Annotated in this window: 53 protein-coding genes and 1 tRNA gene (1 of these 54 running past the window's edge); 27 read left to right on the top strand and 27 right to left on the bottom strand. The window is 72.7% G+C overall.

The annotated features are described in order from the left end of the window. The 4 genes from ACFWBN_RS27125 to ACFWBN_RS27110 form a co-directional block, all read left to right on the top strand. Positions 1–1,557 carry the 3' portion of a molybdopterin oxidoreductase family protein gene (locus tag ACFWBN_RS27125; protein ID WP_385180069.1) on the top strand. Its footprint begins 642 nt before the window's first position, so the window shows 1,557 of its 2,199 coding nt (coding positions 643–2,199); the start codon falls outside the window, past its left edge; its stop codon occupies positions 1,555–1,557. A gap of 72 nt (positions 1,558–1,629) precedes the next feature. Next, on the top strand, positions 1,630–3,117 hold the full coding sequence (locus ACFWBN_RS27120) for a CitMHS family transporter (protein WP_385180066.1): 1,488 nt from the start codon (positions 1,630–1,632) through the stop codon (positions 3,115–3,117). A gap of 98 nt (positions 3,118–3,215) precedes the next feature. After that, positions 3,216–4,628 (top strand): aldehyde dehydrogenase family protein, encoded by a 1,413-nt coding sequence (locus tag ACFWBN_RS27115; RefSeq protein ID WP_385180064.1) that lies wholly within the window; start codon positions 3,216–3,218, stop codon positions 4,626–4,628. 116 nt (positions 4,629–4,744) lie between these two features. After that, positions 4,745–5,824 (top strand): Zn-dependent alcohol dehydrogenase, encoded by a 1,080-nt coding sequence (locus tag ACFWBN_RS27110; protein ID WP_385180148.1) that lies wholly within the window; start codon positions 4,745–4,747, stop codon positions 5,822–5,824. Between the two features lie 127 nt (positions 5,825–5,951). Here ACFWBN_RS27110 and ACFWBN_RS27105 read toward each other — a convergent pair whose 3' ends face one another. Further along, the gene (locus ACFWBN_RS27105; RefSeq protein WP_385180061.1) at positions 5,952–6,605 is read right to left on the bottom strand and encodes a TetR/AcrR family transcriptional regulator; all 654 of its coding nucleotides are present in this window, start codon (positions 6,603–6,605) and stop codon (positions 5,952–5,954) included. A gap of 69 nt (positions 6,606–6,674) precedes the next feature. Here ACFWBN_RS27105 and ACFWBN_RS27100 point away from each other — a divergent pair, with 69 nt between their 5' ends. The 3 genes from ACFWBN_RS27100 (at position 6,675) to ACFWBN_RS27090 (ending at position 8,954) form a co-directional block, all read left to right on the top strand. After that, the gene (locus ACFWBN_RS27100; protein ID WP_385180059.1) at positions 6,675–7,826 is read left to right on the top strand and encodes an acyl-CoA dehydrogenase family protein; all 1,152 of its coding nucleotides are present in this window, start codon (positions 6,675–6,677) and stop codon (positions 7,824–7,826) included. A 124-nt stretch (positions 7,827–7,950) separates the two neighbouring features. Next, entirely contained in the window at positions 7,951–8,238 is a 288-nt protein-coding gene (locus ACFWBN_RS27095) for a YiaA/YiaB family inner membrane protein (protein WP_385180056.1), read from the top strand. 80 nt (positions 8,239–8,318) lie between these two features. After that, entirely contained in the window at positions 8,319–8,954 is a 636-nt protein-coding gene (locus tag ACFWBN_RS27090; protein WP_385180053.1) for a TetR/AcrR family transcriptional regulator, read from the top strand. Here ACFWBN_RS27090 and ACFWBN_RS27085 read toward each other — a convergent pair. After that, positions 8,945–9,406: a MaoC family dehydratase gene (locus tag ACFWBN_RS27085; RefSeq protein ID WP_385180050.1), complete on the bottom strand. Its 462-nt coding sequence runs from the start codon at positions 9,404–9,406 to the stop codon at positions 8,945–8,947. The genes ACFWBN_RS27090 and ACFWBN_RS27085 overlap by 10 nt on opposite strands. A 132-nt stretch (positions 9,407–9,538) precedes the next feature. On the opposite strand from ACFWBN_RS27085, the gene soxR reads away from it, so the two are divergent. Continuing rightward, on the top strand, positions 9,539–9,982 hold the full coding sequence (gene soxR, locus ACFWBN_RS27080) for a redox-sensitive transcriptional activator SoxR (protein WP_385180047.1): 444 nt from the start codon (positions 9,539–9,541) through the stop codon (positions 9,980–9,982). Here the strand turns inward: soxR and ACFWBN_RS27075 are convergent. From ACFWBN_RS27075 to ACFWBN_RS27060, 4 genes are all read right to left on the bottom strand, one after another. Next, a complete protein-coding gene (locus tag ACFWBN_RS27075) occupies positions 9,963–10,814 on the bottom strand; it encodes a 3-keto-5-aminohexanoate cleavage protein (RefSeq protein WP_385180044.1) in 852 nt (283 codons plus the stop codon). The genes soxR and ACFWBN_RS27075 overlap by 20 nt on opposite strands. Before the next feature lie 14 nt (positions 10,815–10,828). Then, complete coding sequence (locus tag ACFWBN_RS27070; protein ID WP_385180042.1) at positions 10,829–11,422, bottom strand: hypothetical protein; 594 nt, start codon at positions 11,420–11,422, stop codon at positions 10,829–10,831. Between the two features lie 95 nt (positions 11,423–11,517). Then, positions 11,518–12,828 carry a serine-threonine protein kinase gene (locus ACFWBN_RS27065; RefSeq protein ID WP_385180039.1) on the bottom strand — a complete coding sequence of 437 codons (1,311 nt, stop codon included), beginning with the start codon at positions 12,826–12,828 and terminating at the stop codon, positions 11,518–11,520. A 74-nt stretch (positions 12,829–12,902) separates the two neighbouring features. Next, the gene (locus ACFWBN_RS27060; protein ID WP_385180037.1) at positions 12,903–14,174 is read right to left on the bottom strand and encodes an exo-beta-N-acetylmuramidase NamZ domain-containing protein; all 1,272 of its coding nucleotides are present in this window, start codon (positions 14,172–14,174) and stop codon (positions 12,903–12,905) included. A gap of 84 nt (positions 14,175–14,258) precedes the next feature. Here ACFWBN_RS27060 and ACFWBN_RS27055 point away from each other — a divergent pair, with 84 nt between their 5' ends. The 3 genes from ACFWBN_RS27055 to ACFWBN_RS27045 are packed head-to-tail and all read left to right on the top strand — an operon-like array spanning position 14,259 to position 17,382. After that, positions 14,259–15,032: an SDR family oxidoreductase gene (locus ACFWBN_RS27055; protein WP_385180035.1), complete on the top strand. Its 774-nt coding sequence runs from the start codon at positions 14,259–14,261 to the stop codon at positions 15,030–15,032. Continuing rightward, positions 15,029–16,726, top strand: a complete 1,698-nt coding sequence (locus ACFWBN_RS27050) for a class I adenylate-forming enzyme family protein (RefSeq protein ID WP_385180032.1) — start codon at positions 15,029–15,031, stop codon at positions 16,724–16,726. Before ACFWBN_RS27055 ends, ACFWBN_RS27050 begins: the two co-directional genes overlap by 4 nt. A gap of 50 nt (positions 16,727–16,776) precedes the next feature. After that, positions 16,777–17,382, top strand: coding sequence for a TetR/AcrR family transcriptional regulator (locus tag ACFWBN_RS27045; RefSeq protein WP_385180030.1), 606 nt, complete (start codon positions 16,777–16,779; stop codon positions 17,380–17,382). On the opposite strand, the gene ACFWBN_RS27040 is transcribed toward ACFWBN_RS27045, so the two are convergent. After that, positions 17,321–18,481 carry an alkene reductase gene (locus ACFWBN_RS27040; RefSeq protein ID WP_385180027.1) on the bottom strand — a complete coding sequence of 387 codons (1,161 nt, stop codon included), beginning with the start codon at positions 18,479–18,481 and terminating at the stop codon, positions 17,321–17,323. The two genes, ACFWBN_RS27045 and ACFWBN_RS27040, sit on opposite strands and share 62 nt — an antisense overlap. Positions 18,482–18,533: 52 nt before the next feature. Here ACFWBN_RS27040 and ACFWBN_RS27035 point away from each other — a divergent pair, with 52 nt between their 5' ends. Further along, positions 18,534–18,908, top strand: a complete 375-nt coding sequence (locus ACFWBN_RS27035; protein ID WP_385180146.1) for a MerR family transcriptional regulator — start codon at positions 18,534–18,536, stop codon at positions 18,906–18,908. A gap of 8 nt (positions 18,909–18,916) precedes the next feature. Here the strand turns inward: ACFWBN_RS27035 and ACFWBN_RS27030 are convergent, their stop codons facing one another. The 8 genes from ACFWBN_RS27030 to ACFWBN_RS26995 form a co-directional block, all read right to left on the bottom strand. After that, positions 18,917–19,138 carry a GPR1/FUN34/YaaH family transporter gene (locus tag ACFWBN_RS27030; protein ID WP_385180024.1) on the bottom strand — a complete coding sequence of 74 codons (222 nt, stop codon included), beginning with the start codon at positions 19,136–19,138 and terminating at the stop codon, positions 18,917–18,919. Positions 19,139–19,305: 167 nt separating this feature from the next. Next, positions 19,306–20,520 carry an acyl-CoA dehydrogenase family protein gene (locus tag ACFWBN_RS27025; protein WP_385180021.1) on the bottom strand — a complete coding sequence of 405 codons (1,215 nt, stop codon included), beginning with the start codon at positions 20,518–20,520 and terminating at the stop codon, positions 19,306–19,308. Between the two features lie 13 nt (positions 20,521–20,533). After that, entirely contained in the window at positions 20,534–21,565 is a 1,032-nt protein-coding gene (locus ACFWBN_RS27020) for a phosphotransferase family protein (protein ID WP_385180017.1), read from the bottom strand. A 122-nt stretch (positions 21,566–21,687) separates the two neighbouring features. Next, positions 21,688–22,599: an MBL fold metallo-hydrolase gene (locus ACFWBN_RS27015; RefSeq protein WP_385180013.1), complete on the bottom strand. Its 912-nt coding sequence runs from the start codon at positions 22,597–22,599 to the stop codon at positions 21,688–21,690. A 113-nt stretch (positions 22,600–22,712) separates the two neighbouring features. Beyond that, positions 22,713–23,009 carry a hypothetical protein gene (locus tag ACFWBN_RS27010; RefSeq protein WP_385180011.1) on the bottom strand — a complete coding sequence of 99 codons (297 nt, stop codon included), beginning with the start codon at positions 23,007–23,009 and terminating at the stop codon, positions 22,713–22,715. An 81-nt stretch (positions 23,010–23,090) separates the two neighbouring features. Continuing rightward, positions 23,091–23,408, bottom strand: coding sequence for a DUF202 domain-containing protein (locus tag ACFWBN_RS27005; protein ID WP_385180009.1), 318 nt, complete (start codon positions 23,406–23,408; stop codon positions 23,091–23,093). After that, complete coding sequence (locus tag ACFWBN_RS27000) at positions 23,405–23,803, bottom strand: YidH family protein (RefSeq protein ID WP_385180005.1); 399 nt, start codon at positions 23,801–23,803, stop codon at positions 23,405–23,407. Before ACFWBN_RS27000 ends, ACFWBN_RS27005 begins: the two co-directional genes overlap by 4 nt. 19 nt (positions 23,804–23,822) lie before the next feature. Then, complete coding sequence (locus ACFWBN_RS26995; RefSeq protein WP_385180003.1) at positions 23,823–24,359, bottom strand: NUDIX domain-containing protein; 537 nt, start codon at positions 24,357–24,359, stop codon at positions 23,823–23,825. Between the two features lie 84 nt (positions 24,360–24,443). Here ACFWBN_RS26995 and ACFWBN_RS26990 point away from each other — a divergent pair, with 84 nt between their 5' ends. Next, positions 24,444–26,099, top strand: a complete 1,656-nt coding sequence (locus tag ACFWBN_RS26990; RefSeq protein ID WP_385180001.1) for an FAD-binding dehydrogenase — start codon at positions 24,444–24,446, stop codon at positions 26,097–26,099. Here ACFWBN_RS26990 and ACFWBN_RS26985 read toward each other — a convergent pair. Further along, positions 26,012–26,542: an ASCH domain-containing protein gene (locus tag ACFWBN_RS26985; RefSeq protein ID WP_385179999.1), complete on the bottom strand. Its 531-nt coding sequence runs from the start codon at positions 26,540–26,542 to the stop codon at positions 26,012–26,014. The two genes, ACFWBN_RS26990 and ACFWBN_RS26985, sit on opposite strands and share 88 nt — an antisense overlap. A gap of 315 nt (positions 26,543–26,857) precedes the next feature. On the opposite strand from ACFWBN_RS26985, the gene ACFWBN_RS26980 reads away from it, so the two are divergent. The 3 genes from ACFWBN_RS26980 (at position 26,858) to ACFWBN_RS26970 (ending at position 31,091) form a co-directional block, all read left to right on the top strand. Beyond that, positions 26,858–27,805: a hypothetical protein gene (locus ACFWBN_RS26980; RefSeq protein WP_385179996.1), complete on the top strand. Its 948-nt coding sequence runs from the start codon at positions 26,858–26,860 to the stop codon at positions 27,803–27,805. Between the two features lie 83 nt (positions 27,806–27,888). Next, positions 27,889–29,433 (top strand): APC family permease, encoded by a 1,545-nt coding sequence (locus tag ACFWBN_RS26975; RefSeq protein WP_385179993.1) that lies wholly within the window; start codon positions 27,889–27,891, stop codon positions 29,431–29,433. A 218-nt stretch (positions 29,434–29,651) separates the two neighbouring features. Next, a complete protein-coding gene (locus ACFWBN_RS26970; RefSeq protein ID WP_385179990.1) occupies positions 29,652–31,091 on the top strand; it encodes an amino acid permease in 1,440 nt (479 codons plus the stop codon). 72 nt (positions 31,092–31,163) lie between these two features. On the opposite strand, the gene ACFWBN_RS26965 is transcribed toward ACFWBN_RS26970, so the two are convergent. Then, the gene (locus ACFWBN_RS26965) at positions 31,164–32,720 is read right to left on the bottom strand and encodes a serine/threonine-protein kinase (protein WP_385180142.1); all 1,557 of its coding nucleotides are present in this window, start codon (positions 32,718–32,720) and stop codon (positions 31,164–31,166) included. A gap of 184 nt (positions 32,721–32,904) precedes the next feature. Continuing rightward, positions 32,905–32,989, bottom strand: a tRNA-Leu gene (locus ACFWBN_RS26960). 168 nt (positions 32,990–33,157) lie between these two features. Here ACFWBN_RS26960 and ACFWBN_RS26955 point away from each other — a divergent pair. The 3 genes from ACFWBN_RS26955 to ACFWBN_RS26945 all read left to right on the top strand — a co-directional run bounded on the left by ACFWBN_RS26955 (position 33,158) and on the right by ACFWBN_RS26945 (position 35,821). Next, positions 33,158–34,483: a M20/M25/M40 family metallo-hydrolase gene (locus ACFWBN_RS26955; RefSeq protein WP_385179987.1), complete on the top strand. Its 1,326-nt coding sequence runs from the start codon at positions 33,158–33,160 to the stop codon at positions 34,481–34,483. A 136-nt stretch (positions 34,484–34,619) separates the two neighbouring features. Then, a complete protein-coding gene (locus ACFWBN_RS26950; protein ID WP_385179984.1) occupies positions 34,620–34,853 on the top strand; it encodes a chaplin in 234 nt (77 codons plus the stop codon). Between the two features lie 152 nt (positions 34,854–35,005). Then, positions 35,006–35,821, top strand: a complete 816-nt coding sequence (locus ACFWBN_RS26945) for a chaplin (RefSeq protein ID WP_385179981.1) — start codon at positions 35,006–35,008, stop codon at positions 35,819–35,821. 41 nt (positions 35,822–35,862) lie between these two features. Here ACFWBN_RS26945 and ACFWBN_RS26940 read toward each other — a convergent pair whose 3' ends face one another. Next, positions 35,863–36,051 (bottom strand): DUF5703 family protein, encoded by a 189-nt coding sequence (locus ACFWBN_RS26940; protein WP_073774709.1) that lies wholly within the window; start codon positions 36,049–36,051, stop codon positions 35,863–35,865. 47 nt (positions 36,052–36,098) lie between these two features. Here ACFWBN_RS26940 and ACFWBN_RS26935 point away from each other — a divergent pair, with 47 nt between their 5' ends. Continuing rightward, a complete protein-coding gene (locus tag ACFWBN_RS26935; protein WP_385179977.1) occupies positions 36,099–36,758 on the top strand; it encodes a hypothetical protein in 660 nt (219 codons plus the stop codon). 58 nt (positions 36,759–36,816) lie between these two features. Here ACFWBN_RS26935 and ACFWBN_RS26930 read toward each other — a convergent pair whose 3' ends face one another. Further along, on the bottom strand, positions 36,817–39,360 hold the full coding sequence (locus tag ACFWBN_RS26930; protein ID WP_385179974.1) for an ATP-binding domain-containing protein: 2,544 nt from the start codon (positions 39,358–39,360) through the stop codon (positions 36,817–36,819). An 89-nt stretch (positions 39,361–39,449) separates the two neighbouring features. Continuing rightward, positions 39,450–40,433 carry an aldo/keto reductase gene (locus ACFWBN_RS26925; RefSeq protein WP_385179971.1) on the bottom strand — a complete coding sequence of 328 codons (984 nt, stop codon included), beginning with the start codon at positions 40,431–40,433 and terminating at the stop codon, positions 39,450–39,452. 108 nt (positions 40,434–40,541) lie between these two features. On the opposite strand from ACFWBN_RS26925, the gene ACFWBN_RS26920 reads away from it, so the two are divergent. Further along, a complete protein-coding gene (locus ACFWBN_RS26920) occupies positions 40,542–41,591 on the top strand; it encodes an LLM class F420-dependent oxidoreductase (protein ID WP_385179969.1) in 1,050 nt (349 codons plus the stop codon). A 218-nt stretch (positions 41,592–41,809) separates the two neighbouring features. Further along, the gene (locus ACFWBN_RS26915; RefSeq protein ID WP_385179966.1) at positions 41,810–42,598 is read left to right on the top strand and encodes a ferritin-like domain-containing protein; all 789 of its coding nucleotides are present in this window, start codon (positions 41,810–41,812) and stop codon (positions 42,596–42,598) included. A 51-nt stretch (positions 42,599–42,649) separates the two neighbouring features. Here ACFWBN_RS26915 and corA read toward each other — a convergent pair whose 3' ends face one another. Beyond that, a complete protein-coding gene (gene corA / locus ACFWBN_RS26910) occupies positions 42,650–43,633 on the bottom strand; it encodes a magnesium/cobalt transporter CorA (RefSeq protein WP_385179963.1) in 984 nt (327 codons plus the stop codon). 224 nt (positions 43,634–43,857) lie between these two features. Here corA and ACFWBN_RS26905 point away from each other — a divergent pair, with 224 nt between their 5' ends. The 4 genes from ACFWBN_RS26905 (at position 43,858) to mshC (ending at position 47,387) form a co-directional block, all read left to right on the top strand. Further along, entirely contained in the window at positions 43,858–44,562 is a 705-nt protein-coding gene (locus ACFWBN_RS26905) for a histidine phosphatase family protein (protein WP_385179960.1), read from the top strand. Between the two features lie 88 nt (positions 44,563–44,650). Beyond that, positions 44,651–45,241: a DUF3090 domain-containing protein gene (locus ACFWBN_RS26900; RefSeq protein WP_385179957.1), complete on the top strand. Its 591-nt coding sequence runs from the start codon at positions 44,651–44,653 to the stop codon at positions 45,239–45,241. Continuing rightward, complete coding sequence (locus tag ACFWBN_RS26895; RefSeq protein ID WP_385179954.1) at positions 45,205–46,047, top strand: SCO1664 family protein; 843 nt, start codon at positions 45,205–45,207, stop codon at positions 46,045–46,047. The genes ACFWBN_RS26900 and ACFWBN_RS26895 overlap by 37 nt, the downstream gene beginning before the upstream one ends. A gap of 110 nt (positions 46,048–46,157) precedes the next feature. Continuing rightward, positions 46,158–47,387 (top strand): cysteine--1-D-myo-inosityl 2-amino-2-deoxy-alpha-D-glucopyranoside ligase, encoded by a 1,230-nt coding sequence (gene mshC / locus ACFWBN_RS26890; protein WP_385179951.1) that lies wholly within the window; start codon positions 46,158–46,160, stop codon positions 47,385–47,387. A 264-nt stretch (positions 47,388–47,651) separates the two neighbouring features. Here mshC and ACFWBN_RS26885 read toward each other — a convergent pair whose 3' ends face one another. The 5 genes from ACFWBN_RS26885 to ACFWBN_RS26865 all read right to left on the bottom strand — a co-directional run bounded on the left by ACFWBN_RS26885 (position 47,652) and on the right by ACFWBN_RS26865 (position 53,869). Continuing rightward, positions 47,652–48,653, bottom strand: coding sequence for a PAC2 family protein (locus ACFWBN_RS26885; protein ID WP_385179949.1), 1,002 nt, complete (start codon positions 48,651–48,653; stop codon positions 47,652–47,654). Between the two features lie 127 nt (positions 48,654–48,780). Next, positions 48,781–50,388, bottom strand: a complete 1,608-nt coding sequence (locus ACFWBN_RS26880) for an FAD-dependent oxidoreductase (protein ID WP_385179946.1) — start codon at positions 50,386–50,388, stop codon at positions 48,781–48,783. A 41-nt stretch (positions 50,389–50,429) separates the two neighbouring features. Then, positions 50,430–51,956 carry a glycerol kinase GlpK gene (glpK, locus tag ACFWBN_RS26875; protein WP_385179943.1) on the bottom strand — a complete coding sequence of 509 codons (1,527 nt, stop codon included), beginning with the start codon at positions 51,954–51,956 and terminating at the stop codon, positions 50,430–50,432. A 34-nt stretch (positions 51,957–51,990) separates the two neighbouring features. Then, positions 51,991–52,779 carry an MIP/aquaporin family protein gene (locus tag ACFWBN_RS26870; RefSeq protein ID WP_385179940.1) on the bottom strand — a complete coding sequence of 263 codons (789 nt, stop codon included), beginning with the start codon at positions 52,777–52,779 and terminating at the stop codon, positions 51,991–51,993. 322 nt (positions 52,780–53,101) lie between these two features. Beyond that, positions 53,102–53,869, bottom strand: a complete 768-nt coding sequence (locus ACFWBN_RS26865) for an IclR family transcriptional regulator (RefSeq protein WP_385179937.1) — start codon at positions 53,867–53,869, stop codon at positions 53,102–53,104. 239 nt (positions 53,870–54,108) lie between these two features. On the opposite strand from ACFWBN_RS26865, the gene ACFWBN_RS26860 reads away from it, so the two are divergent. Continuing rightward, the coding region (locus ACFWBN_RS26860) for a homocysteine S-methyltransferase family protein (RefSeq protein WP_385179934.1) at positions 54,109–55,199 on the top strand (1,091 nt) is incomplete at its 3' end.

The raw sequence follows: 55,199 nt of genomic DNA, 5'->3' as shown, positions 1-55,199 counted from the left end.
CGCCACCTCGCGCCCCGCCCCGGCAGCGATGCGCTGCTGCTCGCCGCCCTCGCGCACACCCTCCTCGCGGAGAAGCTCGCCGCCCCCGGCGCGCTGGAGGAACACACCGAGGGACTCGGGGAACTCGCCGCTGCCCTCGGGAGTTTCACTCCTGAGGCCGTAGCACCCGCCTGCGACCTCGCTGCCGATGACATTCGCACCCTTGCCCGCGAGCTCGCGGCCGCCCCGACGGCCGCCGTCTACGGGCGGATCGGCAGCTGCACCGTCGAGTACGGCACGCTTGCCAGCTGGCTGGTCGACGTGCTGAACATCCTCACCGGCAATCTCGACCGGCCGGGCGGAGCCCTCTTCCCGCTCTCCGCGACCAGCGGCGCGCCCCGGCCGGCCGGTCCCGGCAAGGGGTTCGCCCTGGGCCGCTGGTCGAGCCGGGTCAGCGGCCACCCCGAAGCCAAGGGCGAACTCCCCACCTCCGCCCTGGCGGAGGAGATCGAGACCCCGGGGGAGGGGCGGATCCGGGCGGTGATCGCCATCGCCTCGAACCCGGTCCTGTCCGCACCCGACGGCGACCGGCTCGACCGGGCCTTGGCCGGCCTCGACTTCATGGTCTCCGTCGACCCCTACCTGAACGAGACCTCACGCCACGCCCACGTCGTGCTGCCCCCGCCGCCGCCCGCCCAGAGCGCGCACTTCGACTTCGCGTTCAACGGGTTCGCCGTACGCAACCAGGCCCGCTACTCACCGGCCGCCATCCCCCTGGAGGAGGGGCGGATGGAGGAGTGCGAGATCCACGCGCGGCTGATCCTCGCCGTCTCAGGCCTGCACGGAGCACCGCCCGAGGCCGTCGACGAGCGCGTCATCGCCGACAGCCTCGCCCGGGCCGTCACCGAACCCCACTCACCGCTCTTCGGCGCCGACCCCGAGGAGCAGGCCCGCCTGCTGTCCGGCCGCACCGGTCCCGAGCGGCGGCTCGACATGATGCTGCGCCTGGGCCCGTACGAGCTGACCCTGGAGGATCTGCGGCAGAACCCGCACGGCATCGACCTGGGCCCGCTGCGGCCCCGGCTCCCGGGCGTGCTGAGGACCCGCAGCGGCAGGATCGAGCTGCTCCCGGACCCGATCGCGGCCGAGCTCCCCAGGCTGCGCGCGGCGCTCGCCGACCGCCCCGCCGGCCTGGTGCTCGTGGGCCGCCGCCATCTGCGGTCCAACAACAGCTGGTTGCACAACGTCCCGGCCCTCACCGGAGGTTCCAACCGCTGCACCCTCCAGATCCACCCGCAGGACGCCGGCCGGCTGGGCCTCACCGACGGGGGCCGGGCCAGGATCACCGCTGACGGCGGCTCCCTGGAGGTCCCCGTCGAGGTCACCGACACCGTGCGCACCGGAGTGGTGAGCCTTCCGCACGGCTGGGGCCACGACCGCGCCGGCGCCCGGCTCTCGGTGGCCTCCGGCTCGCCCGGCGCCAACGTCAACCAGCTCCTCGACGGCTCCCGGCTGGACCCGCTGTCCGGCACGGCCGTACTCAACGGCTTCCCCGTCGAGCTGACACCCCTGCCCTGAGCTGGGGTTTTGCTCGTATTGCTCACGGGCAGACGTCTTGTTGGCAGAAGGAGGGGCACCTACGTTCCCAGCATGCTGACCTTCCTCGGCTTCGCCATGATCGCGACCTTCCTGGTCCTGATCATGCTGAAGAAAATGTCGCCCATCGCGGCGCTCGTCCTCATCCCCGCGCTCTTCTGCGTGTTCGCAGGCAAGGGCGCGCACCTCGGCGACTACGTCATCGACGGCGTCGGCAAGCTGGCCCCCACCGCCGCCATGCTGATGTTCGCCATCGTCTACTTCGGCGTGATGATCGACGTCGGCCTCTTCGACCCGATCGTGCGCGGCATCCTGCGGTTCTGCAAAGCCGACCCGGTCCGGGTCGTGGTCGGCACCGCCGTCCTCGCCGCGATCGTCTCGCTCGACGGCGACGGATCGACCACCTTCATGATCACGGTCTCGGCCATGTACCCGCTCTACAAGCGGCTCGGCCTGAGCCTGGTGGTCATGACGGGTGTCGCCGCCACCGCCAACGGCGTCATGAACACCCTGCCCTGGGGCGGCCCCACGGCCCGCGCAGCCACCGCCCTCAAGCTGGACGCCGCCGACATCTTCGTCCCGATGATCCCGGCACTCGCGGTGGGCCTGCTCTGCGTGTTCGTCCTCGCCTACGTCCTTGGGCTGAAGGAGCGCCGCCGCGTCGGCCTCCTGAGCATGCCCGGCGAGGAGGTGGAGACGGAGCCCCTGTCCCTCGTAGCCGCCGGCTCCGGTGCCGGGACCGGAGCGGCACCCGCCCGCAGCTCCGGTTCCGGTTCCGATTCCGACTCCGGGGCCGGGCCCGGGTCCGACTCGGGCCCCGCGCAGACTTCCGCGGCCCCGGAGGCCCCCGGATCCGCCGGATCCACCGCCCCCGCCACCCCCTCCGGCGAGGGCGACGGCTTCCAGGGGCTCGACCCGCACCGCGCCACCCTGCGCCCGCGCCTCTACTGGTTCAACGCCGGCCTCACCGTCGCCCTCCTGACCGCCATGATCATGGAGCTGCTGCCCATCCCGGTGCTGTTCCTGCTCGGCGCCGCCCTCGCCCTCACCGTCAACTTCCCCCACATGCCCGACCAGAAGGCCCGGATCGCCGCCCACGCCGACAACGTCCTCAACGTCGCCGGCATGGTCTTCGCCGCCGCCGTCTTCACCGGCGTCCTCACCGGCACCGGCATGGTCAAGCACATGGCCGACTGGCTCGTCGGCGCCATCCCCGAGGGCATGGGCCCGCACATGGCCCTGGTCACCGGCTTGCTCAGCCTGCCGCTCACCTACTTCATGTCGAACGACGGCTTCTACTTCGGCGTCCTGCCCGTCCTGGCCGAGGCCGGCGCCGCCCACGGGGTCTCCCCGCTGGAGATCGCCCGCGCCTCCCTGGTCGGCCAGGCCCTCCACATGTCCAGCCCGCTGGTTCCGGCCGTCTACGTCCTCGTCGGGATGGCCAAGGTCGAGTTCGGCGACCACACCCGATTCACCGTGAAATGGGCGGCTCTCACCTCTCTGGTCGTCCTCGCGGCAGGGATGCTTTTCGGCATCATCTGATCCCGGCCGCCCCTGGCGCGCCGAAAACTACCGACGCTAGTTTGTAGGCTGTTGGCGAGGTCAGGTCTACGCGCTCGTGCGTGCTCGGGAGGAATGACATGAAGGCCCACGACGGGATGTACATCGGCGGGGAATGGCGGCCCGCCGTCGGGCAGGACCGGATCGAGGTGGTCAACCCGGCCGACGAGCAGGTCATAGGCTCGGTTCCGGCCGGCACCGCCGAGGACGTGGATGCGGCCGTACGCGCGGCACGCGCCGCCCTGCCCGGCTGGGCGGCCACCGCTCCGGCCGAGCGGGCCGCCCTGATCGGCGCGCTGCGCGACGTACTGGCCGCCCGCAAGAGCGAGATCGCCGAGACCATCACCGCCGAGCTCGGCTCGCCGCTCGGCTTCTCGGAGCTGGTCCACGTCGGCTCGCCGATCGCCGTGGCCTCCTCGTACGCCGAGCTCGCGGCCTCGTACGCCTTCGAGGAGCGGATCGGGAACTCCACCGTCCTGCTGGAGCCGGTCGGTGTGGTCGGCGCCATCACGCCCTGGAACTACCCGCTGCACCAAGTCGTTGCAAAGGTGGCGCCCGCTCTCGCCGCCGGCTGCACCCTCGTCCTCAAGCCGGCCGAGGACACCCCGCTGACCGCACGGCTCTTCGCCGAAGCCGTGCACGAGGCGGGCATCCCGGCCGGAGTCTTCAACCTGGTGACCGGGACCGGCCCGGTCGCCGGGCAGGCCCTGGCCGCGCACGAGGGAGTCGACCTCGTCTCCTTCACCGGCTCGACCGCTGTCGGCAAGCAGATCGGTGCCACCGCCGGCGCCGCCGTCAAGCGGGTCGCCCTCGAACTGGGCGGCAAATCGGCCAATGTCATCCTGCCCGGCGCCGATCTGGCCAAGGCCGTCGCGGCAGGCGTCGGACACGTCATGAACAACACCGGCCAGAGCTGCAACGCGCTCACCCGGATGCTCGTCCACCGGGACCAGCACGAGGAGGTCGTCGCCCTCGCGGCCGCCGCCGTCGCCAACTACCCCACCGGCGACCCCACCGACTCGGGCACCCGCCTCGGCCCGGTCGTCAACGCCAAGCAGCACGAGCGCGTGCGCGGCTACATCGCCAAGGGCATCGAGGAGGGCGCCCGCCTCGTCGCCGGCGGCCCCGACGCGCCGCACGCCCAGGGCTACTTCGTCGCCCCGACCGTGTTCGCCGATGTCACCCCCGACATGACCATCGCCCAGGAGGAGATCTTCGGCCCGGTGCTCTCGATCCTCCCGTACGAGGACGAGGAGCACGCCCTGAGCATCGCCAACGGCACGGTCTACGGTCTGGGCGGCGCCGTCTGGGCCGCGGACGAGGAGACGGCCGTGGCCTTCGCCCGCCGCATGGACACCGGGCAGGTGGACATCAACGGCGGCCGCTTCAACGTGCGCGCACCCTTCGGCGGTTACAAGCAGTCGGGCGTCGGCCGTGAACTGGGCTCGCACGGGCTGGCCGAGTACCTCCAGACCAAGTCCCTGCAGTTCTGAGTCGTGCTGCCGGGGTCGCAGGGGTTGCAGGAGTGCAGCCCCCTCAGCCCCCTCAGCCCCTGCCGGTACCGCAGTTCCGAGCCGCCGCCCTCGAATACCAGACGGAGAAGACGACCATGGTCCGCGCCGCCATCCTGCCCGCCGTCGGAGCACCGCTGGAGATACGGGAGATCGTGCTGCCCGATCCCGGCCCCGGGCAGGTCCGGGTGCGGCTCGCCGCCGCCGGGGTCTGCCACTCCGACCTCTCCCTCACCAACGGCACCATGCGGGTGCCCGTCCCCGCCGTCCTCGGCCACGAGGGCGCGGGCACGGTCCTCGCCGTCGGGGAGGGGGTCGGCCACGTCGCGCCCGGCGACGGGGTGGTGCTCAACTGGGCCCCGTCCTGCGGGGAGTGCCACCACTGCACCATCGGCGAGGTCTGGCTCTGCGCCAACGCGCTCACCGGGGTCGGGGCCGTCTACGCGCACGACGCCCAGGGCGTCGAGCTGCACCCGGGGCTGAACGTGGCCGCCTTCGCCGAGGAGACCGTCGTCGCGGCCAACTGCGTGCTGCCCGCGCCCGCCGGGATCCCGCTCGCCGAGGCCGCCCTGCTCGGCTGCGCGGTCCTCACCGGCTACGGCGCCGTCCATCACAGCGCCCAGGTCCGCCCCGGCGAGTCCGTCGCCGTCTTCGGTGTCGGCGGTGTCGGCCTGGCCGCCCTCCAGGCCGCCCGGATCGCCCAAGCGGGCCCGATCGTGGCCGTCGACGTCTCCCCGGCCAAGGAGGAACTGGCGCGCGCGGCCGGAGCCACGGACTTCGTACTGGCCTCCGACACCACCGACAAGCAGATCCGCGCCCTCACCGGCGGGCAGGGCGCGGACGTCGCCGTCGAATGCGTCGGCCGGGCGGAGACCATCCGCGGAGCCTGGGAGTCCACCCGCCGCGGCGGCCGCACCACGGTGGTGGGCATCGGCGGGAAGGAGCAGCAGGTCTCCTTCCACGCCCTGGAGATCTTCCACTTCGCCCGCACCCTGACCGGCTGCGTCTACGGCAACAGCGACCCCGCCCGCGACCTCCCGGTGATCGCCGAACACGTCCGCGCGGGCCGCCTCGACCTCGGCGCCCTGGTCACCGACCGCATCACGCTCGACGGCATCCCCGCCGCCTTCGACGCGATGCTGGCCGGCAAGGGCGGGCGCTCGCTCGTCGTCTTCTAGCCGGAAGTCGGGAGCGGCAAGCCCGACTCAGGAACCCGACTCAGGAAGGCCGACTCAGGAAGCCCGACTCAGGAAGTCGGACTCGGGAAGCCGGACCACCGCCCACCCGCCCCAGGCCGGTGGGCGGTCAGGTCTCCCGAAGCGCCTCGTACTGGAGGGCCAGGCCGTCCAGCAGCGCCGCCAGGCCCGTCTCGAAGGCGCCCTCGTCCACCTCGTGCCGGCGCTCGGCCAGCAGGTGGGCCTGCCCCAGGTGGGGGTAGTCCGACGGGTCGTATGCCGTCTCGTCGTCCACGAAACCCCCGGCGAACGAAGCGACCGCCGAGCCCAGGATGAAGTACCGCATCAGCGCGCCGATCCGGGTCGCCTGCGCCGGCGGCCAGCCCGCCGCCGTCATCGCGCCGAACACCGCGTCCGCCAGCCGCAGGCCCGCCGGGCGGCGGCCCGGTCCCCGCGCCAGCACCGGCACGATGTTCGGATGGTCGGACAGCGCGTCCCGGTACGAGTGCGCCCACGCGTGCAGGGCCCCGCGCCAGTCCCGCCCCGCCTCCGGCTCGAACATCGACAAGTCGACCCGCGCGCTCACCGCGTCCGCGACCGCCTCCAGGATCTCGTCCTTCGTGCGGAAGTGGTTGTACAGCGAGGGCCCGCTGACCCCGAGCGCGGCCGCCAGCCGCCGCGTCGACACCGCCTCCAGCCCCTCCGCGTCCACCAGCGCACCCGCCGCCTCGACGATGCGGGCTCTGCTGAGGAGGGGCTTGCGCGGTCTGGCCATGCGCCACATAGTAGGGCCTGCCCGCCATAAACTACCGGTGCTAGTTAATGGCCCCGACGACCCGCCCGGAGGTGCCCGGTGAATCTGGAGCTGAGCGAGGAGCAGGCCGCCGTACGCAGGCTCGCCCGCGAGTTCACCGAGCGCGAGGTCGTCCCGTACGCCGCCGACTGGGACCGCGCCGAGAGCGTGGACCGGGCCATCGTGGAGAAGCTCGGCGCCCTCGGCTTCCTCGGCCTGACCGTCCCCGAGGAGTACGGCGGCTCCGGCGGCGACCACCTCGCCTACGTCCTGGTCACCGAGGAACTCGGCCGCGGCGACTCCGCCGTGCGCGGCATCGTCTCCGTCTCCCTCGGCCTGGTCGCCAAGACCATCGCCGCCTGGGGGACCGAGGAGCAGAAGCGCGCCTGGCTGCCCCGCCTGTGTTCCGGGGACGCGCTCGGCTGCTTCGGCCTGACCGAGCCCGGCACCGGCTCCGACGCCGGCAGCCTCACCACGCGCGCCGTGCGCGAGGGGGACTCGTACGTCGTCAGCGGCAGCAAGATGTTCATCACCAACGGCACCTGGGCCGATGTGGTCCTGCTCTTCGCCCGCACCAACGACGAGCCCGGCCACCGCGGGATCTCCGCCTTCCTCGTCCCCACCGACACCCCGGGTCTGACCCGCCGCGAGGTCCACGGGAAGCTCGGCCTGCGAGGCCAGGCCACCGCCGAACTCGCCCTCGACGGCGTCCGCGTCCCCGCCTCCGCGATGCTCGGCCCCGAGGGCAAGGGCTTCTCGGTGGCCATGTCCGCCCTGGCCAAGGGGCGCATGTCGGTCGCCGCCGGCTGCGTCGGCATCGCCCAGGCGGCCCTGGACGCGGCCGTGTCGTACGCCGCCCAGCGCGAGCAGTTCGGCAAGCCGATCGCCCATCACCAGCTGGTCCAGGAGCTGATCGCCGACATCTCGGTCGACGTGGACGCCGCCCGCCTCCTGACCTGGCGCGTCGCCGACCTCATAGACCGCGGGCAGCCCTTCGCCACCGAGTCCTCCACCGCGAAGCTCTTCGCCTCCGAGGCCGCCGTGCGCGCCGCGAGCAACGCCCTCCAGGTGCACGGCGGATACGGCTACATCGACGAGTACCCGGCCGGGAAGCTGCTGCGCGACGCGCGCGTGATGACCCTGTACGAGGGCACCAGCCAGATCCAGAAGCTGCTCATCGGCCGCGCCCGCACCGGCGTTTCCGCATTCTGATCCCCATTCTGATCCGCATTCCGATCCGGCCTTCCGATCCCGCCCTTCCGGTCCCGCGTCCTGAGTACGCATCTGAGTACGCGTGCGCATGTGCCCCCCGCCACACGCCCGCGATGCTGGCGCCATGAACGAGACACCGGTCAAGCAGCAGAGCACGGGGGCGTACTACGGCCAGGCCGTCGCCTCCTTCGGCATCGCCATGGCCGCCGTGGCCGTGGGGATCTACAACCTGGAGGTCGACGGCTGGGTGCGGGCCTTCCTCGGCATCGCGGTCCTGTACCTCACCACCTCCGCCTTCACCCTCGCCAAGGTGATCCGCGACCGGCAGGAGGTCACCCAGATCGTCAGCCGGGTGGACCAGGCCCGGATGGAGAAGATCATGGCGGAGTACGACCCGTTCGCGCCGAAGTAGTCGGCCCGGGGGAGCTAAGCGCTTGCTCACCCTCCGGTAGGCTGTGCAGTCCTGTACACGGCGAAGAGGGTGAGTGAGCGATGGACAGCGCGGAGGAGACGGCCGGGGCCGGCGGCTACCAGCCGTGGTCGGAGGTCACCCCCGACGCCGCGCGGCGGCTGCTCGTCGCGGCCGTCGACGCCTTCGCCGAGCGCGGGTACCACGCCACCACCACGCGGGACATCGCGGGCCGGGCCGGCATGAGCCCGGCCGCGCTCTACATCCACTACAAGACCAAGGAAGAGCTGCTCCAGCGGATCAGCCGGATCGGCCACGACAAGGCGCTGGAGATCCTCACCTCGGCCGCCGACGGCCCCGGCTGCGCCGCGGACCGGCTCGACGCGGCCGTACGGTCCTTCGTACGGTGGCACGCGGCGCATCACACCACCGCGCGGGTGGTCCAGTACGAGCTCGATGCTCTCGCTCCGGAGCACCGCTCCGAAATCGTGGCACTGCGCCGGCAGAGCGACGCCGCCGTACGCCGCATCCTCGCCGACGGGGTCGCGGCGGGGGAGTTCGACGTCCCCGACGTACCCGGCACCACCCTCGCCGTGCTCTCGCTCTGCATCGACGTGGCCCGCTGGTTCAACGTGGCCGGCCGGCGCACGCCCGACGAGGTCGGCGCGCTCTACGCCGACCTCGTGCTCCGCATGGTGGGCGCACGCCCTCAGAAGTAGTACCGGGACACCGACTCCGCCACGCACACCGGCTTGTCGCCGCCCTCGCGCTCGACCGTGACCGTGGCCGTCACCTGTACGCCGCCACCGGCCTCCGTGACCTCCGTGATCACGGCGGTGGAGCGCAGCCGCGACCCGACCGGCACCGGCGCCGGGAAACGCACCTTGTTCGTCCCGTAGTTGATGCCCATCTTCATGCCCTCGACCCGCATGATCTGCGGCACCAGGCTGGGCAGCAGGGACAGGGTCAGGTAGCCGTGCGCGATCGTCGAACCGAAGGGGCCGTCGGCCGCCCGCACCGGGTCCACGTGGATCCACTGGTGATCGCCGGTCGCGTCCGCGAAGAGGTCGATCCGCTTCTGGTCCACCTCCAGCCACCCGCTCGGGCCCAGCGGCTCGCCGATCCCGGCGTGCAACTGCTCTGCGGACGTGAAGACCCTCGGCTCGGCCATGCCCTGCTCCTGCCTCTCACTCACGAACTCACGAACTCACGAACTTACGAATGGCGCTGGGCGAATAAGCGCTTGCTCAGCATGCTGGGACCGTATGTGTATGTCAACGCACCTCCGACTACCCTCGGCCTGGTGCCGCAGATTCCCGAGAACGTCCACGAACTCACCGTCGGCCAGCTGTCCGCCCGCAGCGGCGCGGCCGTGTCCGCGCTCCACTTCTACGAGTCCAAGGGCCTGATCAGCAGCCGCCGCACCGCCGGCAACCAGCGCCGCTACACCCGCGACGCGCTGCGCCGGGTGGCCTTCGTACGAGCCGCGCAGCGGGTGGGCATCCCGCTCGCCAGCATCCGCGACGCGCTCGCCCAGCTCCCCGAGGAGCGCACCCCCAACCACGAGGACTGGGCCCGCCTCTCCGAGGCCTGGCGCACCGAACTCGACCAGCGGATCTCCCGACTCGCCCGCCTGCGCGACCACCTGACGGACTGCATCGGCTGCGGCTGCCTCTCGCTGGAGACCTGCGCACTGTCCAACCCGGACGACGTCTTCGGCGAAAAGCTCACCGGCTCACGCCTGTAGGCGCCGGTCCGCCCGCCGCCGGTTCGCCGACCGGCCGGGCGCTCACCGCCCGGCCGCTCACCGCCCAGGCCCGCTCCGCCAGGGCCGCCGCCACCAGCTCCGCGTTCGACCGCGCCCGCCGCCCGTCCGGCAGGTGCAGCACATCCCCTACGCCGGTCCGCGCGCCCGTACCGCACCGCGCGGCCAGCCGCAGCACCGGCCAGGCGGCGGCCTCCCGCCCGTACAGCAGCACCGCCACCGGCGGCAGCCCGCGCAGCCCGGCCACCAGCGCCGGATCGGCCGACGCGAGCTCCGCCGCCAGCCGGACCCGCCCGGGCGCGCGCACCGGCCATGCCAGGAACCGCGCCATCGGCTCGGGCCCGGCCGCCCCGCCCAGCGGCACCACCGCGTCCACCGCGACCCCCCGGGCCAGCAGGGCCTCCGCCAACTCCGCGGCCCCCGGCTCCGCGAAGCTCACCGCGGCCCGGTCCGGCAGCACCGTCCAGGACCGCACCCGCTCCAGCCGCCCCGCCGGATCCGGTCCGGCCCCGATGCCCGCCGAAGCCGAAGCCGAAGCCGAAGCCGAAGCCGAAGCCGAAGCCGAAGCCGAAGCCGAAGCCGACACCGACAGCGGTACGAGGACCCCCGCGCCCCGCATCGCCTCCAGTACCGGTCCGACCACCCGCGGCGAAAGGCTCTCCCGCCCGCACGGGGTCCGCGGATGCACCAGCACCTCCCCGGCCCCGGCGGCCACCGCGGCCAGCGCCGACTCCGCCAGGTCCGCCGGGGACATCGGCACGGCCGGCCCGTCGGCGGCGCTCCGGGCCCCGTTGAGCGAAACCGGAAGCGGCACCGGCAGCCGGGCCCTCACGCCGCCCCCGCCGCGGGGATCTCCGCCAGCGCCGGTCTCGGCACCACGATCCCGCAGCCCCCGCACACCGGCCCGTCCCAGGCCCACGCCCCCTCCCACGGCCCGACCGGAGCCGCCGCGGGCGCCACGTCCGGCCACCGCAGCTCCTGCTCCCCGCAGACCGGGCACACCGTCCCCGGCTCCGACTCCAGCGCCCGCACCAGCCGCCGCAGCACCTCGCCCAGCGCCCCCTCCGGCCGTACCCCCGGATCCGCGCACCGCACCACCGCGTCCCCGCTCCCGCCCCACGCCCACTCCGGCCGGCGCAGCCCGTGGTACTTCTCCCGCCGGCGCCGCTCCGCGAACTGGCGCTCGTACTCCAGCCAGACCGCCCGCGCGTCCTCCAGCTCCTCCAGCGCGGCCACCAGCCGCAGCGGATCCGCCCCCCGGTCCTCGGGGGCGATCCCGTGCCGGTCGCACAGGTGCCACCACGTGGCCCGGTGCCCGTACGGCGCGAACCGCTCCAGGCAGCGGCGCAGGGAATGGCGCCGCAGGGCCCGGTCGTTGCGCGCGTCTCGCACCTGGTAGGCCAGACTCCGGAATCCCGCCATGACACCTTCACCTCCGCCGATGTGCCCAACATGCCCGGCAGTCGGCGGGCGCATGCGGGGGCGGACGAGGCGTGCGGGTGGCACATGGCCGGAACTCAGCGCCCCATGCGCCCCGCAGCAACTACCACCCGGGCCAGCTCCTCGTGGCAGATGTCGCTGTGCGCCCCCGAGGGGGCGCCGCCGCGCCGCACCACCGAACCCGCGTCCACGCTGACGCAACCGCTCGTGGGCACCCCCTCGCGCAGGGCCGCGTCGAGGGTCAGCCGGGGCGCGCCGGCCACCGCCTGCACCCCGTCGTGCCCGATGGCTCCCCACCGCTCGTCGAAGCCCAGCAGTCCGGCCGAATCCCCTGCCATCCGGGAGGCCAGCGGATAGAACACCTTGAGGGAGGTGTCGTGCGGGGAGTGGCAGGCCACCACCGGTCCGTCGACCCTCCGCTGGAGGCCGGCGAGGGCGCCGCCGCGGCCCCCGTCGTGCGGCAGCCGGTCGCAGAAGGCGTAGTGGGAGAAGGCGCCCTGCAGCAGGGTCAGGGAGGTCACGTGCCGGGCCCCGTCCGGTACGGCGCGCAGCGAGAAGGACACCACCCGCGCGCCGAAGCTGTGCCCGATCAGGTGGATCCGCAACCCGGGGCGGCGGCGCGCCAGCTCGGCCAGGACCGGGCCGAGACCGCGTTCGCCCACGACCCCCGCCCGCTTCTTCATCTGGTAGTACGTCGCCTGCCGCAGCAGCTCCTTGGCGCCCTTCCACAGGCTCCGCAGCCCGCCGCCGATCGCCAGGCCCCGCTCGTCGTCGGAGTCGGCGTCGGTGTCGTCGGCATCGCCGGCCGGGGCGCCCGCCTCGGCCAGCGCGAGGGTGAGGGTCCGGCACACCTCCAGGACGTCCTCCGTGAAGAGGGCGGGCACCGCCGGGGCGACCGCCGAGGGTACGGCATCGACGCCGGCCAGCTCCCGTACCAGCGCCCCGAATTCGACGAAGGCGGCCGCCGACTCCGGCCGCTCCTCCAGCAGTTCGGCCACCCGGTCCAGCTCCGCACCCCGCCCGGGCCAGAACTCCCCGAGGGCCTCGCGGGTTCCGGGGTCCAGCGCCGTCCCGAAGCCGGGCTCGGCGAGCGCGCCGGGCGTTTCGAAGTCCGGTATCGGCTCGTCCGAGAACCGGATCGAGGGCCATACGACACCCACGTACCCCAGCCGTACCTGCGGCCCCACCAGCCCCGGGAAGGGCGCGAAGAACCGGTCGTAGAGCCGGGTCGCGGTGGACCGGTCGCTGTTCCATCCGTGCGCGAAGACCAGCAGGTCGGTGGCCTCGATCCGGGCCACCGCCTCCCGCGTGGCCCCGTCCACGTCCCCCTCCGCGTCGAAGGTCAGCTCCGCGTACGGCCCGACCCCGATCCCCGTCGCACCTGACATGACGTCCCCCTCCACGCCGCGCCTACCGGTGCCACCAGCATCCTGCTGCGGCCCCGGCCCGGCTAGAGGTCGGCTCACCCGTACCGCAGGTACTCCCCGCGCACCGCCTCGAACCGGGCCAGGCCCGCCGCCCAGTCGCCCGCGACCTCCTCCACCCCGGCTCCCGCGTCGACCAGCTTGCGCACCCGGTCCGAGCCCGTAAGCCGGTCGATCCAGTGGTCCTCGCGCCAGGCGAAGCCGCTCCACGTCCGCCGTGCGGTCACCAGCAGGCCGATGCCGGCCCGGACCGGATCGAAGGCCTGCCGGTCGTGCACGATCAGCCGGACCCCGCCGCAGACCTTCCCCACGTGCTTGGAGAACGTGGGCGTGAAGTACGCCTCCCGGAACCACACCCCGGGCAGCTCCAGCGCGTTCGCCGCCTCCGCCCACCGGCGGTCGATGCCCTCCGCGCCCACCACCTCGAAGGGCGTGGTCGTCCCGCGGCCCTCGGACAGGTTGGTCCCCTCGAACAGGCAGGTGCCGGCGTACGCGAGTGCCGTGTCCGGGGTCGGCATGTTCGGGCTCGGCGGCACCCAGGGCAGCCCGGTCTCGCCGAAGAACGACTCCCGCCGCCACCCGGTCATCTCCACCGTGCGCAGCCTGACCGGCTGATCGGTCAGGAACTCGCCGTTGAAGAGCAGGGCAAGCTCCGCCGCCGTCATCCCGTGCGCGAGCGCGATCGGCTCCCGGCCCACGAAGCTCGCGTACGACCGCTCCAGCACCGGCCCCGCCGCCCGCCGGCCGCCCACCGGGTTGGGCCGGTCCAGCACCACCACCGCCTTGTCGGCGAGCGCCGCGGCGCGCATGCAGTCGTAGAGCGTCCAGATGTAGGTGTAGAACCGCGCCCCGACGTCCTGGATGTCGAAGACGACGGTGTCGATCCCGGCCGAGGTGAACACGTCCGCGAGCCGCTGCCCGCTCTTGTCGTACGTGTCCCACACCGGCAGGCCGGTCGCCGGATCCCGGGAGGCCCCCTCGGAGCCCCCGGCCTGGGCCGTCCCGCGGAACCCGTGCTCCGGCCCGAACACCGCGACCAGGTTCACCCGTTCGTCCGCGTGCAGTACGTCGACCAGGTGGCGGGCGTCGGCGGTGATCCCGGTGGGGTTGGTGACCACCCCGACGCGCTGACCGGCGAGTACGGCGTACCCGTCCGCGGCGAGCCGCTCGAAACCGGTGCGCACCCGGTCCGCGCGCCCGGCCCGGCCGGCCGGCTCGCGGCTCGGCGAAGAGGCCCCCACGGCCCCCACGGCCCCCACCGCTCCCATGGCCCCCGCCAGTCCCAGCAGCCCGCGTCGCGACAGCGTCATCCGGCCACGCTAGGAGGCAGACCCCTTCCGCCCCGACATACCGACTGGTTAGTCTGCCCACGATCCCCCATCCGGCCACGAAAGGTGATCTCCGTGAGCGCGTACCAGGACCAGCGAGTCGTCGTCACCGGAGCGGGCGGCGGCATCGGCGCGGCCCTCGCCCGTCGCTTCGCCGCCGAGGGCGCGACCGTCGTCGTCAACGACATCGACACCGCCAAGGCGGCCGCGGTGGCGGACGAGATCGGCGCCCGCGCGATCATGCTGACCGGTGACGCCTCGACGATCGTGCCCGAGGCCCGCGAGGCACTCGACGGCAGGATCGACGTCTACTGCGCCAACGCCGGACTCGCCGCGGGCGGAGACGCGTTCGCCGACGAGGACGTCTGGGAGGCGGCCTGGGACGTCAACGTCATGGCCCACGTCCGAGCCGCCCGCATGCTCCTGCCGGCGTGGCTGGAGCGGGAGGAGGGCCGCTTCGTGTCCACCGTCTCCGCCGCCGGACTGCTGACCATGATCGGGGCGGCACCGTACAGTGTCACCAAGCACGGTGCGCTCGCCTTCGCCGAATGGCTCTCGCTGACCTACCGCCACCGCGGTGTCCAGGTCCACGCGATCTGCCCGCAGGGGGTGCGCACCGACATGCTGACCGCCGCGGGCTCGGCGGGCGAACTCGTCCTCGCGCCGACCGCGATCGAGCCCGAAGCGGTCGTGGACGCACTGTTCGACGGCATGGAGAAGGGCCGGTTCTTGATCCTCCCGCACCCCGAGGTCGCGGACTTCTACGCGGCCCGCGCCACCGAACCGGACCGTTGGCTCAGCGGTATGAACCACCTCCAGCAGAAGTGGGAGGCCCGGTGACCGAGTCCTCACCGGTGGCACCCGCTTCCTCCGCGTACGCGGCCAAGCCCTGGCTCGCCTTGCTCAGCCCGGCCCAGCGGGCCCCCGTCGAGCCGCCGCCGACCGTGCTGCACGCCTTCCGCGACGCCGTGGCCCGCGCCCCCGAGCGCACCGCGCTGGCCTATTTCGACGGCCGCACGAGCTACGCCGAGGCCGACGCGCTCTCCGACTCGGTCGCCGGCCACCTCGCCGCGCGGGGCGTCCGCCGCGGGGACCGGGTCGCCGTGATGCTGCAGAACACCCCGCACTTCGTGCTGGCCGTCCTCGCCGCCTGGAAGGCCGGGGCCGTCGTCGTCCCGCTCAACCCCATGTACAAGTCCGGCGAGGTCGGCCACATCCTGCGCGACTCGGGGGCGGCCGCGCTGCTCTGCGAGGGCGGCGCGTGGGAGGCGTACCTGGGCGAGACGGTGCGGGGGACCGGCGTGGGCACCGTACTGACCGCCCGCGGCGAGGACTTCCAGACCCGCAACGACCCCCGTGTCTTCCCGGCCCCCGGCACCGACTCCGCCCTCTCCGGCTCCCGCTGCGCCGAGGGGGCGGATCTGCTCACCGTGGCCCGCCGGGGCCACCCCGCGCCGCCGGACGCCCGCCTCACCGCCGCCGACACCGCCCTCATCAGCTACACCTCGGGCACCAGCGGCACCCCCAAGGGCGCCATGAACCCGCACGGTGCGCTCACGTACAACGCGGTACGGCAGGTCACCGGCCACCCCCTCCCCGAGGGCGCCGGCTACTTCGCCCTCGCCCCGCTCTTCCACATCACCGGCATGGTCTGCGAGCTCGCCGCCTGCTTCGCCAACGCCGGCACCCTCGTCCTCGCCCACCGCTTCGAGGCCGGGGTCGTCCTCGACGCCTTCCTCGAACACCGCCCCGCCTACACCGTCGGGCCGGCCACCGCCTTCATGGCCCTCACCGCCCACCCCGGCGCCACCCCCGACCACTTCGCCTCCTTCCAGGTGATCTCCTCCGGCGGGGCCCCGCTGCCGCCCGCGCTCGTCGAACGGCTGCGCGCCTCCTTCGGCTTCTACCTGCGCAACGGCTACGGCCTCACCGAGTGCACCGCCCCCTGCGCCTCGGTCCCCCCGCACCTCGAAGCGCCCGTCGACCCCGCCTCCGGCACCCTCTCTGTGGGCCTGCCCGGCGCCGAGACCGTCGTGCGCATCCTCGACGAGCAGGGCGCCGAGGTCCCCTTCGGCGAGACCGGCGAGATAGCCGTCCGCGGCCCGCAGGTCGTGCCCGGCTACTGGGGCCTGCCCGCCGACACCGCCAAGGCCTTCCCGGACGGCGAACTGCGCACCGGGGACGTCGGGTTCATGGACGCGCACGGCTGGCTCTACGTCGTCGACCGCAAGAAGGACATGATCAACGCCTCCGGCTTCAAGGTCTGGCCGCGCGAGGTCGAGGACGTGCTCTACTCCCACCCCGCCGTCCGCGAGGCGGCCGTCGTCGGCGTCCCCGACCCCTACCGCGGGGAGAGCGTCAAGGCGTACGTCAGCCTGCGCCCCGGCACCTCGGCCGACCCGGCGGAGCTGTCCGCGTACTGCGCCGCGCGCATCGCCGCGTACAAATACCCGCGTCAGGTGGAGATCCTGCCTGTCCTTCCGAAGACGACCAGTGGCAAGATCCTGCGACGGGAACTGCGCGACCGCGGCTGAAAACAGTCGGACGGTCGTACAGCTGGGAATGGGAAGGGAAGGTCGGCGCCATGGCTGCGAGGACCACGGAACCCGAAGGCACGCACGAGGCCCCGGTACCGCAGCGGCTGCTGGCCGTCGCCACCCGGCTCTTCGCCGAGCGCGGCTACGACCGCACCTCGGTGCAGGAGATCGTCGAGGCGGCCGGGGTCACCAAGGGCGCGCTCTACCACTACTTCGGGTCCAAGGACGATCTGCTGCACGAGGTGTACGCGCGGATGCTGCGCCTCCAGCAGCAGCGCCTCGACGCGGTGGCCGATTCCGACGCCCCCGTCGAGGAGCGGCTGCGGGCGGCCGCCGCCGACGTGGTCGTCACGACCATCGAGAACCTCGACGACGCGATGATCTTCTTCCGGTCGATGCACCAGCTCAGCCCGGAGAAGTTCAAGCAGGTGCGGGCCGAGCGCCGGCGCTACCACGAGCGCTTCCGGGCGCTCGTCGAGGAGGGCCAGCGTACGGGGGTGTTCTCCACCGCCACCCCCGCCGACCTGGTCGTGGACTACCACTTCGGATCCGTGCACCACCTGTCCACCTGGTACCGCACGGACGGCCCGCTCACACCGCAGCAGGTCGCCGACCACCTCGCCGACCTCCTGCTGCGCGCGCTGCGTCCGTAGGGAGCGCCGGGTAGTCGTTGTAGCCCTCCGCGCCCCGTACGTACATCAGGAACTCCGGCCGGATCTCGTTGAGCGGTGCGCCGGTGCGCAGCCGCTCGACGAAGTCGGGGTTGGCGAGGAACCCCCGGCCGAGTGAGACCAGATCGGCGCCCCCGGCCAGCAGGTCCTCGGCCCTGCGCCCGCCGCCGTCGGCCGCGACCTCCTCGTGGGAGAGCCGCGGGTTGGCGATCAGCGTGCCGGGCCAGGCCGCGCGGATCTCCCGGAAGAGGGGCGCGTCCGGGTCGGCGTGGACCTGGTGCAGGTAGACAGGGCCGACGTCCGCCAGGGCCTTGACCAGCGCCGGGTAGATCTCCTCGGTGTCGCCCTCCTCGATGCCGTTGACGTTCACTCCGGGCGAGATCCTTACGCCGACCCGCTCCGGGCCGATGGCCTCGGCGACGGCCCTGACCACCTCGACGGTGAACCGGATCCGGCCCTCCACGGACCCGCCCCATTCGTCCGTGCGCCGGTTGGTGTTCCCCGCCAGGAACTGGTGGAGCAGGTGGCCGTTGGCGGAGTGCACCTCCACACCGGCGAAGCCCGCCTCCACGGCGTTGCGGGCGGCGTTCGCGAAGTCGGCGATGGTGGACCGGATGTCCTCGGCCGTCATCTCGCGGGGGGCGACGGCGTCCCGGAGCCCGCCGGGGGTCTGCAGCGGTTCGGGGAACGGCACCGCGGACGGGGCGAGCGGGACGTGCCCGCTGGTGTCGGGGTGACCGACCCGGCCGCCGTGCTGGAGCTGGAGGAACATCCGCCCGCCGGCCGCGCGCACGGCATCGGTGACGCGGCGCCACCCGGCGATCTGCGCCGGGGTGTGGATGCCGGGGATGTGGGGGTAGGTCTGGCCGACGGCGTTGGGCGTGGTGCCCTCGGCGATGATCAGGGCGGCCGAGGCGCGCTGTGCGTAGTGGGTGGCCATGAGTGCGCCCGGCACGCCGTCGGCCCCGGCGCGGTTGCGGGTGAGCGGCGCCATGACCAGGCGGCCGGGGCGCTCCAGGCCCCCGAGGCGGGCGGTTTCGAAGAGGCGGGATGTGGTGGGTGCCTGCGGTGTGTGCGTCATGCCGGTACCGTAAAACCTGACACTGATGTCAGAATCAAGGCCGGGGTGGGGCATGCGGATCGGTGAACTGGCGGCGCGCAGCGGGGTGAGCGAGCGTTCGCTGCGCTATTACGAGCAGCAGGGCCTGCTGGTGTCCGACCGGACCCCCGGCGGCCACCGGGACTTTTCCGAACGGGCCGTCGACCGGGTCATCCGGATCCAGGAGCTGTACGCGGCCGGCCTGCACAGTACGAAGATCGCCCGGATCCTCCCGTGCATGCGCGACGAGGACGGCGGCCCGTCGGTGCGCGCGACCCCGGCGCTGGTGGCCGAACTGACCACCGAGCGGGAGCGGATCGACCGGATGATCGGCGATCTGCTCCGCTCCCGAGAGGTGCTGGACGAGGTCATCGTCGCGGCGGCGGGCCGTATCGACGCGACCCCGTAGGTGCGGGCTCAGCCCAGCGGCAGGACCTTGCGGCCCCAGGTCTCCTCGGTCACCACGGCGAAGGAGAGGTACCAGGCGATGCCGGCGCAGAGCAGGCCGAGCCAGCCGCCGACGCGGCCCAGGGCGGAGACCTGGGACAGGTCTCCGAGCGCCAGGAAGAGGAAGGTCAGCGCCGGCACGACGAAGAGCAGCCGGTGCGCGAGGTCCAGCTTCACGGCGGCGACGGACATGTAGGCGGTGGCGCCGGAACTCCAGCACGCCGGCGACGAACTGCGCGAGGCCGCCGTAGAAGAGGGCGAGCGGCAGTACGACGGCGCTGAGCGCCGCGTTCGACGGTCCACCGCCGCAGGACCGAAGCCCCGCGGCGGCCACTTGCTCCCGCTACGCCCGCCGGCGACTACAGGTACCGCTTCAGCTCCCGCCGGGCCAGCGACCGCTGGTGCACCTCGTCCGGACCGTCGGCCAGCCGGAGCGTCCGCGCCGCCGCCCACAGTTCGGCCAGCGGGAAGTCCTGGCTCACCCCGCCCGCGCCGTGCAGCTGCACCGCGTCGTCCAGGATCCGCACCACCGCCCGCGGGGTCGCGATCTTGATGGCCTGGATCTCGGTGTGGGCGCCCCGGTTCCCGGCCGTGTCCATCAGCCAGGCCGTCTTCAGCACCAGCAGCCGCAGCTGCTCCACCGTCACCCGGGCGTCCGCGATCCAGTTCTGCACGACGCCCTGCGCGGCCAACGGCTTGCCGAAGGCCTTACGTTCCACCGCGCGCCGGCACATGAGCTCGATGGCCCGCTCCGCCATGCCGATCAGCCGCATGCAGTGGTGGATGCGGCCGGGGCCGAGCCGCGCCTGGGCGATGGCGAAGCCGGTGCCCTCCTCGCCGATCAGGTTCGCCGCCGGGACCCGGGCCCCGTCGAAGACGACCTCGGCGTGGCCGCCGTGGTCGTGGTCCTCGTACCCGTACACCGTCATGGCCCGGCGGATCTCGACCCCCGGGGTGTCGCGCGGGACCAGGATCATCGACTGCTGGCGACGCGGATCGGAGCCCTCCGGGTCGGTCTTGCCCATCACGATGAAGATCCTGCAGTCCGGGTTCATCGCCCCGGAGATGAACCACTTGCGGCCGGTGACCACGTAGTCGTCGCCGTCCCGCTCGATCCGCGTCTCGATGTTCGTCGCGTCCGAGGAGGCCACCTCGGGCTCGGTCATGGCGAATGCGGAGCGGATCTCCCCGGCCAGCAGCGGCTCCAGCCACTGCTTCTTCTGCTCCTCGTTCCCGAACTGGGCGAGCAGCTCCATGTTCCCGGTGTCCGGGGCCGCGCAGTTGGTCGCCATCGGCGCCAGGTGCGGGCTGCGGCCGGTGATCTCGGCGAGCGGGGCGTACTGCAGGTTGGTGAGCCCGGCGCCGTACTCCCCGTCCGGCAGGAAGAGGTTCCACAGGCCCTGGCGGCGCGCCTCGGCCTTCAGTTCACCGAAGACGGCCGGGGTGTCCCAGGGCGAGGCCAGCCGCGCGCGCTGCTCGACGGCGAGGGCTTCCGCCGGGTAGACGTACTCCTCCATGAACGCGAGCAGCCGCTCGCGGAGTTCCTCGGTCCGGGCGTCGAATGCGAAGTCCATGCTGATCGGCTCCTCAGCCTTCCTGGAGGGTGGTCAGTCCGTGTTCGATGAAGACCGGCACCAGCTCGCCGATCCGGTCGAAGCCCGCCCCGACGGTCTGTCCGAGCGTGTAGCGGTAGTGGATGCCTTCGAGGATCACGGCGAGCTTGAACCAGGCGAAGGCCGTGTACCAGGCGATGGCGCCGGTGTCGCGGCCGGAGCGGGCGGCGTACCGCTCGACCAGCTCGGCGGGGGTCGGATGCCCGGGCGCCCCGCTCGTCGTGCTGACCGGCGATTCGGCCAGGCCCAGGTCGGAGCTGTACATCACCAGCAGCCCGAGATCGGTGAGCGGATCGCCCAGCGTGGACATCTCCCAGTCCAGCACCGCCCGGATCGTGTCGTCCGGCCCGCCGATCAGCACGTTGTCGAGCCGGAAGTCCCCGTGCACCACGGTCGGCGCGGGGGAGTCGGGCAGCGCCCGGCCGAGCGCGCCGTGCAGCTCGTCGATCCCGGCCAGCTCCCGCCCCCGCGAGGCCGCGAGTTGCTTGCCCCAGCGGCGCAGCTGCCGGTCGAGGAAGCCCTCGGGCCGGCCGAAGTCGCCCAGGCCCACCGACTCGGGATCCACCGCGTGCAGCTCGACCAGGGTGTCCACCAGGCCCAGCACCGCCCGCCGGGTGCGCTCCGGCCCGATCCCGGCGAGCTGGCCCGCCGTCCGGTACGGCACCCCGTCCACGTACTCCATGACGTAGAACGGCGCCCCCAGCACCTCCTCGTCCTCGCACAGCAGCACCGGCTCGGGCACCGGAACGGCCGTGCCGTGCAGCGCCGCGATCACCCGGTGCTCGCGGCGCATGTCGTGCGCGGTGGCCAGCACGTGCCCGAGCGGCGGCCTGCGCACCACCCAGCGGGCGGTCCCGTCGGTGATCTCGTACGTGAGATTCGACCGGCCGCCTTCGATCAGCCGGCCGCGCAGCGCCCCGGCCACGAGTCCCGGCCGCACCCGGTCGAGATGACCGCGCAGCCGCTCCAGATCGAGGCCCCGCGGGTCGGCTGAGGCTGAGGTCATGGTGCGCACCTCCGTACGGAGTTGACGATGTCGGATGGATGGAACGGTGCCATCATGCCGACCAGTCGGTATGCCGTCCAGAGTGCGGACCGAAAGAACCCCTTCGGTCCGGCAATGTCACCTCACGCGTGGCACAGGATCGGGGTCCCGCCGTTCATCGCCGTCATGTCCTTCAGCACCGCGAGGATGTCCAGCGGGGCGCCCTCCGGCTCCCCGGCCAGTTCCGCGTACGCCCGGTGCACGTTCGCCACCAGCCGCTCGCTCTCCCGCCAGCCCGCGAACTCGCCGAGATCGGCCTCCCGGGCCACCTCCAGCGGGGTCAGCCCCTTCGCCCGCCCCTCCCGGGCGAGCTCGGCCACGTACCGCAGGTAGCGCTCGGTGGACTCGTAGGCCGACCCGTCGGTCAGGGGCCCGTGGCCCGGTACGACGGTCTCCGCGTCGAGCGAGCGCAGCAGCTCCAGCGCCCGGAGCGATCCGGCCAGCGAGCCCATCGCCAGGAACGGGGTCCCCCCGGCGAAGACCAGGTCGCCGGTGAAGACCACCCGCTGCCGCGGCAGCCACACGATCGAGTCCCCGGTGGTGTGCGCGACGCCCGGGTGGATGACCTGCACCTCCGTCCCGCCGACGTGCAGGGTCATCCGGTCGCTGTAGGTGAGGTCGGGCGCGGTGATCTCTATCGCGCCGAAGTCCGTCGCCGGCCAGATCATCTCCAGCTGGTGCCCGGCGGCCAGCTGCTCGGCCCGCGCGTTGTCGTGCCCCAGGACCAGCGCCTCGGGGGCGAACACGCCGTTGCCGTAGGTGTGGTCGCCGTGGTGGTGGGTGTTCACCACGGTGCGGGGGAGCGGCACCCCGGCCGTCACGACCGCCTCGCGCAGGGCCAGCGCCCGCCGCTCGGTGGCGGCGGTGTCGACGAGCAGGGTCCGGCCGCCGTCGCTCACGAAGCCGGCGTTGTTGAGGCACCAGCCTCCGTCCGGCTGGACGTAGGCGTACACCCCGGGCGCGGGCTGGACGAGGTACGGATCGTCGACGGGCATCTGAGCTCTCCCCGGATCGCTGTGACAGGCGGACGGCATCCTGCCAGCCGTGGCGGTCCAGGGGGAGGGCGGGTATCGGTCCTGACCGGATCATCGGTCAGGCGGCGCGCCGGTCAGTGGTCGTCGTAGTGGCCGTCGTGCGCCGCGTGCCGGTGCCCGTCGTGCAGGTAGTCGACGTGGTCGCCGTGCTGGACGGAGTCGTGGCCGCAGTCGGCGCCGTGGGCGTGCGCGTGCCCGTCGTGGGTGGTGTGCCCGGGGGTCTCGCACTCGTCGTAGTGACCGGAGTGCTCCCGGTGCAGGTGGCCGTCGTGCGCGTAGTCCACGTGGTCGCCGTGCTTCACCTCCCGGTGCCCGCAGTCGGGGCCGTGGGCGTGCTCGTGGGAGGTGTGTTCGAGGTGTGTGGTGGTCATACGGCCGAGGCTAGTGCGGAACACCCCGGATCGCCCGTTGTGTCCGTTTGGCGTGTCCCGGGGGGAGAGCCGGGCGCCCGCTCAGAAGACCAGCGCCAGTGCGAACACCGCCAGCCCCACCGTGCACGCCACCGCCGCCAGGGCCGCCCGCGGGGCGAGCGCCCGCGGCCGGGCCGCCGACAGCGCCCGGATCCGACGGTGCGCCACCCCCAGGAACGCCAGCCAGAGCAGGGCGATCACCGCGGTCCCCGCGGCCGCCACCGGCGTACCGGATCCGTGCAGGGCCTGCCGTATCCCCAGCACCGCCACCACCGAGCAGGCCAGCGTCGTACGCCGCCACGCGAGCCGGGTCCGCTCCGGCTGGAGCCCGGCGTCGCGCGTCTCCCCGTAGGCGGTCACCGGCCCCGCGTCCAGCCCAGCAGTACGACCACCACCATCGCCACCGCGACCAGCCCGACCCCCAGGCTCAGCACCACCGGGAACCGCGACAGCGGCAGGTCCTCACCCCGCCGCATGGCCCGCTCGCACCGCACCCAGTGGTTCACCGCCCGCAGCGCACACGCCGCACCCACCGCCAGCAGCGCGAAGGCCATGGCGACCCGCACCCCCCACCGCAGGTCCGGCAGGAACTGGTCGACCGCGAACCCGCCGCCCACCAGGGCCAGCGCGGTCCGGATCCAGGCCAGGAAGGTCCGCTCATTGGCCAGCGAGAAGCGGTAGTCGGGGGTCTCGCCCTCGTCCCTCAGCCGCGACGGTGCGAACCACAGCCGCACATCCTTGACGAAGTCGATCACACACCCAATCTACGGCCCGCTACCCCGCGAGCCCGTGACCGCCCGGCGCACGGAACTCCCGCAGCCGCCGGTACGCCTCCAGCCCGTCCGGCACCCACGTCCACGAACCGTCGGCCACCCGCCGCTCCAGTTCGTCCTCCGCCACGAAGTCGTGCCAGGCCACCTCCGACACCTGCGGCCGCACCGGCAGCTCGCACCGCACCTCGTGCACGTACGACCACCAGGCCCCGCCCGGCCCCTCGTACAGGAACTTGAACAGCGGCACGGGCTGCGGCAGCCCCCGCACCCCGAGCTCCTCCTCGGCCTCCCGCAGCGCGGCCTCCTCGTAGCTCTCCCCGGCGCCCAGCACCCCGCCCACGAACATGTCGTAGGCCGAGGGGAACACCAGCTTCGAATCGGTCCGCCGGTGCACGAAGATCCGGCCTTCCGCATCCCTCGCCTGCACGAACACACAGCGGTGGATCAGCCCGTTCGCGTACACCTCACCGCGCGGGGCCTGTCCGACCACCCGGTCGTCCCGGTCCACCACGTCCAGCACTTCGTCAGCAGCACTCACACAGGTCATCCAACCACCGCTGTTGACTGGTTACCGCTCCGTAGCCAAGGATCTGCCCCACCACCGACGGAGGACGGGTATCGCATGACGTACGACGCAGACGTGATCGTGATCGGGGCGGGGCTCGCCGGCCTCGTGGCCACCGCCGAACTCGTCGACGCGGGCCGCAAGGTCATCCTGCTCGACCAGGAGCCCGAGCAGTCCATAGGCGGCCAGGCCCACTGGTCCTTCGGCGGGCTGTTCTTCGTGGACTCGCCCGAACAGCGCCGCATGCGGATCAAGGACAGCCGCGCCCTGGCCCTCCAGGACTGGCTGGGCACCGCCGGCTTCGACCGCGAGGAGGACGCCTGGCCGCGCCGCTGGGCCGAGGCCTACGTGGACTTCGCGGCCGGCGAGAAGCGCCCCTGGCTGCACGCCCAGGGCGTCCGCTTCTTCCCCGTCGTCGGATGGGCGGAGCGCGGCGGCTACGACGCCGACGGCCACGGCAACTCCGTCCCCCGCTTCCACATCACCTGGGGCACGGGCCCCGGCCTGGTGGCGCCCTTCGAGCGGCGCGTCCGGGCCGGCGTGGCCCGCGGCCTGGTCCAGCTGAAGTTCCGCCACCGGGTCACCGGGCTCTCCCGTACGGCCGGCGCGGTGGACACCGTGACGGGCGAGGTCCTGGAGCCCTCCGACGCCGTACGCGGCACCGCGAGCGGCCGCGAGGCCACCGGGGCCTTCTCCCTGCGGGCCCAGGCCGTGATCGTGACCAGCGGCGGCATCGGCGGCAACCACGACCTCGTACGGGCACAGTGGCCCGACCGGCTCGGCACCCCGCCGGAGCGGATGCTCTCCGGGGTCCCGGCGCACGTGGACGGCCTGATGCTCGGCATCGCGGAGTCGGCGGGCGCCAGCCACATCAACAAGGACCGGATGTGGCACTACACCGAGGGCATCGAGAACTGGAACCCGATCTGGGCCCGGCACGGCATCCGCATCCTGCCCGGCCCCTCCTCGCTCTGGCTGGACGCGACGGGCAAGCGGCTGCCCGTACCGCTCTTCCCGGGCTTCGACACCCTCGGCACCCTCGACCACATCATGAAGACCGGCCACGACCATACGTGGTTCGTCCTCAACCAGCGCATCATCGGCAAGGAGTTCGGCCTCTCCGGCTCCGAGCAGAACCCGGACCTGACCGGAAAATCGGTCCGCGGGGTGATCGACCGGGCGCGGCAGGCCGTGCCGGGGCCGGTCCAGGCCTTCATGGACAACGGCGCGGACTTCGTCGTCGAGCGCGACCTCGCCGCCCTGGTGCGCGGGATGAACGCCGTCACCAAGGAGGGCCTGATCGACGAGGACGCCCTGCGCCGCGTGATCACCTCCCGGGACCGGGAGATCGCCAACCCGTTCACCAAGGACCTCCAGGTGACGGCGATCCACGGGGCCCGCAAGTACCTCGGCGACAAGCTGATCCGCACCGCCGCACCGCACCGGATCCTGGACCCCGCGGCCGGTCCGCTGATCGCGGTACGGCTGTCGATCCTCACCCGCAAGTCCCTGGGCGGCCTGGAGACCGACCTCTCCTCGCGCGTCCTGACGGCCGGCGGCGAACCGCTGCCCGGCGTCTACGCGGCGGGCGAGGCGGCCGGCTTCGGCGGCGGGGGAGTCCACGGCTACCGCGCCCTGGAGGGCACCTTCCTCGGCGGCTGCATCTTCTCGGGCCGCGCGGCCGGACGCGCGGCGGCCAAGGCGGTGGGCTGAGCCCGACCGGCTGCGCCGACCCCGGCCCACTGCGCCGACCCCGGCCCACTGCGCCGACCCCGGCCGACCGAGCCGACCCCGGCCGACCGAGCCGACCCCGGCCGACCGCGTCGGAACGAGGCCGGCACCGGCCGGTGCGAGGCGCGCCATTCGGCCACGGACGCACATCCCTCGCCCTCGGCCGGCGCGTGCCCCAGGTCCACGCCGCCGAGCCGCAGAACCCGTACGTCCGTCACCCCCAGGACAGCCACCGGACACCCGGCGGAGTCCATGAGGGCCGTCCGCTGCCCCGCCCGGGGCAGCGGCTCGCCCTCCGCCCCGTAGCTCGCGAGCGACCCCGCCGTCGGTGTCTTCGCCCCGCTCAGGACGGCCGCCACCAGCCGGTCGCGCAGCGGCCCGGGGAAGGCCGGCAGGTACGGGGGAAGATCGTCGTACGTCGTCACCGGCCACCCCGCGGGTCCGCGCCGACGGCCCTCGCGAACCGGCACAACCACCCCAACTCACACCATCACCACAGCAGTTGAAACCCGCCACGCGCTGGACTGGACCTTGACTCGGAGCTGTGCGTACCGCTTTGCTGTCCGTGATCACGAGTGCGCTCACCGGCACGATCTCCGCCGTGCCCGGCCCGACCGGCCGGTCGCGCCACTCGCGTGCACCATGCATGTTTTTGGCCACCGCTCGCCGTTCACCGCTCGACCGGCTCCCACACGCTCACCCCGTCCCCGTCCGCCAGCGTCCTGGAGGGAAACCCGCGGATGTCCCCGCCTCCGCCGCCCCTCGGCCGCGCTCGCAAGCGTGATGCCCAGCTCTTCGACCCGGCCCTCTGCGACGCCGAACTCGTGGACGTACGCACGCAGTTCACCCAGGGCCGCTGGTCACGGGCCCGCTCCCTGCTCGTCGGCACCGGCGACGACTGGGACCGCCGCGGCCACCGCGTGGTCGTCCTCGCCGAGACCCCGGCGGCCACCGCCTGGGCCCGCGAATGGCTCCTCGCCGAACCCGAGAGCGCCGACGCCGCCACCCTCCTCGCCTGCGCCGCCGTCTTCGGCGCCCTGCGCCGCAAGGGCACCCCGGCCGCCGCCGAGGAGGCCTGCCGGCGCGCCGCGGCCCTGCTCCCCGCCGACCCCACCCCCTGGCTCGGACTGCTCCTGCTCTCCCGCGCCTTCGGCACCGAGGAGGAGTTCAGCCGCCACTTCGACCAGGTCCGGGCCCGCCACCGCGAGCACCACCACGCCCACCACCTGATGGTCGCCAAGCTGGCCGAACGCACCCCCGGCGCCGGCCAGGACCCGCTGCACGAGGTCTACGACTTCGCGGCCTGGGCCGCCGAGGAGTCCCCCGCCGACTCCCCGCTCGCCGTGCTCCCCGTCATCGCGCACGCCGAGCGCTACCGGGTGCTCGCCGCCCGGCACGGCCACCACCCCGACAGCGCCGCCGCCCACTGGTCCGGCCGGCGCGCCCGCCAGGTCCTGCGCTCAGCCTTCGACTGGTGGCTCGAATGGGAGCGCGAGGACCACCCCCGCAACCGGGTCGACCTCAACTTCCTCGCCCACGCCAAGCTCTGCGAGGGCCGCCCCGCCGAGGCCGCCGCCCTCTTCCACCGCATCGGCCGCCACGCCACCCGCGCCCCCTGGTCCTACCCGGACCTCGACCCGCACAAGGCCTTCCTCGCCGCGCGCAGCGCCGCACTCGGCACCGCCTGACGCCCGACGTCCCACCCCGAACGCATCAACCTCCGCCCCCCGAGAGACCCCCCGAGAGACCCCGCCCCCGAAAGGACGCCCCCATGCCGACGGGCAGATCCACCACGCTCCAGGACCCGGCCGAGATCCGCACGTACAAGGGCCAGGACCGGGCCCTGCGCGCCGACCGCCTCGGCACCGCGGGCCTGCTCCTCTCCGTACTCGCCGCCAGCGCGCCCCTGATGGTGGTCGCCGGCGTGATGCCCACCACCTTCGGCGTCATGGGCATCGTCGGCCAGCCGCTCCTCTTCGTCATCCTCGGCCTGGTCCTCGCCCTCTTCAGCATCGGCTACGCCGAGATGAGCCGGCACGTCCACAACGCCGGCGCCTTCTACGCGTACATCGCCCGCGGCCTCGGCCCCACCGCCGGCGCGGGTGCCGCCCTCGTCGCCCTCGTCGCCTACAGCGCCATGCAGGTCGGCGTCTACGGCATCCTCGGCTTCGAGATATCCGGCCTCTTCGCCACCTACCTCCAGATCGAACTCGCCTGGTGGATACCGGCCCTGCTCGCCGTCGCCGCCACCGGCGCCCTCGGCTGGCTCAAGATCGACCTCAACGCCAAGGTCCTCGGCGTCCTCCTCCTCATCGAGTGCGCCCTCGTCGTCGTCTTCGACCTCGCCGCCCTCGGCAAGCCCGGCGCCGAAGGCCTCTCGCTGCACGCCTTCAACCCCGAGACCCTCAGCGGCCCCGGCCTCGGCACCGCCCTGTGCTTCTGCATCGCCGCCTTCGTCGGCTTCGAGCAGTCCCCGGTGTACGCCGAGGAGACCAGCAAGCCGCACATCGTCGTCTCCCGGGTGATGTTCCTCGCCGTCGGCTTCGTCGCCCTCTTCTTCGCCCTCAGCGCCTGGGCCCTCACCGTGGCCACCGGCCCCGCCGAGGTCGTCAAGACCTCCGCCGAGGCCGGCCCCGGCCTGCTCTTCCAGCTCACCCAGGACCGCCTCGGCGCCACCTTCACGGACGTCCTGCACGTGCTCTTCGTGACCGGCATGTTCGCGGCCATGCTCAGCTTCCACAACGTGGTCGCCCGCTACGCCTTCGCCATGGGCCGCGAGGGCCTGCTCCCGGCCGCCTTCGGCCGGACCAACGCCGGCACCGGCGCCCCCGGCACCGGCTCCCTCCTCCAGACCGGCATCGCCGCCGTCGTGGTCATCGCCTTCGCCGTCACCGACGACCTGCCCGCCGGCGACCCCACCGCCCCCGTCCTGCACCTGTTCACCTGGATGGGCAGCGTCGGCGCCCTCGGCGTGACCCTTCTCATGGCCGCCGCCTCCTTCGCCGTCATCGCCTTCTTCGTCCGCCGCGGCACCGCGGGCGCCCAGGTCTGGCGGCTCGTCGCGGCCGGCGCGGCCGGCCTCGCGCTCCTGGGCATCGCCGTCTACACCGTCAAGGACTTCGGCGTCCTGGTCGGGGCCGAGGAGGGCTCCGCGCTCAGCTGGGCCCTGCCCGGGATCATCGGCGCCGCCGTGGTGATCGGCCTGGTCTACGGAGTGGTCCTGCGCAGCAGCCGCCCCGAGGTGCACGCCCGCATCGGCCTCGGGAACGAGGCCTTCCGCCTCGACCAGGCGGCATCGGCCACCCCGGGAGACTGACCGGCAGACCTCGCTTTCCAGCCCCTACGAAGCCCCCGACACCCCTTTCCAAGGTCGTCGGGGGCTTCGGTGCTTACGGGGCCGATTTTGGCGGGTAGCGGAACCCCATGGTCTATTTGGGCGACCACACCACCGGACCGCAGCACAGGGGACACCACCCAGCTCCCCTGCACGGCGGTCCGCACCTGCCTGTCCCACCCACGAAGGCGAAGTCATACATGAGTGACCGCACCTTGACCGAGGCCACCGCCCCGGCGTCTTCCCGCCATGTCGACGCCGGCGACGAGGGCTACAGCAAGGACCTCAAGTCCCGCCACATCAACATGATCGCGATCGGCGGGGCGATAGGCACCGGCCTGTTCCTCGGCGCGGGCGGCCGCCTCGCCGGCGCCGGCCCCTCCCTCGCGATCGCCTACGCGGTGTGCGGAGTCTTCGCCTTCTTCGTCGTACGGGCCCTCGGCGAGCTCGTCCTCTACCGCCCCTCCTCCGGCGCCTTCGTCTCGTACGCGCGCGAGTTCATGGGGGAGAAGGGCGCCTACACCGCCGGCTGGCTGTACTTCCTGAACTGGTCGACGACCACCGTCGCCGACATCACCGCCGCCGCGACCTACGCCCACTTCTGGTCGCTGTTCACCGACGTCCCCCAGTGGGTCCTCGCCTTCATCGCCCTCGCCATCGTCCTCACCGCCAACCTGATCTCGGTGAAGTACTTCGGCGAGATGGAGTTCTGGTTCTCGCTCGTCAAGGTCGCCGCCCTCGTCGTCTTCCTGATCGTCGGCATCTGGCTCGTCGCCACCAGCCACGACATCGGCGGCAGCACCCCGGGCCTCGCCAACATCACCGACAACGGCGGACTCTTCCCCTCCGGCGTCCTGCCGATGCTCCTGGTGATCCAGGGCGTGGTCTTCGCGTACGCCTCCGTCGAGCTCTGCGGAGTCGCCGCCGGCGAGACCGAGAACCCCGAGAAGATCATGCCGAAGGCCATCAACTCGATCATGTGGCGCGTCGGCCTCTTCTACGTCGGCTCCGTGGTCCTGCTCGCGCTGCTGCTCCCGTACACGGCGTACTCCTCCGACCAGAGCCCCTTCGTCACCGTCTTCGACAAGCTCGGCGTCCCCGGCGCCGCGGGCATCATGAACCTGGTCGTCCTGACCGCAGCCCTCTCCAGCCTGAACTCCGGCCTCTACTCCACCGGCCGCATCCTGCGCTCGATGTCTCTCTCCGGCTCGGCCCCCAAGTTCACCGGCCTCATGAACAAGGGCAAGGTCCCCTACGGCGGCGTCCTCTTCACCGCCGCCTTCGGCCTGGCCGGCGTCGGCCTGAACAAGCTGATGCCCAAGGACGCCTTCGAGATCGTCCTGAACTTCGCCTCGCTGGGCATCCTCGGCACCTGGGCGATGGTCATGATCTGCTCGCTCCACTTCTGGCGCCGGGCACAGCGGGGCACGCTGGAGCGCCCGTCCTACCGCCTGCCCTGGGCCCCGTACACCCAGCTCGTGACCCTGGCCTTCCTCCTCACGGTGCTGGTCCTGATGTGGTGCGACGGCGGCGTGGGCCGCACCACGGTGATGTGCGTCCCGGTCATCGGCGCCGCCCTGGTCGGCGGCTGGTTCCTGGTCCGCCGCCGGGTCGCCGAACTCGCCGCCTCCCGCGGCTGACACCGAAACCCCGAGGGCCCCGCCGCCCGGACTCGCTCCGGGCGGCGGGGCCCTCGTGCACGTCCCGGGCCGTCAGGGCCGGGCGGAGCCCCGGCCGGCCGGTACGAAGGAGTCCAGCGCCGCGTCGAAGTAGCCGCGCGCCTCGGCGGACCGGCCGACGGGCGCCGACACCCACACGTCGTACAGCACCCCGTCCTGCTCCCAGCACTCGTCGAAGGTGTGCCGGGCGCCCTCGGCCGCGGTGAAGCCGTCCCAGGTGAACTCCCACAGGGCGGCCGGCAGCCCGTCGTGCGTCGTCGGGACGACCTTGTTGTCCCGGTAGCCCGGATTGGTCTCCGGGCCCTGCTGGTCGGAGCGCCGCATCGCCCCCAGCGGCCCGCCGGCCGGTGGCGCCGTCATCTTGATCCCGATGCGCACGGACCCGTCCGGCGACCCGTAGAACACCCGCTGGTCGTCGGTACTGCGCCGGTATCCGGCCGGTACGGCGAGGCTGAAGCCCTCTACGTCCGAGACGATCCGGTACCCGGCCGGCGCGGGCCGCACCGACCCGACGGCCACGGCCGACGGCGACACGGACGCCGATCCGGACGGGGAAGCGGAAGGGGAAGCGGAGGACGAGGACGGCGACGGCGACGCGGACACGGACCCGGACGCGGAGAGGGACGGGCCGGCGGCGCCCGCCGTCCCACCGGACCCCTTCCCCGACTTCCCGTCGTCGCCCAGCAGTGTGGTCGCCGTCACCGTGCCGCCGACCGTCGCGAGGATCAGCGCCGCGACCAGCCCCACCCGCAGCGCCGCCCGCCGCCGCCCGGATTCCGCCGGCAGCGGGCCGGCGGGCCGGGTGACCCGCTCGGTCGGGGTGTACGCGGCGACCGGCAGCGGCTCCGCCCCGTCCGCGCCCGCCGCACAGGCCGACAGCATCCGCGCCGCCTCCGCCGCGCCCAGCCGCCGCTCCGGATCCCGCTCCAGCAGGCCGCGTACGACCGGCACGAGCGGCCCCAGCCGCTCCGGCGGCCGGATCTCGTCGAACACGACGGCGTGCAGGATCCCGCCGATCGAATCCCGGTGGAAGGGCGACTCGCCGGCCACGGCCGCACACAGCAGGACACCGAGCGACCACAGGTCGGCCGCGGGCCCGGCCTCCGCGCCCTGCATCCGCTCGGGCGCCGTGTACTCGGGCGAGCCCACGAAGGCCCCGCTCTCGCTGATGGTCGTCGCCCCGGCGAGCCGCGCGATCCCGAAGTCGGTCAGAACCGCCCGCCCCGTACCCGCCTCCACGAGGACATTGGCCGGCTTCACGTCCCGGTGCAGCACACCGCGGTCGTGCGCCGCCCCCAGCGCACCGAGCAGCGCGAGCCCGAGCCGCGCCGCCTCGCCCGGGGTCAGCGGCCCCGAGCCGGCGAGCCGGTCGGCCAGCGAGCCGCCGTCGACGAGCTCCATGACGATGAAGGGGATCCCCTCGTGCTCCACGACGTCGTGCACGACCACGACGTGCGGATGCCGGATCTGCGCGACGACCCGCGCCTCCCGCAGGGCCCCCATGGCCTGCGTACCGGCGTCGACATGGAGCTCCTTGACGGCCACCGGCCGCCCGAGCAGCTCGTCGGCGGCCCGCCAGACGGTCCCCATGCCGCCCCGGCCGAGCCGCTCCTGAAGCCGGTAACGGCCACCGATCACCGTGCTGTTGCCCGGACCGTCCTGCGCCACGCTGTTCCCCCCGTCCGCCGGTCACGGCCATGATGCCGTACCGGGCGGGCGATACACCGCGGTCCGCAAACGCAAAGAACCCCACCGAAGTGGGGTTCCTGCTCTGTGTCCGAGGGGGGACTTGAACCCCCACGCCCGATAAAGGGCACTAGCACCTCAAGCTAGCGCGTCTGCCATTCCGCCACCCGGACAAGGTGTCTGTCTCGCGTCCCTCGCGGGCCGTTCCGACGTGGAAAACATTACCAAACATTCCGGGGTCCTCGATCACACCCCCCGGTGACCGGGGATCGCCCTTGGGCGGAGCGGCCCGGAGCGGGAGGATGGGGGCAGTTCGGTACTGATCAGTGGGAGGAAGCAGCGTGAGCGAGTCGAGCGCGGGCAGGACCGTCTCCGGCGAGGACGAGGTCGTGGACCTCTGCCGGGACCTCATCCGGATCGACACCAGCAACTACGGAGACCACTCGGGCCCCGGCGAGCGCAAGGCGGCCGAGTGGGTGGCCGAGAAGCTCGCCGAGGTCGGGCTGGAGCCGCAGATCTTCGAATCGCACAAGGGGCGGGCCTCGACCGTCGCGCGGATCGAGGGGGAGGACCCCTCGCGGCCCGCACTGCTGATCCACGGGCACACCGACGTGGTTCCGGCCAATGCGGCCGACTGGACGTACGACCCCTTCGCGGGCGAGATCGCCGACGGCTGCCTGTGGGGCCGCGGCGCCGTCGACATGAAGGACATGGACGCGATGACGCTGGCCGTCGTGCGCGACCGCATGCGCAGCGGGCGCAAGCCCCCGCGGGACATCGTGCTGGCCTTCCTCGCCGACGAGGAGGCCGGCGGCGTCTACGGGGCGCGGCACCTCGTCGACAAGCACCCGGAGCTCTTCGAGGGCGTCACCGAGGCCATCGGCGAGGTCGGCGGCTTCTCCTTCACGGTGAACGAGAACCTGCGGCTGTACCTGGTGGAGACCGCCCAGAAGGGCATGCACTGGATGCGGCTCACGGTGGAGGGCACCGCGGGCCACGGCTCCATGACCAACAACGACAACGCCATCACGGAGCTGTGCGAGGCCGTGGGCCGCCTCGGCCGCCACCAGTGGCCGGTGCGCGTGACCAAGACCGTACGGAGCTTCCTGGACGAGCTCTCGGACGCGCTCGGCACCCCCCTGGACCCGGACAACATGGACGCGACGCTCGCCAAGCTCGGCGGCATCGCCAAGATGGTCGGCGCCACCCTGCGCAACTCGGCGGCCCCGACCATGCTCGGCGCCGGCTACAAGGTCAACGTCATCCCCGGCCAGGCGACGGCCCACGTGGACGGCCGCTTCCTGCCGGGCTACGAGGACGAGTTCTTCGCCGACCTCGACCGGATCCTCGGCCCGCGCGTGAAGCGGGAGGACGTCCACGGGGACAAGGCGCTGGAGACGGACTTCGACGGCCGTCTGGTCGATGCCATGCAGGGCGCCCTGAAGGCCGAGGACCCCATCGCGCGGGCCGTCCCGTACATGCTCTCGGGCGGTACGGACGCCAAGTCCTTCGACGACCTGGGCATCCGCTGCTTCGGCTTCGCGCCGCTCCAACTGCCGCCGGAACTGGACTTCGCCGGGATGTTCCACGGCGTGGACGAGCGGGTGCCGGTGGACGGTCTGAAGTTCGGCGTTCGGGTCCTCGACCGATTCATCGACAACGCCTAACGGCCGGGAATCGCAGAGGTGTGCGCAAACCACTGAGAAGAGTGAATGCGCTCATACGCTCGTAGCCCCGGTGATCCCTCCTCGTTACAGGTGGTGCGGTCCGCGGCTGGGACCGCATTGCCTACTAGGAGGAACAATGATCAAGAAGGTTGTAGCCGCTGCGGCTGCCACGGGTGGCCTGGTTCTCGCGGGTGCGGGTCTGGCTGTCGCCGACGCGGGTGCCCAGGGTGCGGCCATCGGCTCCCCCGGTGTCCTGTCCGGCAACGTCGTCCAGGTCCCGATCCACATCCCGGTGAACGTCTGCGGCAACACCGTGAACATCATCGGCCTGCTGAACCCGGCCTTCGGCAACACCTGCGTCAACGCCTGACGCGTCTGAAGTCCTGAGCCCCGGAACGCACGCCAGCGTTCCGGGGCCGCCGGGCTTTCCGGCCCGGAAACCTCAGTTTCGGCGTACCAGGCGGGGGAGCCTCGTACGGCCTGTACGTCGAGCGATACGTACACACCAGGGGACGAGTACAGATGCGACGACCGGCACAGGCCACCAGGAAGACCCTGATCACCATGGCTGCCGCGGGCGGTGTCCTCGCGATGGGCGGGGGGTACGCACATGCGGACTCCGGCGCCTCGGGGCATACCGCGAACTCTCCGGGACTGCTGTCCGGGAACACCGTGCAGGCGCCCGTGGACGCACCGGTGAACGCGTGCGGGAACACGGTCACGGTGGTGGGGGGCCTCAATCCGGCCTTCGGAAACCACTGCTTCAACGGTTCGGGCCACGGCGGCAAGCCGGAACACCCCGGACACCCGGGGCACCCGGGCAGCCCGGGCCACCCCGGACACCCGGGCGGCGGCGACGAGCCGTGCGACGACCATCCGGAACACCCCGGGAACCCGGGCAACCCCGGCAACCCGGGTACGGAGAACCCCGGCAACCCGGGTCACCCGGGCCAGCCCGGTACGGAGAACCCCGGAAACCCGGGCAATCCCGGCACCCCGGGCGGGCACACGCCGGGCAACCCCGGTACGCCGGGCGGCCACACGCCGGGGTACCCGGGGACTCCCGGTACTCCCGGTACGCCGGGTACCGAGACCCCCGGCCACGGGCAGAACCCCGGCACTCCGGGCGGCGGCACCGGCACCGGCCCGGGCACGGGCTCCGTCACCCCCGTCACGCACCCCGGCCCCGCCACCGGCGGGAGCGACGGCACCCCCGGCCAGTCGGCCGGTCTCGCCGCCACGGGTGCCGGCGACGTCCTCACCGCCGGCCTCCCGCTCGCGGGCGGCCTGCTGCTGGGCGGCGCCGTGCTCTACCGGCGCGCCCGCAACGCCGCCTGACGGACACTCACGACGCGGGCCCCGCCGGCGCGGGGCCCGCGTCACCAGGTCGCGCGGACCTGGCGGATGATCCGGCGGCGCAACCGCACGCGGCGGCTGCCGTCCCGGTGCAGGGACAGGCGGTCGAGCTCCCAGTTCCCGTACTCGGCGTGGTCGGTCAGCAGGCGGGTCGCCTCCTTGCGGGGAACCCCGCGAGGCACGTACACGTCGACAAATTCGTATTCCGGCATCGCATCTATTGTGCGGGCAGAGCCCTGCTACGGATAGCGTCTGCCCTATGTCTGATGCCGCTCTGCCCACTGTTGCCGAGGTACGCGCCGCCGCCGAGGCGGTCAAGGCCGCGCTCGACCGCCACCTCGCCGCGGTCGAGCGCAGGACCGGGGACGATGATCCGGAGGTCTACGCCGCCTTCAACGAGCTCGCCGCCGCGGCCGAGGAGTACGACGAACTCCTCTACGACCGCTACGACGAGGTCACCCCCTTCGAGATCCCCACGCCCGAGGACGGTGTCCCGTACACCGGCCCCACCGAGCCCGCCGCCTTCAGCGTGCTCATCCGCCGCGACTACGCCGTGGTCGAGCCGCCGCGGCTGATCGCCCAGGCCGAACGGGTCGCCGCGCACGACCGCGAGGCCGAACTCGTCCACGACGGCGGCACGGCCGGCGCGCTGGGCGTGCTCTTCGGGGAGTACGAGCCCGACGAGATCGCCTCCCGCTACAAGGAGTTCGGGCTGGAGGAGGGCGATTCCACGCTCTGGATCGCGGCGTTGGAGGAAGTGGCCGAACCGGGGGAGTGGCTGGGCTCGCCCTTCGAGCACACCGATCCGGAGGACGTGCTGCACCGCTTCGACGTCAGCGCCGTCTTCGACGAGGACGAGGACGAGGACGAAGATGAGGGAGCGGACGAGGCCGCGGAGCCGGGGCTGACCCCGGCCTGATCCGGAAGCGGCCCCGCCCCGACGCGGGGCGGGGCCGTTCCCGGGCTGCTTGCTCCGGCTACTGCGGCTGCTCGCCGGCCGCCGCCGCGAGGGCCGAGAGCAGGCCCGCCAGCCGGGTCGTACGCGGCTTCGGCAGCACCTCCGCCACCGCGTGCGGCAGCGCCTGGTCCACGCCGTGCACCACCGACAGGTGCCGCTCGGCCCGCCCGAACGCCGTGTACACCCAGTCCCGCGAGAGGGCCTGCGCCGCGTCACCCGGCAGTACGACGACCACCGCGGGCCAGCGCGCGCCGACGGCCTGGTGCGCCGTCACCGCCCAGCCGTGCCGCACCTGGGACTCCACGAGCTCCTTCGGTACGACGACCCGTGCGCCCGCGCGGTCCAGGTGCAGCCCCTCCGCATCGGCCGACACCACCCGGGCCGGCAGCGCCCGCCCGGGCGAGGGCACGTGGACCACGCGGTCGCCGGGGTCGAAGCCGCCGAACCGGCCCGGGCCGGGGTTCAGCCGCTCCTTGAGGGCGGCGTTCAGTGCCCGGGTCCCCGCGGAGCCGCCGTGGCCCGGGGTGATCACCTGCACGCTGTCGGCCGGGATCCCGAAGGCCCGCGGAACCGACTCGGCCACCAGCTGCACGGCGCGGTGCACGGCCTCCCCGGCGTCGCGCACCGGGACGATGACGACCTCCTTGCCGGGGGCGTCGACCTGGTTCAGCTCGCCGATGCCGATCCCCGAGACCAGCTCGCCGATCGGGCCCGGGTCCGGGACGCGGGAGACCACCTGGGGGCAGGCCGGGGCCGCCAGCAGATCGGCGAACACCCGCCCGGCCCCGGCGGAACCGAGCACACCGGGGTCTCCGGAAAGGACCAGCCGGGCCCCGTCCGGCACGGACTCCACCAGCGCGGCCGCGGTCTCCACGTCGAGTTGGGGCGCGTCGAGGACGAGCAGCAGGTCCAGCGCGAACTGCCCGTCGGCATCCCGGCCGGGGCCCTCCGTGCCCGACAGCAGCCCGGCGACGGTGACGCCCTCGGCGGAGGGGGCGTGCGCGGCCAGGCAGGCGCGCAGGCCCAGCTCCCGGGCGGCCGCCAGCAGCGCGAGCGGCTCGGCGCGGGCGGCCTCGCCGCCGGTGTGGGCGACCAGGCCGTGCGCGGCGACCGCGCGGATCAGCTCGGCGCCCGGTCCTCCCGGTGCGGCGGCCTTCTCCCAGTCGGCCGGGCCGTCGAAGGTGTTGGCGATGCGGGCCAGGCCGTCGGCCAGGCTCTCCTCGGCCATCGCGGAACCCTCCAGGCCCACGAGGATCCGTACGGGCTGCTCCTCGCCCTCCGGCACCGGGGCGCCCAGCGGCTCGTGGAAGACCAGCACCGTGCCCTCGCCGATGGCCTGCTCCAGGGCCTCGGCGGGGTCCGGTACGCCGTACTGGGCCAGGGCCTTCTCCAGGACCGGGGCCTCCAGCGCGGTGTGCCCCTTGAGCCCGGCCTGCACCAGCAGCCAGCCCACCAGGGCGGTGGTGCGGCGCTCGTCGCCGGGACCGGCCTCGGGGCCGAGGAGGGCGCGGGCGAAGCCGTCGGCCTGGGTCGGGCGGACGGCGGGGACGGCCAGCAGCCGCCAGGGGTCCTCGGCGAGCTGCTCGGCGGCGCCGTCGCCGAGGGCCGCGGCGGCGGGGGCGGCCAGCGTCTCGGGGGCGCCGCCGCGGGTCAGGACGGCGCGGACGGAGTCGACGGCGTCGGCGGAGGGGGCGGCGGTGGTGGCGGCCGGTGCCGGGGCCGGCTTGCGGGCCGGCGGGGGAGCGGGGGCCGCCTTGCGCGGCGCGGCCGGGGCCTCGTCGAAGTACAGGGCGGGCGGCTTCTCCCCGCTCTCCACGGCCCGTACGGCGGCCAGCAGATCGGCGGCCTTCCCGCTGAGCTTCGCTCCGGCGTCCACGGGCCCTTCCCGCTCGGCCTTGCGCCGGGCGATCCGCTCCCGCTCGACCTTCTGCGCCGCCAACTCGGCCTCGGCCTCGCTGAGCACGGGCTGTGCCTGCGCCCCGGCGTCGGCCTCTGTCCCGGCCTGGGCGTCGGCCTGGGCCCCAGCCCCGGCCTCGACCTCGGCGTCGGCCCCAGCCTCGGCCTGGGCCCCAGCCTCGGCGTCGGCCCCGAGCTCCGCGTCGGCCTCGGCCTCGGCCTCCGGGGTGGGCCCTGCGGGGCTTTCCCCCACCCCGCCCCTTCCCGAAACCAGGGGCTCCGCCCCTGGACCCCGCTCTTCGGCTTCGCCGCGGACGGGGCCTTCGGCCGCTTCCGCCGGCTCCGCCGCCGACCCATGGTCCCCGCCGCCTGCGGCGGTCGGCTCCGCCCCTGGACCCCGCTCTTCGGCTTCGCCGCGGACGGGGCCTTCGGCCGCTTCCGCCGGCTGCGCCGCCGACCCATGGTCCCCGCCGCCTGCGGCGGCCGGCTCCGCCGCCGGGCGGCCGTCTCCGCCTGCGGCGGACTCAAGGCGCTGCGCGCCGGACTCGCCGACGGAGACGGTGGCCGTCGGCGGTTCGGGGGTCTGGGGCTGCGCCCCTGCAACCCCGCCGCCCGCTTCGGCCGAGTCGGCATGCATGGCCGCCCCCGGTGCTTCGGCTCTGGTCATGGGGGTGTCCTCCGTGCTGTTCGGTCCGGCCTGGGCCGAGTCGGGGCCGGCTTCCTCCGCGGCAGCGGCTTCGGCTTGGCGGTCCGTACTCACAGCGTGCTCCAGTCCTGATCGGGGTAGCGGTGCTCGGGCGCCGAAACATCGTCCAGCGCCCGGCAGATCTCCTCCGGAAGACTAAGGGCCTCCACCGACAGAGCCGCCGCGAGCTGTGCCGACGTCCGCGCGCCGACGATCGGCGCGACCACCCCCGGCCGGTCCCGGATCCACGCCAGGGCCACCTGCAGCGGGGTGACGGCCAGGCCCTGGGCCGCCGTCACCACCGCGTCCACGATGCGGCCCGCCGCCTCGTCGAGGTACGGGTCCACCAGGGCGGCCAGGCTCGGCGAGGCACCGCGGGAGTCCGCCGGGATGCCTTCCCGGTACTTGCCGGTCAGTACCCCCCGCCCCAGCGGGGAGGACGGCAGCAGGCCGACCCCCAGGTCCAGCGCGGCCGGCAGCACCTCGCGCTCCACGCCCCGTTGGAGCAGCGAGTACTCCATCTGCGTCGAGGCCAGCCGGGTGCGCGTCCCCGGGGCCGCGAGCTGCCAGGTCGCCGCCTTGGCCAGCTGCCAGCCGCAGAAGCCCGCGACCCCCGCGTACCGGGCCCGGCCGCTGGACACCGCCAGGTCCAGCGCCTGGAGGGTCTCCTCCAGCGGGGTCGCCGGGTCGAAGGCGTGCACCTGCCAGAGGTCGACGTAGTTGGTGCCCAGGCGGGACAGCGAGTCGTCCAGGGCCGACAGGAGATGGCCACGGGAGCCGTCGAACCTACGGTCCGGATCCGGCACGCTGCCGGACTTGGTCGCGATGACCAGGTCCCGGCGCGGCACGAGCCCGTCCAGCAGCCGCCCGAGGAGGTACTCCGCCTCCCCGCCGCCGTACACGTCGGCCGTGTCGACGAGCGTGCCGCCCGCCTCCCAGAACGTCTTCACCTGTTCGGCGGCGGCTTCCTCGCCGGTGTCGCGGCCCCAGGTCAGGGTGCCGAGGCCGATCCGGGAAACGCGCAGTCCGGTGCGGCCGAGATGCCTCTGCTCCATGGACGCTGAGACTACTGGGGCACTGACGCGACGGAACCTGGCGCGCTACAGTCCCCGCAGACCGACGTTACTGCTCGGTAAACCCGGCACACCGTAAGGGGACGACATATGCGGCTCGGCATCAATCTCGGCTACTGGGGTGCGGGCATGGACGCCGACAACCTCGCCGTCGCCCAGGAGGCCGACCGCCTCGGCTACGACGTCTGCTGGGCCGCCGAGGCCTACGGCTCGGACGCCCCGACCGTGCTCGCCTGGGTCGCCGCGCAGACCGAGCGCATCGACGTCGGCTCCGCCATCCTCCAGATCCCGGCGCGCCAGCCCGCGATGACCGCGATGACGGCCGCCACCCTGGACTCCCTGACCAAGGGCCGCTTCCGGCTGGGCCTCGGCGTCTCCGGCCCCCAGGTCTCCGAGGGCTGGTACGGCGTCAAGTTCGACAAGCCGCTCGCACGGACCCGGGAGTACGTGGAGATCGTCCGCAAGGCGATGACCCGCGAGCGCCTCTCCTACGAGGGCGAGCACTGGACCCTCCCGCTGCCCGGCGGCCCCGGCAAGCCGCTCAAGCTGACCGTGCACCCGGAGCGCGAGCACATCCCGCTCTACATCGCCGCCATCGGGCCGAAGAACCTGGAGCAGACCGGCGAGATCGCCGACGGCGCCCTGCTGATCTTCCCCGCCGCCGAGCACCTGGAGGCGACCGCCCTCACGCACATCCGCGCGGGCCGCGAGAAGGCCGGGCTGACCATGGACGGCTTCGACGTCTGCCCGACCGTGCCGCTGGCCCTCGGCGAGGACGTGAACGCGCTCGCGGACATGTTCCGCCCCTACACCGCCCTGTACGTGGGCGGCATGGGCAGCCGGAAGCAGAACTTCTACAACCAGCTGGCCCAGCGCATGGGCTACGAGAAGGAAGCCGCCGAGATCCAGGACAAGTACCTGGCGGGCGACAAGACCGGCGCGGCCGAGGCCGTCCCGCACTCGCTGATCGACTCGACCACGCTGCTCGGCCCGGTCGAGCGGATCGCGGACGGGATGCGGGCCTACGCCGAGGCCGGCGTCACCACCCTCACGCTCGCCCCGGCCGGATTCACCCTGGACGAGCGGATCGCCGCCCTGCGTGCCGGCACCGAGGCCCTGGAGCTGGCCGGTCTCGCCTAGTGCTGTGACCGGGCCACAGCACCAGCTCCGGCGTCATGAAGGGGCCTGCGGCCGTGGTGGGGGCTCGGGGGGTCTTCCCCGCCACGGCCGACACAGCCAACAACGCTCCGGGCGCCCGCCGGGTTACGCACCGGGGGCCATCCCCTCGTTTCGTTCATTCGGACGAGTCGGACGACCCCTCGGTTGCCCGCCCCGGCGCCCGGGGTTTGACTCGGTGCATGCTCTCTGCCCGCAGCCTGTTCCAGGAGATCGTCGACAACGACGACTCCTTCCAGCTGTTCTGCTCCATCGCCGCCAGCGGGGAGTCCCAGGGAGGCTGGGAGAACGCCCGCATCGCCGCCCTCGTGCCGGACGGCATGCGCGATCTCGGCCCCAAGATCACCCGGCACGGCGCCGACGAGGAGAAGCACGGGCGGATCTTCAACGCCCTGCTGCGCAAGCGCGGCCTGCCGCCCGTCCCCGTACCCCCCGAGACCGACTACACGATGCTGCTGGAGCGCAGGGGCATCGGCCTCGCGCACGAGAAGCTGCGCCGCGAGGAGCCGCTGACCGAGCGCGACATCGTCGTCTACCTCTCGCACAGCCGCGTCACCGAGCAGCGGGCCGCCGACCAGATGGACATGCTGGTCAAGAACTTCGGCGACCACCCCGAGCTCGGCAGGGCCATCCGCATGATCAGCCACGACGAGGACAACCACCTCGCCTACTGCCACGAGGAGTTGCTGCGCCTTGCCCGGGAGGGCCACGGCCGCACGATCCAGCAGGTGCTGCGGGAGAGCGCGCTCGTCGAGATCGCCGTCTACCGGGACGTGAGCCTCGCCGTCATGGGTCACATGGGGCGGCTGCTGCACTGGCCCGTGCCCAAGGCGGCCGCGCTGGCCGCCGGCATCCGCGGGATGTACGCGTACGAGCGCTTCGCCGGCTGGCACCGGATGGTCGGCCTGCACATGCCGCAGCGGCGCGACGCGCTGGGCGGCGCACCGGTCACCTCGCCCGAGTTCGCCTGAGCCGAGCCCCAGCCCGATCCCGAGCCCGGGACCCGGCACGAACGCCGTGTCTCAGAGCCAGCCCCGGCGCTTGAACATCCGGTGCAGGCCCAGGCACACCGCCACCATGACCACCACCACCGCCGGATAGCCCCAGGTCTGCTTCAGCTCCGGCATGTGGTCGAAGTTCATGCCGTAGATCCCCGCCACCATCGTGGGGACCGCGGCCATCGCCGCCCAGGCCGAGATCTTGCGCATGTCGTCGTTCTGCCGGACGCCCATCTGCGCCAGATGCGCGGCCAGGGCGTCGGACAGCAGCCGGTCCAGGCCCTCGATGTACTCGTTCGCCTTGGTCAGGTGGTCGGCGACATCGCGGAAGAACGGCTGGGCGTGCTCGTGGACGAAGGGCACGTCCCCGAAGGCGAGCCGGTCCATCGGCTGCAGCAGCGGGCTCGTCGCCCGGCGGAACTCCAGCACCTGCCGCTTGAACCCGTAGATCCGGGCGGCGGTGTTCTTGGTGTCCGAGGAGTTCGGGGCGAAGACCTCCGCCTCCAGCTCCTCCAGGTCCGCCTGGAGCTCGGCGGCCACCTCGATGTAGTGGTCCACCACCGCGTCCGAGACCGCGTACAGCACGGCCGTGGGGCCGTGCCGCAGGACGTTCGGCTCGTGCTCCAGCCGCTGCCGTACGGCGGCCAGCGCGGCCCCCTCGCCGTGCCGGACCGTGACGACGAAGGAGTCGCCGATGAAGAGCATCAGCTCGCCCGTGGTGACCGTGTCGGTGGCCTCGTCGTACTGCACCGGCTTGAGGACGACGAACAGCGAATCGTCGTACACCTCCAGCTTCGGCCGCTGGTGCGCGGTCAGCGCGTCCTCCACCGCCAGCGCGTGCAGGCCGAACTCGCTCCGGACGTGGTCGAATTCCTTCGCCGTCGGCTCGTACATCCCGACCCACAGGAAGGCGTCGCCGGTGGCCCGCGCCTCCTCGAGGGCGTCGGAGAAGTCGTCCGGTCCCTCGGTACGGCGGCCGTCCCGATAAATCGCGCAGTCCACAATCACCCGGGCATTGTTCCCTGCCCCGGCCCCGCCCGCACGCCGGCGGCACCGCTCAGGACCTGGCCGGTCGTTCATGCCGGGCTCGCGGGGCCTGGCACGCACGCTCGCCGCGTTGTCGTCGGTCACCGACGCTCCGCGTCGATTCCCTCCTCCGCCTTGCGATCGCACGCACCAGGCCCCGCTCACTTTTCCGGCATGAACGACCGGCCAGGTCCTAGGCTGGCGCCATGGCCACGCTGATCCTCGTACGACACGGGCGGTCCACCGCCAACACCGCCGGACTGCTCGCCGGATGGACCCCGGGAGTGACCCTCGACGAGCGGGGCGCCGAGCAGGCCGCCGCGCTGCCCGGACGGCTCGCGGGGGTGCCCCTCGCCGCCGCCGTCACCAGCCCGCTGGAACGCTGCCGGGAGACCCTCGCCCCGCTGCTGGCCGCCCGGCCGGAGCTGGAGCTGCACACCGACGAGCGGATCGGCGAGTGCCACTACGGCGACTGGTCGGGCCGCAAACTCTCCGAACTGGCCGACGAACCCCTCATGAAGATCGTCCAGCAGCACCCTTCGGCGGCCGCCTTCCCCGGCGGCGAGTCCATGCGCGCCATGCAGGCGCGCGCCGTGGACGCCGTACGCGACTGGAACGCGCGGATCGAGGAGGAGCACGGGAGCGACGGCGTGTTCCTGATGTGCTCGCACGGGGACATCATCAAGTCCCTTGTCGCCGACGCCCTGGGCATGCACCTGGACCTCTTCCAGCGCATCCACGTCGACCCCTGTTCGGTGACCGCCATCCGCTACACCGCGACGCGGCCCTTCCTCTTCCGGCTGGGCGACACCGGGGACTTCGGCTCGCTCGTACCGCGCCCGGCCACACCGGACAAAGCAGTAGAAGACGGTGGGAACGCGGTCGTGGGAGGCGGCGCGGGCGCGGTGTGATCGAACGGCGCAGTAGGGTGGACTGGCCTTCTAAAAGCGCAGCCCTGCGCGCAGCCCTGCCTCTGCCGCCGAGACTTGGAGACTGGACGTGCCCCGTCAGGTGTTCCTCTACGACCCCCCGGACCGCTTCGTGGCCGGCACGGTCGGCTTGCCTGGACGCCGTACGTTCTTCCTGCAGGCCTCCTCCGGCCCCCGCGTCACCAGCGTCTCCCTGGAGAAGACCCAGGTCGCGGCGCTGGCCGAGCGGATGGACGAACTGCTGGACGAGGTCGTACGGCGCACCGGGGGCAACGCCCCCGTCCCCGCCGTCGCCCCCGCCGAGGCCGCCGACACCGCGCCCCTGGACGTCCCCGTCGACGAGGAGTTCCGCGTCGGCACCATGGCCCTGGCCTGGGACGGCGAGGAGCAGCGCATGATCGTCGAGGCGCAGGCGCTCGTGGAACTCGACGCCGACTCGGACGAGGATCTCGCCGAGGCGGAGGAGCGACTGCTCCAGGACGAGGAGAACGGCCCGCCGATGCTGCGGGTCCGCCTCACCGGCTCCCAGGCCCGGGCCTTCGCCAAGCGGGCCCTGGACGTGGTCAACGCAGGCCGCCCCCCGTGCCCGCTGTGCAGTCTGCCGCTGGACCCGGAAGGGCACGTGTGCCCGCGCCAGAACGGCTACCGGCGCCAGGCGTGACGGGGACGGGGGAACACGAGGAACTGCTCGCCAAGGGCGAGCTGACCGTCGTCGGCCGGATCCGGGAGGCGTCCAACGCCGTCCTGCTCTGCACGGTCGCGTACGAGGGCGTGAGCGCCGACTGCGTGTACAAGCCGGTGAAGGGCGAGCGCCCGCTGTGGGACTTCCCCGACGGGAACCTCGCCCAGCGCGAGGTCGCCTCCTACCTGGTCTCCGAGGCCACCGGCTGGGGCCTGGTCCCCACGACCGTGCTGCGCGACGGACCGTACGGCGAGGGCATGGTCCAGCGGTGGATCGAGACCCCCGAGGGCGAGACGCCCGGCGCGCAGCTGCTCGCGCTCGTCGAGGGCGAGGAGGCGGGGGAGGGTTGGAAGGCCGTCGCGCTCGCCGAGGTCGGCGAGGGACGCACCGCCCTGCTCGTGCACGCCGACGACCCCCGGCTGCGCCGGCTCGCCGTCCTCGACGCCGTGATCAACAACGGCGACCGCAAGGGCGGCCACCTGCTGCCCGCGCCCGACGGACGCCTCTACGGGATCGACCACGGCGTGACCTTCCACGCCGAGGACAAGCTGCGCACCCTCCTGTGGGGGTGGGCGGGGGAACCGCTGACCGCCGAGGCGCGCGAGGTGCTGGCCTCCCTGGCCGCCGATCTGGCCGACGGGGCCCCACTCGCCACCCGCCTGGCCGAACTGATCACCGCGGTCGAGCTGGCCGCCGTACGGGACCGTGTGGCGCAGCTGCTGCGCACCGGGATCCACCCGCAGCCGTCCGGGCAGTGGCCGGCGATCCCCTGGCCGCCGGTCTGAACAGGCCAATCGCGATACGCACAGATCCGGCCAGACCGCAAGAGTGCCGATCAAGACAACAGTGCAGGTCCGGTTCGTTTCCGGAACATCCGTCCGGTTAGGCTCGAGACATGCATGCCTGGCCCGCTTCCGAGGTCCCCGCCCTTCCTGGCAAGGGCCGCGACCTCGAGATCCACGACACCGCGACCCAGGGGACGATCACCCTCGCCCCCGGTCCCGTCGCCCGTATCTACGTCTGCGGCATCACCCCGTACGACGCGACCCACATCGGTCACGCGGCGACCTACAACGCGTTCGACCTCGTGCAGCGCGTGTGGCTCGACACCAAGCGGCAGGTCCACTACGTCCAGAACGTCACGGACGTGGACGACCCGCTCCTGGAGCGGGCGCTGCGCGACGGCCACGACTGGACCGAGCTCGCCGAGCGCGAGACGGCCCTCTTCCGCGAGGACATGACCGCCCTGCGGATGCTGCCGCCGCAGCACTACATCGGAGCCGTCGAGGCCATACCCGGCATCGTGCCGCTGGTCGAGCGGCTGCGGGACGCGGGCGCGGCGTACGAGCTGGACGGCGACGTCTACTTCTCCGTCGAGTCCGACCCGCACTTCGGCGGGGTCTCGAACCTCGACGCCGAGGCGATGCGGCTGCTCTCGGCGGAGCGGGGCGGTGACCCGGACCGGGCGGGGAAGAAGAACCCGCTGGACCCGATGCTGTGGATGGCCGCGCGTCCGGGCGAGCCGAGCTGGGACGGCGGCTCGCTGGGCCGCGGCCGGCCGGGCTGGCACATCGAGTGCGTGGCGATCGCCCTGGACCACCTGGGCATGGGCTTCGACATCCAGGGCGGCGGGTCCGACCTGGCCTTCCCGCACCACGAGATGGGCGCCTCGCACGCGCAGGTGCTGACGGGCGAGTTCCCGATGGCCAAGGCGTACGTGCACGCGGGCATGGTGGCCCTGAACGGCGAGAAGATGTCGAAGTCCAAGGGCAACCTGGTCTTCGTCTCCGCCCTGCGGCGGGCCGGGGTCGACCCGGCGGCGATCCGGCTGGCGCTGCTGTCGCACCACTACCGGGCCGACTGGGAGTGGACGGACTCCGTCCTGGCCGAGGCGGTGGCCCGGCTGGAGCGGTGGCGCGCGGCGGTGTCCCGCCCGGACGGGGTTCCGGCCGACTACCTCGTCGAGGAGGTCCGCGAGGCCCTCGCCCGCGACCTCGATGCCCCTGCGGCCCTTGCCGCAGTGGACCGCTGGGTCGAGCGGCAGCTCGCCTCCGACGAGACCGACGAGTCGGCCCCGGGCCTGGTCTCCCGTACGGTGGACGCCCTCCTGGGCGTAGCCCTGTAGCCGTCTGCAGCGCCGTTGCCGGGGGCTCCGCCCCCGGACCCCCGCGCCTCAAACGCCGGCGAGGCTGAAAGGTCGCCTCAAACGCCGGCGGGGCTGAAAGATCGCAGACGGGGCTGAAAGATCGCCGACGGGGCTGGGTTGCCGCGCAGCGGCAATTCCAGCCCCGCCAGCGTTTGAGGCGCGGGGTGTGGGGCGGAGCCCCACGGAGCCCGGGCGGAGCCCGGGGGCGCTTGCGCAGCGGTGCCGCACCCGGGCCCGGCGGGGCTACGGCTCCGGCGGGGTGTCCTCCTCCGACGGGGGCGGCGCGGCCGGGGGCTGCGGATCCTCCCCGGAGGGGTCCGGCTTCCGCTTAGGAGGCCGCGTCAGACCGCTCGACGTGTCCCGCAGGTACGACCCGTCACCCGGTTCGCCCCCCGCGGCAGCGGAAGGGTCCCGCCGGCGCAGGTACCGCTCGAACTCCCGGGCAATGGCGTCCCCCGAAGCCTCCGGCAGATCCGCCGTGTCCCGCGCCTCCTCCAGCGTCTGGACGTACTCCGCCACCTCGCTGTCCTCGGCGGCCAGTTGGTCCACGCCCAGCTGCCACGCCCGCGCGTCCTCCGGGAGTTCGCCCAGCGGGATCCGGATGTCGATCAGATCCTCCAGCCGGTTCAGCAGCGCCAGCGTCGCCTTCGGGTTCGGCGGCTGCGAGACGTAGTGCGGCACCGCCGCCCACAACGACACCGCCGGGACACCCGCGTGCGTACAGGCCTCCTGGAGGATGCCCACGATCCCCGTCGGGCCCTCGTACTTGGTCTCCTCCAGGTCCATCGTCCGCGCCAGGTCCGCGTCCGACGTCACCCCGCTCACCGGCACCGGCCGCGTGTGCGGGGTGTCCCCGAGCAGCGCGCCCAGGATGACCACCATCTCCACGCCCAGTTCGTGCGCGAAGCCGAGGATCTCGTTGCAGAACGACCGCCACCGCATGGACGGTTCGATCCCGCGCACCAGCACGAGGTCGCGCGGCTTCGCGCCGCCGATCCGGACCACGGACAGCCGCGTCGTCGGCCAGGTGATCTTCCGTACCCCGTTGTCCAGCCACACCGTCGGCCGGTTGACCTGGAAGTCGTAGTAGTCCTCGGCGTCGAGCGCCGCGAACACCTCGCCCTTCCACTCCCGGTCCAGGTGTGCGACCGCACCGGAGGCCGCGTCACCCGCGTCGTTCCAGCCCTCGAACGCGGCCACCATGACCGGGTCGATCAGCTCGGGCACGCCCTCAAGCTCGATCACCCAGGTCTCCTTCCGAAGTTCCCTTGCGTACGTGGGTCAGCCTAAGCCTTGATGAGGCACCGGCCACAGCCCACGACAGAGGGGCGGTTCCCCTCGGAACCGCCCCTCTTCCCCACCTGCGTGAGAGCTATGCCTTGTGGCTCAGCATCTCCTCGACGCGAGCCCGTACGGCCTCGTCGTCCAGACCGCGGATCGTCACCGTCGTACGGCGGCGCAGCACGTCGTCGACCGTCTCGGCCCACTCGTTGTCCCGGGCGTAGGCGACCTGCGCCCAGATCTCCGGACCGTCCGGGTGGATGCGCTCGGCCAGCGCCGGGTCCTCGTTCGCGAGGCGCGCGATGTCGAAGGCCAGCGAGCCGTAGTGCGAGGCCAGGTGGCGGGCGGTCAGCGGGTCCATCCGCGTGCCGGGCTCGCGGTCCACCAGCAGCCGGTGCGCGACCGCGTTCGGGTTGGCGACACCGGGCAGCGCGATCCGGCGGACCAGGGACTTCACCGGCTCCATGTCCTCGGTCAGCGGGCTGCCGGGGAGCTTGGCCAGCTTGTCCATGACCACGCGGCCGATGTGCCGGTACGTCGTCCACTTGCCGCCGGCGACCGACAGCATGCCGCCCGCGCCCTCGGAGACCACCGTCTCGCGCTTGGCCTTCTCGACGCCGCCGGGGCCGCCGGGCAGCACCCGCAGGCCCGCGAAGGCGTACGTCATCAGCGAGCGGTCCAGGTCCGCGTCCTTCACCGAGAAGGCCGCCTCGTCCAGGATCTGCTGGATGTCGGCCTCCGTGGCGCGCACGTCCGCCGGGTCGCCCTCGTAGACCTCGTCGGTGGTGCCCAGCAGGAGCTGGTCCTCCCACGGCAGGGCGAAGGTGATGCGGTACTTGTCGATCGGGGTGGCCATGGCGGCCTTCCACGGCGACTTGCGCTTCATCACGATGTGCGCGCCCTTGGAGAGGCGGATCGACGGCATCGAGTGCTTGTCTTCCATGCGCCGCAGGTGGTCCACCCAGGGGCCGGTGGCGTTGAGCACGACGCGCGCGTCCACCCCGAACTCGGTGCCGTCGAGACGGTCCTTGAGCTCGGCGCCGGAGACCCGGCCGCGCGTCATGCGCAGTCCGGTGACCTCGGCGTGGTTGAGGACGACCGCGCCCGATTCGACGGCCGCGCGGACCGTCATGACGGCGACGCGGGAGTCGTTCATCTGGTGGTCGTAGTAGACCGCGACGGCCTTGAGGTTGTCCGTCTTCAGACCCGGGTTGTCGGCGGCGGCACGGGCGGGCGATATGACCTTGCCCATGCCGTCGCCGAAGGCCGAGAGGGCGGAGTAGGCGAAGACGCCCGCGCCCAGCTTGGCCGCACCCACCGGACCGCCCTTGTAGACCGGCAGGTAGAAGGTGAGCGGGTTGACCAGGTGCGGGGCCACGTCCTTGGCCAGCACCCGGCGCTCGTGGTGGTTCTCGGCGACCAGCTTGACCGCGCCGGTCTGCAGGTAGCGCAGACCGCCGTGGACGAGCTTGGAGGAGGCGGAGGAGGTGGCGCCGGCGAAGTCGCCGGCGTCCACCATGGCGACCCGCAGACCCGACTGCGCGGCGTGCCAGGCCACCGAGGTGCCCAGGATTCCACCGCCGATGACCAGCAGGTCGTACGTGGCCTTCGCCAGCTGCTCACGGGTCTCGGCGCGGCTCGCGTTCGAACCGGCGGTCGGGTGCGTGCCCAGTGCGGTCACGCTCTGCAGGCTGCTCATATCTCTCTTAGCTCCTCGTCGATAGCGTCAGCTGAGTGAGGTCAGCTGGCATCTTCGTCGTCGACCCAGCCCATGGACCGCTCGACGGCCTTGAGCCAGCTCTTGTACTCGCGGTCGCGCTGCTCGGCAGGCATCCGCGGGGTCCACTCGGCCGCGCGGCGCCAGTTGGCGCGCAGGGCGTCGGTGTCCGGCCAGAAGCCGACGGCCAGGCCGGCGGCGTAGGCGGCGCCGAGGCAGGTGGTCTCGGCGACCATCGGGCGCACCACGGGGGCGTCCAGGAAGTCCGAGAGCGTCTGCATCAGCAGGTTGTTGGAGGTCATGCCGCCGTCGACCTTGAGGGCCGCGAGCTCGACGCCCGAGTCCTTGGTCATGGCGTCGGTGATCTCACGGGTCTGCCAGGCGGTGGCCTCCAGGACGGCACGGGCGATGTGCGCCTTGGTGACGTACCGGGTCAGGCCGGCGATCACACCGCGGGCGTCGGAGCGCCAGTACGGGGCGAACAGGCCGGAGAAGGCCGGCACGAAGTAGGCGCCGCCGTTGTCCTCGACCGAGGAGGCCAGGGTCTCGATCTCGGCCGCGGACTTGATCAGGCCCATCTGGTCGCGCATCCACTGGACGAGCGAGCCGGTGACGGCGATGGAGCCCTCCAGCGCGTAGACCGGCTTCTGGTCGCCGATCTGGTAGCCGACCGTGGTCAGCAGGCCGCTGTAGGAGTTGATGATCTTGTCGCCGGTGTTCATCAGCATGAACGTTCCGGTGCCGTACGTGGACTTCGCCTCGCCCTCGGCGAAACAGGTCTGGCCGAACAGGGCGGCCTGCTGGTCACCGAGCGCCGAGGCGACCGGGACGCCGGCGAGGACGCCGTCCTTGACGTGGCCGTAGACCTCGGCGGAGGACTTGATCTCGGGGAGGACGTTGAGCGGGACGCCCATCGACTCCGCGATCTTCTCGTCCCAGGCCAGCGTGTGCAGGTTCATCAGCATGGTGCGCGAGGCGTTGGTGACGTCGGTGACGTGCACGCCGCCCTGGGCGCCGCCCGTGAGGTTCCAGATGACCCACGAGTCCATGGTGCCGAAGAGGATGTCGCCGGCCTCGGCCCGCTCGCGCAGGCCCTCGACGTTGTCGAGCAGCCAGCGGACCTTCGGGCCGGCGAAGTAGCTCGCCAGCGGCAGGCCGGTCTCGCGGCGGAAGCGGTCCTGGCCGACGTTGCGGCCGAGCTCCTTGCACAGGGCGTCGGTGCGGGTGTCCTGCCAGACCAGCGCGTTGTGCACGGGCTCGCCGGTGTGGCGGTCCCACAGGAGGGTGGTCTCGCGCTGGTTGGTGATGCCGACGGCCTTGACGTCGGCGGAGGTGATCTCGGCCTTGGCGATGGCCCCGGCGACGACCTCCTGGACGTTGGTCCAGATCTCGGAGGCGTCGTGCTCGACCCAGCCCGGCTTCGGGAAGATCTGCTCGTGCTCCTTCTGGTCGACGGCGACGATGCGGCCGTCGCGGTCGAAGACGATGCAGCGGGAGGAGGTGGTGCCCTGGTCGATCGCGGCGATGAAGGGGCCGGTGCTGCTGGTCATGGTGGCTGCTCCTGGGATCCGGTAGACGAAGGGCTTAGACGAACGCGAGGTTGTAGATACCCGCGGCGAGGGCACCACCGATCAGCGGGCCGACGACCGGGATCCAGGCGTAGCTCCAGTCGGAACCGCCCTTGTTCGGCAGCGGCAGCAGCGCGTGCACGATGCGCGGACCCAGGTCGCGCGCCGGATTGATGGCGTAGCCGGTCGGGCCGCCGAGCGAGAGGCCGATGCTGACGACGGTCAGGGCGACGATCAGACCGCCGAGGGTGCCGAGGCCCTTGCCTTCGTCGTTGAGGCCGAAGGCGAGTACCGCGAGTACGAGCACCAGGGTGCCGATGATCTCGGTCGCGAGGTTCTGCCAGACGTTGCGGACCTCGGGGCCGGTGGAGAAGACACCGAGCACGGGGCCGGCGTTCGGCTCCGTCTTCTGGTCGACCAGGCCCGCGTGCTCGGACTTGGCGGCGACGATCTCAGGGTCGGTGAGGTGGGCCCGGAACTGGCCGTAGTACGCCACCCAGGCCAGGGTGGCACCGATCATGGCGCCGAGCAGCTGGCCGGCGAAGTAGACCGGAACGTTGCTCCAGTCGCCGTCCTTGATCGCGATGCCGACGGTGACGGCGGGGTTGAGGTGGGCGCCCGAGAGGGTACCGGTCATGTAGACCGCGGTCATGACCGCGAAACCCCACCCGAAGGTGATCGCCAGCCAGCCCGCGTTCTGCGCCTTGGAGCGCTTGAGTACGACGGCTGCAACTACGCCGGCGCCGAGCAGGATGAGTACGGCGGTACCGATGGTCTCGCCGATGAAGATGTCGGAGCTGGACACCCGCGACTCCTTACGTACGTCCAGGGGTGGGCGGACACCGGGTCCCTCCGGTGGTTCCGCGCACTCGGTGAGTGCTGCACCGGTCCTTGGCCTTGCCACACCCTAACGCGTATTGCCGGTAGGTGTTCGACATTGCCGACCGATGAACGGCAGTTTTCCGCCTGTGTGAAGAACCCGTCAAGGCCTGGCCAGGTCAAAGAACCGGATCGTTACCACTAGGTACGATCGACCAAATCCGGCCAATCCATGATCAGTAAATGACGAAACCCACCCAAATGCAGCTCGAGGCCGCCATGGGTGGGTCATATGGGTCAGGTCAAGCTCAGAACCGGCCCGCTCCAAGGTCGCGCGAAACCGACCGCGCGCAGTCCCGCACGGAGGCCACCAGGGTCGCCCGGGGCTCCCCGGACTCCCCGCAGACCCGCTCCACGGCCCCCGCGACCGCCACCGCCCCCACGGGCATCCTGCGCCGGTCGTGGATGGGCGCGGCCACCGAGGCGAGGCCGTCCCAGGTCTCCTCCACGTCCGAGGCCCAGCCGCGCGCCCGGGTCAGGTCCAGGATCTCCTCGAAGCCCGCGCGGTCGGTGACCGTACGGGGCGTGAACGCCTCCCGCTCCACCTCCAGGGCCTGGGTGTGCGCGACCGGGTCGTACGCCGACAGCACCTTGCCCAGGGCCGTGGAGTGCAGCGGCTGCATGGCCCCCACCTCCAGCACCTGGCGGCTGTCGTCGGGCCGGAACACGTGGTGCATGATCAGCACCCCGCTCTGGTGCAGCACCCCCACGTACACGCTCTCCCCGCTGGCCCGGGCCAGGTCGTCCGTCCAGACCAGCGCGCGGGCGCGCAGCTCGTGCACGTCCAGGTAGCTGTTGCCCAGGCGCAGCAGCTCCGCGCCCAGCTGGTAGCGGCCGGAGGCGGGGTCCTGCTCCACGAAGCCCTCGGCCTGCAGGGTGCGCAGGATCCCGTGCGCCGTGCCCTTGGCCAGGCCCAGGGAGGACGCCACGTCCGACAGGCCCAGCCGGCGCTCCCCGCCCGCCAGGAGCCGCAGCATCGCAGCGGCTCGTTCGAGCGACTGGATGTTCCGTGCCATCGCGCAGCCTCCTGCTGACGTAGTTCGACAATGCTGAACACTATCGGTCGATGCCGACCTTGTGCATGCTTGGGAAGTTCCGGAGCGGCGCACCCCGGCACAAACCCCCGCGCACAGAATGCAGTCCGCCACGTGGGACAACCTCACCGGGGCGGGTGCCGCCGGTTACCCTGACCGCGTGCACCCTTGACACAGAGGGGGTGCAAAGCCGACAGCCGTCGCATCCCAGGGAGCTCTCCATGGCCTCGTTGCCGAACCTGCCCGCCGACACACAGACCCGGGCCGATGCCCTCCGAGAGGCGCTCGCCACCCGTGTGGTGGTGGCCGACGGGGCCATGGGAACGATGCTCCAGGCGCAGGACCCGACGATGGAGGACTTCCAGCAGCTTGAAGGCTGCAACGAGGTCCTGAACGTGACCCGCCCCGACATCGTGCGCTCGGTCCACGAGGCGTACTTCTCGGTCGGCGTGGACTGTGTGGAGACCAACACCTTCGGTGCGAACTTCGCGGCGCTGGCCGAGTACGACATCGCCGAGCGGAACTTCGAGCTGTCGGAGTCCGGCGCCCGGATCGCCCGCGAGGTCGCCGACGAGTTCACCGCCTCGACCGGTCAGCAGCGCTGGGTCCTGGGCTCCATGGGCCCCGGCACCAAGCTGCCCACCCTCGGCCACATCACCTACGCCCAGATCCGCGACGCCTACCAGATCAACGCGGAGGGCCTGATCTCCGGCGGCGCCGACGCGCTGCTCGTCGAGACCACCCAGGACCTCCTCCAGACCAAGTCCTCCATCATCGGCGCCCGCCGTGCCATGGAGGCCCTCGGCGTCACCGTCCCGCTGATCTGCTCCGTCACCGTCGAGACCACCGGCACCATGCTGCTCGGCTCCGAGATCGGCGCGGCGCTGACCGCGCTGGAGCCCCTCGGCATCGACATGATCGGGCTGAACTGCGCCACGGGTCCGGCGGAGATGAGCGAGCACCTGCGCTACCTCGCCCGCAACGCCCGCATCCCGCTCTCCTGCATGCCCAACGCCGGCCTGCCGGTGCTGACCAAGGACGGCGCGCACTACCCGCTGAGCGCCCCGGAGCTCGCGGACGCCCAGGAGACCTTCGTCCGCGAGTACGGGCTCTCCCTGGTCGGCGGCTGCTGCGGCACCACCCCCGAGCACCTGCGCCAGGTCGTGGAGCGGGTCCGTGGCACCGCGATCACCCAGCGCACCCCCCAGCCCGAGCCGGGTGCCGCGTCGCTGTACCAGACGGTGCCGTTCCGGCAGGACACCTCGTACATGGCGATCGGTGAGCGGACGAACGCGAACGGGTCGAAGAAGTT

It is taken from the genome of Streptomyces sp. NPDC059989, assembly GCF_042736975.1.
In the GTDB taxonomy this organism is placed as follows: domain Bacteria; phylum Actinomycetota; class Actinomycetes; order Streptomycetales; family Streptomycetaceae; genus Streptomyces.
Note: the sequence above shows the minus strand (reverse complement) of the source record. Positions and strands in the feature narration are given on the sequence as shown.

Excerpts from the sequence above, each read along its gene's own strand:
- ACFWBN_RS26980 (WP_385179996.1), top strand. The coding sequence starts at position 26,858 with ATGTCCCCGCCTCCGCCGCCCCTCGGCCGCGCTCGCAAGCGTGATGCC.
- ACFWBN_RS26935 (WP_385179977.1), top strand. The coding sequence starts at position 36,099 with ATGTCTGATGCCGCTCTGCCCACTGTTGCCGAGGTACGCGCCGCCGCC.
- ACFWBN_RS27030 (WP_385180024.1), bottom strand. The coding sequence starts at position 19,138 with ATGTCCGTCGCCGCCGTGAAGCTGGACCTCGCGCACCGGCTGCTCTTC.
- ACFWBN_RS27090 (WP_385180053.1), top strand. The coding sequence starts at position 8,319 with ATGGACAGCGCGGAGGAGACGGCCGGGGCCGGCGGCTACCAGCCGTGG.
- ACFWBN_RS27045 (WP_385180030.1), top strand. The coding sequence starts at position 16,777 with ATGGCTGCGAGGACCACGGAACCCGAAGGCACGCACGAGGCCCCGGTA.
- ACFWBN_RS27060 (WP_385180037.1), bottom strand. The coding sequence starts at position 14,174 with ATGACGCTGTCGCGACGCGGGCTGCTGGGACTGGCGGGGGCCATGGGA.
- ACFWBN_RS27015 (WP_385180013.1), bottom strand. The coding sequence starts at position 22,599 with ATGCCCGTCGACGATCCGTACCTCGTCCAGCCCGCGCCCGGGGTGTAC.
- ACFWBN_RS27105 (WP_385180061.1), bottom strand. The coding sequence starts at position 6,605 with ATGTGGCGCATGGCCAGACCGCGCAAGCCCCTCCTCAGCAGAGCCCGC.
- ACFWBN_RS26975 (WP_385179993.1), top strand. The coding sequence starts at position 27,889 with ATGCCGACGGGCAGATCCACCACGCTCCAGGACCCGGCCGAGATCCGC.
- ACFWBN_RS27035 (WP_385180146.1), top strand. The coding sequence starts at position 18,534 with ATGCGGATCGGTGAACTGGCGGCGCGCAGCGGGGTGAGCGAGCGTTCG.
- ACFWBN_RS27120 (WP_385180066.1), top strand. The coding sequence starts at position 1,630 with ATGCTGACCTTCCTCGGCTTCGCCATGATCGCGACCTTCCTGGTCCTG.
- ACFWBN_RS27085 (WP_385180050.1), bottom strand. The coding sequence starts at position 9,406 with ATGGCCGAGCCGAGGGTCTTCACGTCCGCAGAGCAGTTGCACGCCGGG.
- ACFWBN_RS26945 (WP_385179981.1), top strand. The coding sequence starts at position 35,006 with ATGCGACGACCGGCACAGGCCACCAGGAAGACCCTGATCACCATGGCT.
- ACFWBN_RS26925 (WP_385179971.1), bottom strand. The coding sequence starts at position 40,433 with ATGGAGCAGAGGCATCTCGGCCGCACCGGACTGCGCGTTTCCCGGATC.
- ACFWBN_RS27010 (WP_385180011.1), bottom strand. The coding sequence starts at position 23,009 with ATGACCACCACACACCTCGAACACACCTCCCACGAGCACGCCCACGGC.
- ACFWBN_RS27040 (WP_385180027.1), bottom strand. The coding sequence starts at position 18,481 with ATGACGCACACACCGCAGGCACCCACCACATCCCGCCTCTTCGAAACC.
- ACFWBN_RS26965 (WP_385180142.1), bottom strand. The coding sequence starts at position 32,720 with ATGGGGACCGTCTGGCGGGCCGCCGACGAGCTGCTCGGGCGGCCGGTG.
- ACFWBN_RS26950 (WP_385179984.1), top strand. The coding sequence starts at position 34,620 with ATGATCAAGAAGGTTGTAGCCGCTGCGGCTGCCACGGGTGGCCTGGTT.
- ACFWBN_RS26990 (WP_385180001.1), top strand. The coding sequence starts at position 24,444 with ATGACGTACGACGCAGACGTGATCGTGATCGGGGCGGGGCTCGCCGGC.
- ACFWBN_RS26865 (WP_385179937.1), bottom strand. The coding sequence starts at position 53,869 with ATGGCACGGAACATCCAGTCGCTCGAACGAGCCGCTGCGATGCTGCGG.
- ACFWBN_RS27070 (WP_385180042.1), bottom strand. The coding sequence starts at position 11,422 with ATGGCGGGATTCCGGAGTCTGGCCTACCAGGTGCGAGACGCGCGCAAC.
- glpK (WP_385179943.1), bottom strand. The coding sequence starts at position 51,956 with ATGACCAGCAGCACCGGCCCCTTCATCGCCGCGATCGACCAGGGCACC.
- mshC (WP_385179951.1), top strand. The coding sequence starts at position 46,158 with ATGCATGCCTGGCCCGCTTCCGAGGTCCCCGCCCTTCCTGGCAAGGGC.
- ACFWBN_RS27025 (WP_385180021.1), bottom strand. The coding sequence starts at position 20,520 with ATGGACTTCGCATTCGACGCCCGGACCGAGGAACTCCGCGAGCGGCTG.
- ACFWBN_RS26940 (WP_073774709.1), bottom strand. The coding sequence starts at position 36,051 with ATGCCGGAATACGAATTTGTCGACGTGTACGTGCCTCGCGGGGTTCCC.
- ACFWBN_RS27095 (WP_385180056.1), top strand. The coding sequence starts at position 7,951 with ATGAACGAGACACCGGTCAAGCAGCAGAGCACGGGGGCGTACTACGGC.
- ACFWBN_RS26915 (WP_385179966.1), top strand. The coding sequence starts at position 41,810 with ATGCTCTCTGCCCGCAGCCTGTTCCAGGAGATCGTCGACAACGACGAC.
- ACFWBN_RS26905 (WP_385179960.1), top strand. The coding sequence starts at position 43,858 with ATGGCCACGCTGATCCTCGTACGACACGGGCGGTCCACCGCCAACACC.
- ACFWBN_RS26880 (WP_385179946.1), bottom strand. The coding sequence starts at position 50,388 with ATGAGCAGCCTGCAGAGCGTGACCGCACTGGGCACGCACCCGACCGCC.
- ACFWBN_RS27115 (WP_385180064.1), top strand. The coding sequence starts at position 3,216 with ATGAAGGCCCACGACGGGATGTACATCGGCGGGGAATGGCGGCCCGCC.
- ACFWBN_RS26970 (WP_385179990.1), top strand. The coding sequence starts at position 29,652 with ATGAGTGACCGCACCTTGACCGAGGCCACCGCCCCGGCGTCTTCCCGC.
- ACFWBN_RS26920 (WP_385179969.1), top strand. The coding sequence starts at position 40,542 with ATGCGGCTCGGCATCAATCTCGGCTACTGGGGTGCGGGCATGGACGCC.
- ACFWBN_RS27110 (WP_385180148.1), top strand. The coding sequence starts at position 4,745 with ATGGTCCGCGCCGCCATCCTGCCCGCCGTCGGAGCACCGCTGGAGATA.
- ACFWBN_RS26930 (WP_385179974.1), bottom strand. The coding sequence starts at position 39,360 with ATGACCAGAGCCGAAGCACCGGGGGCGGCCATGCATGCCGACTCGGCC.
- ACFWBN_RS27020 (WP_385180017.1), bottom strand. The coding sequence starts at position 21,565 with ATGACCTCAGCCTCAGCCGACCCGCGGGGCCTCGATCTGGAGCGGCTG.
- ACFWBN_RS27065 (WP_385180039.1), bottom strand. The coding sequence starts at position 12,828 with ATGTCAGGTGCGACGGGGATCGGGGTCGGGCCGTACGCGGAGCTGACC.